39 protein-coding genes, 5 tRNA genes and 1 riboswitch (1 of these 45 cut by a window edge) are annotated in these 42,205 nt (G+C 59.8%); of the genes, 29 read left to right on the plus strand and 15 right to left on the minus strand.

What is annotated here, in order from left to right:
* Positions 1-501, minus strand: the 5' portion of a protein-coding gene (locus MKZ87_RS19680) for a 6,7-dimethyl-8-ribityllumazine synthase (RefSeq protein ID WP_039772077.1). It extends 9 nt beyond the left edge of the window; the window shows 501 of its 510 coding nt (coding positions 1-501); it begins with the start codon at positions 499-501; its stop codon lies beyond the left edge, outside the window.
* A gap of 102 nt (positions 502-603) precedes the next feature.
* A riboswitch (FMN riboswitch) is annotated at positions 604-775 on the minus strand.
* A gap of 197 nt (positions 776-972) precedes the next feature.
* On the opposite strand from MKZ87_RS19680, the gene ltaE reads away from it, so the two are divergent.
* From ltaE to MKZ87_RS19720, 8 genes are all read left to right on the plus strand, one after another.
* Positions 973-1,977: a low-specificity L-threonine aldolase gene (gene ltaE, locus MKZ87_RS19685; RefSeq protein WP_085701586.1), complete on the plus strand. Its 1,005-nt coding sequence runs from the start codon at positions 973-975 to the stop codon at positions 1,975-1,977.
* A gap of 146 nt (positions 1,978-2,123) precedes the next feature.
* A complete protein-coding gene (alaS, locus tag MKZ87_RS19690; protein WP_085683602.1) occupies positions 2,124-4,748 on the plus strand; it encodes an alanine--tRNA ligase in 2,625 nt (874 codons plus the stop codon).
* A gap of 90 nt (positions 4,749-4,838) precedes the next feature.
* Entirely contained in the window at positions 4,839-6,080 is a 1,242-nt protein-coding gene (locus MKZ87_RS19695) for an aspartate kinase (protein WP_007951048.1), read from the plus strand.
* A gap of 186 nt (positions 6,081-6,266) precedes the next feature.
* Positions 6,267-6,455, plus strand: coding sequence for a carbon storage regulator CsrA (gene csrA / locus MKZ87_RS19700; RefSeq protein ID WP_002554426.1), 189 nt, complete (start codon positions 6,267-6,269; stop codon positions 6,453-6,455).
* A 62-nt stretch (positions 6,456-6,517) separates the two neighbouring features.
* Positions 6,518-6,608 (plus strand) — tRNA-Ser (locus tag MKZ87_RS19705).
* A gap of 107 nt (positions 6,609-6,715) precedes the next feature.
* Positions 6,716-6,792, plus strand: a tRNA-Arg gene (locus tag MKZ87_RS19710).
* A gap of 72 nt (positions 6,793-6,864) precedes the next feature.
* Positions 6,865-6,941 (plus strand) — tRNA-Arg (locus MKZ87_RS19715).
* A gap of 72 nt (positions 6,942-7,013) precedes the next feature.
* Positions 7,014-7,090 (plus strand) — tRNA-Arg (locus MKZ87_RS19720).
* Between the two features lie 19 nt (positions 7,091-7,109).
* On the opposite strand, the gene MKZ87_RS19725 is transcribed toward MKZ87_RS19720, so the two are convergent.
* Complete coding sequence (locus tag MKZ87_RS19725; protein ID WP_085701585.1) at positions 7,110-7,628, minus strand: cell envelope protein SmpA; 519 nt, start codon at positions 7,626-7,628, stop codon at positions 7,110-7,112.
* A gap of 320 nt (positions 7,629-7,948) precedes the next feature.
* On the opposite strand from MKZ87_RS19725, the gene mgtE reads away from it, so the two are divergent.
* A complete protein-coding gene (gene mgtE / locus MKZ87_RS19730) occupies positions 7,949-9,391 on the plus strand; it encodes a magnesium transporter (protein WP_011335525.1) in 1,443 nt (480 codons plus the stop codon).
* A gap of 114 nt (positions 9,392-9,505) precedes the next feature.
* On the opposite strand, the gene MKZ87_RS19735 is transcribed toward mgtE, so the two are convergent.
* Entirely contained in the window at positions 9,506-9,832 is a 327-nt protein-coding gene (locus MKZ87_RS19735; protein WP_003178899.1) for an Arc family DNA-binding protein, read from the minus strand.
* Between the two features lie 389 nt (positions 9,833-10,221).
* Here MKZ87_RS19735 and phnN point away from each other — a divergent pair, with 389 nt between their 5' ends.
* The gene (gene phnN, locus MKZ87_RS19740) at positions 10,222-10,791 is read left to right on the plus strand and encodes a phosphonate metabolism protein/1,5-bisphosphokinase (PRPP-forming) PhnN (RefSeq protein WP_085701584.1); all 570 of its coding nucleotides are present in this window, start codon (positions 10,222-10,224) and stop codon (positions 10,789-10,791) included.
* Here the strand turns inward: phnN and MKZ87_RS19745 are convergent.
* Both MKZ87_RS19745 and MKZ87_RS19750 read right to left on the minus strand, forming a co-directional pair.
* Complete coding sequence (locus MKZ87_RS19745) at positions 10,766-10,945, minus strand: PA3371 family protein (RefSeq protein ID WP_085701583.1); 180 nt, start codon at positions 10,943-10,945, stop codon at positions 10,766-10,768. The two genes, phnN and MKZ87_RS19745, sit on opposite strands and share 26 nt — an antisense overlap.
* 19 nt (positions 10,946-10,964) lie before the next feature.
* On the minus strand, positions 10,965-11,192 hold the full coding sequence (locus MKZ87_RS19750; RefSeq protein ID WP_266201889.1) for a hypothetical protein: 228 nt from the start codon (positions 11,190-11,192) through the stop codon (positions 10,965-10,967).
* A gap of 284 nt (positions 11,193-11,476) precedes the next feature.
* Between MKZ87_RS19750 and MKZ87_RS19755 the strand changes: the two genes are divergently transcribed.
* From MKZ87_RS19755 to MKZ87_RS19775, 5 genes are all read left to right on the plus strand, one after another.
* Positions 11,477-11,553, plus strand: a tRNA-Arg gene (locus MKZ87_RS19755).
* Between the two features lie 275 nt (positions 11,554-11,828).
* On the plus strand, positions 11,829-13,433 hold the full coding sequence (locus tag MKZ87_RS19760; RefSeq protein WP_085697072.1) for a tetratricopeptide repeat-containing response regulator: 1,605 nt from the start codon (positions 11,829-11,831) through the stop codon (positions 13,431-13,433).
* On the plus strand, positions 13,430-14,122 hold the full coding sequence (locus MKZ87_RS19765) for a sensor histidine kinase (RefSeq protein ID WP_007960318.1): 693 nt from the start codon (positions 13,430-13,432) through the stop codon (positions 14,120-14,122). Before MKZ87_RS19760 ends, MKZ87_RS19765 begins: the two co-directional genes overlap by 4 nt.
* A gap of 219 nt (positions 14,123-14,341) precedes the next feature.
* The gene (locus MKZ87_RS19770) at positions 14,342-15,583 is read left to right on the plus strand and encodes a glutamine synthetase family protein (protein WP_176247696.1); all 1,242 of its coding nucleotides are present in this window, start codon (positions 14,342-14,344) and stop codon (positions 15,581-15,583) included.
* A gap of 68 nt (positions 15,584-15,651) precedes the next feature.
* Complete coding sequence (locus MKZ87_RS19775; protein ID WP_085697069.1) at positions 15,652-17,016, plus strand: MFS transporter; 1,365 nt, start codon at positions 15,652-15,654, stop codon at positions 17,014-17,016.
* Between the two features lie 60 nt (positions 17,017-17,076).
* Here the strand turns inward: MKZ87_RS19775 and MKZ87_RS19780 are convergent, their stop codons facing one another.
* The 4 genes from MKZ87_RS19780 to flgA all read right to left on the minus strand — a co-directional run bounded on the left by MKZ87_RS19780 (position 17,077) and on the right by flgA (position 19,730).
* A complete protein-coding gene (locus MKZ87_RS19780; RefSeq protein ID WP_085697068.1) occupies positions 17,077-17,823 on the minus strand; it encodes a flagellar brake protein in 747 nt (248 codons plus the stop codon).
* 95 nt (positions 17,824-17,918) lie between these two features.
* The gene (locus tag MKZ87_RS19785) at positions 17,919-18,386 is read right to left on the minus strand and encodes a flagella synthesis protein FlgN (RefSeq protein WP_085683591.1); all 468 of its coding nucleotides are present in this window, start codon (positions 18,384-18,386) and stop codon (positions 17,919-17,921) included.
* A gap of 48 nt (positions 18,387-18,434) precedes the next feature.
* A complete protein-coding gene (flgM, locus tag MKZ87_RS19790) occupies positions 18,435-18,761 on the minus strand; it encodes a flagellar biosynthesis anti-sigma factor FlgM (RefSeq protein WP_007960324.1) in 327 nt (108 codons plus the stop codon).
* Between the two features lie 207 nt (positions 18,762-18,968).
* On the minus strand, positions 18,969-19,730 hold the full coding sequence (flgA, locus tag MKZ87_RS19795) for a flagellar basal body P-ring formation chaperone FlgA (RefSeq protein WP_266201890.1): 762 nt from the start codon (positions 19,728-19,730) through the stop codon (positions 18,969-18,971).
* 82 nt (positions 19,731-19,812) lie between these two features.
* Between flgA and MKZ87_RS19800 the strand changes: the two genes are divergently transcribed.
* From MKZ87_RS19800 to flgE, 6 genes are all read left to right on the plus strand, one after another.
* Entirely contained in the window at positions 19,813-20,745 is a 933-nt protein-coding gene (locus MKZ87_RS19800; RefSeq protein WP_085697066.1) for a chemotaxis protein CheV, read from the plus strand.
* 47 nt (positions 20,746-20,792) lie between these two features.
* Entirely contained in the window at positions 20,793-21,620 is an 828-nt protein-coding gene (gene cheR, locus MKZ87_RS19805; protein WP_085697065.1) for a protein-glutamate O-methyltransferase CheR, read from the plus strand.
* 241 nt (positions 21,621-21,861) lie between these two features.
* The gene (flgB, locus tag MKZ87_RS19810; RefSeq protein WP_085697064.1) at positions 21,862-22,269 is read left to right on the plus strand and encodes a flagellar basal body rod protein FlgB; all 408 of its coding nucleotides are present in this window, start codon (positions 21,862-21,864) and stop codon (positions 22,267-22,269) included.
* Positions 22,270-22,272: 3 nt separating this feature from the next.
* A complete protein-coding gene (gene flgC / locus MKZ87_RS19815; RefSeq protein ID WP_054593596.1) occupies positions 22,273-22,716 on the plus strand; it encodes a flagellar basal body rod protein FlgC in 444 nt (147 codons plus the stop codon).
* Positions 22,717-22,731: 15 nt separating this feature from the next.
* Positions 22,732-23,460 (plus strand): flagellar hook assembly protein FlgD, encoded by a 729-nt coding sequence (flgD, locus tag MKZ87_RS19820; protein WP_085697063.1) that lies wholly within the window; start codon positions 22,732-22,734, stop codon positions 23,458-23,460.
* A gap of 30 nt (positions 23,461-23,490) precedes the next feature.
* Entirely contained in the window at positions 23,491-24,822 is a 1,332-nt protein-coding gene (gene flgE, locus MKZ87_RS19825) for a flagellar hook protein FlgE (RefSeq protein ID WP_234205811.1), read from the plus strand.
* A 250-nt stretch (positions 24,823-25,072) separates the two neighbouring features.
* On the opposite strand, the gene MKZ87_RS19830 is transcribed toward flgE, so the two are convergent.
* Positions 25,073-27,967, minus strand: coding sequence for a ribonucleoside-diphosphate reductase subunit alpha (locus MKZ87_RS19830; RefSeq protein WP_085697061.1), 2,895 nt, complete (start codon positions 27,965-27,967; stop codon positions 25,073-25,075).
* A gap of 735 nt (positions 27,968-28,702) precedes the next feature.
* Between MKZ87_RS19830 and MKZ87_RS19835 the strand changes: the two genes are divergently transcribed.
* Positions 28,703-29,425, plus strand: coding sequence for a response regulator (locus tag MKZ87_RS19835; protein WP_085697060.1), 723 nt, complete (start codon positions 28,703-28,705; stop codon positions 29,423-29,425).
* Positions 29,422-31,032, plus strand: coding sequence for an ATP-binding protein (locus tag MKZ87_RS19840; protein ID WP_085697059.1), 1,611 nt, complete (start codon positions 29,422-29,424; stop codon positions 31,030-31,032). The genes MKZ87_RS19835 and MKZ87_RS19840 overlap by 4 nt, the downstream gene beginning before the upstream one ends.
* 115 nt (positions 31,033-31,147) lie before the next feature.
* Here MKZ87_RS19840 and MKZ87_RS19845 read toward each other — a convergent pair whose 3' ends face one another.
* Positions 31,148-31,873 (minus strand): 4'-phosphopantetheinyl transferase family protein, encoded by a 726-nt coding sequence (locus MKZ87_RS19845; protein ID WP_085701575.1) that lies wholly within the window; start codon positions 31,871-31,873, stop codon positions 31,148-31,150.
* A 98-nt stretch (positions 31,874-31,971) separates the two neighbouring features.
* The gene (locus MKZ87_RS19850) at positions 31,972-32,763 is read right to left on the minus strand and encodes a dienelactone hydrolase family protein (RefSeq protein ID WP_085697057.1); all 792 of its coding nucleotides are present in this window, start codon (positions 32,761-32,763) and stop codon (positions 31,972-31,974) included.
* Positions 32,764-32,905: 142 nt separating this feature from the next.
* Here MKZ87_RS19850 and MKZ87_RS19855 point away from each other — a divergent pair, with 142 nt between their 5' ends.
* From MKZ87_RS19855 to MKZ87_RS19865, 3 genes are all read left to right on the plus strand, one after another.
* Positions 32,906-33,511: a hypothetical protein gene (locus MKZ87_RS19855; RefSeq protein WP_085683581.1), complete on the plus strand. Its 606-nt coding sequence runs from the start codon at positions 32,906-32,908 to the stop codon at positions 33,509-33,511.
* A 104-nt stretch (positions 33,512-33,615) separates the two neighbouring features.
* Positions 33,616-34,293, plus strand: coding sequence for a response regulator transcription factor (locus MKZ87_RS19860; protein WP_085683580.1), 678 nt, complete (start codon positions 33,616-33,618; stop codon positions 34,291-34,293).
* Positions 34,290-35,636 (plus strand): ATP-binding protein, encoded by a 1,347-nt coding sequence (locus MKZ87_RS19865; RefSeq protein ID WP_085697056.1) that lies wholly within the window; start codon positions 34,290-34,292, stop codon positions 35,634-35,636. The genes MKZ87_RS19860 and MKZ87_RS19865 overlap by 4 nt, the downstream gene beginning before the upstream one ends.
* A 4-nt stretch (positions 35,637-35,640) precedes the next feature.
* Here the strand turns inward: MKZ87_RS19865 and MKZ87_RS19870 are convergent, their stop codons facing one another.
* A complete protein-coding gene (locus tag MKZ87_RS19870) occupies positions 35,641-36,639 on the minus strand; it encodes an AraC family transcriptional regulator (protein WP_085697055.1) in 999 nt (332 codons plus the stop codon).
* Between the two features lie 352 nt (positions 36,640-36,991).
* Here MKZ87_RS19870 and MKZ87_RS19875 point away from each other — a divergent pair, with 352 nt between their 5' ends.
* Entirely contained in the window at positions 36,992-38,326 is a 1,335-nt protein-coding gene (locus MKZ87_RS19875) for a dicarboxylate/amino acid:cation symporter (protein ID WP_085697054.1), read from the plus strand.
* Positions 38,327-38,471: 145 nt separating this feature from the next.
* On the plus strand, positions 38,472-39,653 hold the full coding sequence (locus MKZ87_RS19880) for a CaiB/BaiF CoA transferase family protein (RefSeq protein ID WP_085701574.1): 1,182 nt from the start codon (positions 38,472-38,474) through the stop codon (positions 39,651-39,653).
* Between the two features lie 83 nt (positions 39,654-39,736).
* On the opposite strand, the gene MKZ87_RS19885 is transcribed toward MKZ87_RS19880, so the two are convergent.
* The gene (locus MKZ87_RS19885) at positions 39,737-40,231 is read right to left on the minus strand and encodes a SprT family zinc-dependent metalloprotease (RefSeq protein WP_085697052.1); all 495 of its coding nucleotides are present in this window, start codon (positions 40,229-40,231) and stop codon (positions 39,737-39,739) included.
* 172 nt (positions 40,232-40,403) lie between these two features.
* A complete protein-coding gene (locus MKZ87_RS19890; protein ID WP_007957761.1) occupies positions 40,404-41,006 on the minus strand; it encodes a Yip1 family protein in 603 nt (200 codons plus the stop codon).
* A gap of 289 nt (positions 41,007-41,295) precedes the next feature.
* Here MKZ87_RS19890 and ttcA point away from each other — a divergent pair, with 289 nt between their 5' ends.
* Entirely contained in the window at positions 41,296-42,120 is an 825-nt protein-coding gene (gene ttcA, locus MKZ87_RS19895; protein ID WP_064598661.1) for a tRNA 2-thiocytidine(32) synthetase TtcA, read from the plus strand.
* Positions 42,121-42,205 lie beyond the last annotated feature (85 nt).

The raw sequence follows: 42,205 nt of genomic DNA on the forward strand, positions 1-42,205 counted from the left end.
AACAGCGCGCGGCTCGGTGCGGCGCAACGCACGCACTTTCTGCAGCGTATCGGCGCAGGTCTTCGCCGCTTCCTGACCCTTGTGCACGAAATGCTCGAAGAAGAATTTCTGGTGTTCTTCGCCGGCATGGAAGTGGTGCGGGGTCAGCGACACCGAGAACACCGGCACTTCGGTTTCCAGCTGAACCTGCATCAGGCCGCTGACCACCGACTGGGCAACGAACTCGTGACGGTAAATTCCGCCGTCCACCACCAGGGCGGCGGCAACGATACCGGCATAACGACCGGTCTTGGCCAGCAGCTTGGCGTGCAGAGGCATTTCAAAGGCGCCGCCGACTTCGAAGAAATCGATGTCCGATTCCTGATATCCCTGAGCGATCATTTCGGCGAGGAAGCCCTTGCGGCTCTGGTCGACGATTTCCTTGTGCCAGCAGGCCTGGATGAACGCGACGCGCTCGCCGTGAGGGTGTTTGCTTTTGCTGTCGATAGCGGTGGGTTGCATGTTCTGACTCCTGTTTGTGTGAAAAACAGGGCGTTATGAATCGAAAGGGATTCAAGGGTACGCACGCTCGCACGAATACGGCGGACGGCCCTTTGGCGTCAATCCCGTTCTCTCTTCATCCGGACTGTGACCGTCGGCCCCGGAATCACACCGGGTCTGCTGACCTTGCCGCCGCTCACGGCATTTGCCGTGTACGTCACCAAGCGCTCGCGGGCTATGCGCATTGCGCGCAATTACCGCCGGTGGGGAATTGCACCCCGCCCTGAGAACGTTTCGCTGCCCTTTATCGGGCGGCGCAGCGTTTTTAACACAGATTTCCGGGCAGTGCATTGCGCCTTTGTGATGATTGCCATCGAGTTTTTCGAAGCACACAAACGACTTTTCCTTGCTCAAGGGTTGATTAATCCGCGCCATGCCCGCAGTAATTCGTCTTCGTAAAGGGATTTCCCCTGCTGACCAGAGGCCAGGTTCATGAGCGTTATCGATCTTCGCAGCGACACCGTCACCCAACCGACTCCCGCCATGCTCGATGCGATGACTCGCGCCGATACCGGCGACGACGTGTATGGCGAAGATCCGACGGTCAATCGTCTGGAGACCGAACTGGCAAAACGGCTGGGTTTTGCTGCGGCGCTGTTCGTCCCGACCGGCACCATGAGCAACCTGCTGGGGTTGATGGCGCACTGCGAGCGCGGCGACGAATACATCGTCGGTCAACAGGCGCACACCTATAAGTACGAGGGCGGCGGCGCGGCGGTGCTCGGCTCGATCCAGCCGCAGCCGCTGGAAGTGCAGGCCGATGGCTCGCTGGACCTGGATCAGGTGGCAGCGGCGATCAAGCCTGACGACTTCCACTTTGCCCGCACCCGTCTGCTGGCGCTGGAAAACACCATGCAAGGCAAAGTGTTGCCGATGGAGTATCTGGCCCGTGCCCGTCAGTTCACTCAGAGCCATGGCCTTCAGCTGCATCTGGACGGCGCGCGGCTGTACAACGCGGCGGTCAAGCTCGGGGTCGATGCCCGGGAAATCACCCAGTATTTCGATTCGGTCTCGGTGTGCCTGTCCAAAGGCCTCGGCGCGCCGGTCGGTTCGGTGCTGTGCGGTTCGTCGGCGTTGATTGCAAAGGCCCGGCGCCTGCGCAAAATGGTCGGTGGCGGCATGCGTCAGGCCGGATTGCTGGCGGCGGCGGGGCTGTATGCGCTGGATCACAACGTCGAGCGTCTGGCGGATGACCATGCCAACGCGCAGTTGCTGGCCGAAGGCTTGCGCGAGGCCGGTTTCAGTGTCGAGCCGGTGCAGACCAACATGGTTTACGTGCAGATGGGTGATCGTGCCCATGCGATCAAGGCATTCGCTGCCGAGCGCGGGATCAAATTGAGCGCTGCCGCGCGGCTGCGAATGGTCACGCACATGGACGTCAACCGCGCGCAAATCGAGCAAGTGGTCGCGACATTCGTCGAGTTTTCGCGCAAGTGACAGCGTTAGCCACCCAATTGACCGTTTCTATCGTATAAACACGCTGTACCCCGCGCGCAGGGCCGATATAATGCGGCCCTTTGCCGTCGTTTCGTCTGTTGACGTTTCGTACAGGCCTTTGGCCGCAGCCTCCGTGGAAGAACCTAATGAAAAGCGCAGAAATCCGTGAAGCCTTCCTTCGCTTCTTCGAAGAGCAAGGCCACACCCGTGTAGCCTCCAGCTCTTTGATTCCGGGCAACGACCCAACCCTGCTGTTCACCAACGCGGGGATGAACCAGTTCAAGGACTGCTTCCTGGGCCAGGAAAAGCGCGCGTACACCCGCGCCGTCTCCAGCCAGAAATGCGTGCGCGCCGGCGGCAAGCACAACGACCTGGAAAACGTCGGTTACACCGCCCGTCACCACACCTTCTTCGAAATGCTGGGTAACTTCAGCTTCGGCGACTACTTCAAGCGTGATGCCATCACCTACGCCTGGAACTTCCTGACCTCCGAGAAGTGGCTGAACCTGCCGAAGGAAAAGCTGTGGGTCACCGTCTACGCCAGCGATGACGAGGCCTACGACATCTGGACCAAGGAAGTCGGTGTGCCGGCCGAGCGCATGGTGCGCATCGGCGACAACAAAGGCGCGCCATACGCGTCCGACAACTTCTGGACCATGGGCGATACCGGCCCGTGCGGTCCTTGCACCGAGATTTTCTACGATCACGGCGCCGACATCTGGGGCGGCCCGCCGGGCTCGCCGGAAGAAGACGGCGACCGCTACATCGAAATCTGGAACAACGTGTTCATGCAGTTCAACCGCACCGCCGATGGCGTGTTGCACCCGCTGCCAGCCCCGTCGGTGGACACCGGCATGGGCCTTGAGCGGATCAGTGCCGTGCTGCAGCACGTTCACTCGAACTATGAAATCGACCTGTTCCAGAGCCTGCTGGCCGCTTCGGCCAAGGCCATCGGTTGCAGCAACGACAATCAGGCGTCGCTGAAAGTCGTGGCTGACCACATCCGTTCCTGCGGCTTCCTGATTGCCGACGGCGTGCTGCCGTCCAACGAAGGTCGCGGCTACGTGCTGCGCCGGATCATTCGTCGCGCTTGCCGTCACGGCAACAAGCTGGGCGCCAAGGGCAGCTTCTTCTACCAGATCGTTGCCGCACTCGTGGCCGAGATGGGCGATGCCTTCCCTGAGCTGAAATCCCAACAGGCGCACATCGAGCGCGTACTGAAAGCCGAAGAAGAGCAATTCGCCAAGACCCTGGAGCAGGGCCTGAAGATCCTTGAGCAGGATCTGGCCGAGCTCAAAGGTGACGTGGTTCCGGGCGACGTGGTGTTCAAACTCTACGACACCTACGGTTTCCCGATGGACCTGACCGCGGACATCGCCCGCGAGCGCAGCCTGACCATCGACGAAGCCGGTTTCGAGCGTGAAATGGAAGCCCAGCGCGTCCGTGCCCGCTCCGCCAGCTCGTTCGGCCTGGATTACAACAGCCTGGTCAAGGTTGACGTGGACACTGAGTTCACCGGTTATCACGCCACCAGCGGTTCGGCGAAAGTCGTTGCCCTCTATAAAGACGGTCAGTCCGTAGATGTCTTGAGCGAAGGGCAGGAAGGCGTTGTGGTTCTGAACCAGACGCCTTTCTACGCCGAATCCGGCGGCCAGGTTGGCGATTGCGGTTACCTGCAGGCCGGCAACAGCCGTTTCGACGTGCGCGACACCACCAAGACCGGCGGCGCGTTCCTGCACCACGGCGTGCTGGCGTCGGGCAGCCTGATCGTTGGGGCGCCGGTGGAAACCCACGTCGAAGCCGACGTGCGTCACGCCACTTCGCTCAACCACTCGGCTACTCACTTGCTGCACGCTGCGTTGCGCAAAGTGCTGGGCGATCACGTTCAACAGAAAGGTTCGTTGGTCGACAGTCAGCGCCTGCGCTTCGACTTCAGCCACTTTGAAGCCATCAAGCCGGAGCAGATCAAGGCGCTGGAAGACATCGTCAACGCCGAGATCCGCAAGAACTCCGCCGTTGAAACCGAAGAAACCGACATCGAAACCGCCAAGCAGAAAGGCGCGATGGCGCTGTTCGGCGAGAAGTACGGCGACAATGTGCGCGTGCTGAGCATGGGCGGTGATTTCTCCGTCGAGCTGTGCGGCGGTATCCACGCCAACCGTACCGGCGACATCGGTCTGCTGAAAATCATCAGCGAAGGCGGTGTGGCATCGGGCGTGCGTCGTATCGAAGCCGTCACCGGCGCAGCGGCTCTGGCTTACTTGAACGCTGCTGAAGAACAACTCAAGGAAGCGGCCAGCCTGGTCAAGGGCAGCCGCGACAACCTGATCGACAAGCTGTCGGCTGTGCTGGAGCGCAACCGCGCGCTTGAAAAGCAGCTCGAGCAGTTGCAGGCCAAGGCCGCCGCCGCTGCAGGCGACGATCTGTCGGCCTCGGCCGTGGACGTCAAGGGCGTGAAAGTGCTGGCCGTGCGCCTGGATGGTCAGGACGGCAAGGCGCTGCTGGCGCTGGTCGATCAGCTGAAAAACAAACTCGGCCGCGCAGTGATCCTGCTCGGCAGTGTCCATGAGGAAAAGGTCGTACTGGTTGCAGGCGTAACCAAGGACCTGACTGGCCAACTCAAAGCCGGTGATTTGATGAAACAGGCTGCTGCGGCAGTGGGCGGTAAGGGCGGTGGTCGTCCGGACATGGCGCAGGGCGGCGGTGTCGACGCCGGCGCACTGGATGGCGCTCTGGCGCTGACCGTTCCATTCGTCGAGCAGGGTTTATAAGACGGCCCGTCGGGCCCGCAGTCTAGTGGCGGGCCGGGCGGCTGTTTGAGTGATTATTGGGCGCCCTTCATGGGCAGAGGCGGCTTTGAAATGGCTTTGATCGTACAGAAATTTGGAGGCACCTCGGTCGGCACTGTCGAGAGAATCGAGCAGGTCGCCGACAAGGTTAAGAAATTCCGCGATGCCGGCGATGACCTGGTGGTTGTGCTGTCTGCAATGAGCGGCGAAACCAACCGTCTGATCGATCTGGCCAAGCAAATCAGTGGCGAAGATCAACCGGTTCCCCGTGAACTGGATGTGATCGTTTCCACCGGTGAGCAGGTGACGATCGCCCTGTTGGCCATGGCGTTGATCAAGCGCGGTGTGCCGGCGGTGTCCTACACCGGCAACCAGGTGCGGATCCTGACGGACAGCGCGCACAATAAAGCGCGTATCTTGCAGATTGATGATCAGAAGATTCGCGGCGACCTGAAGGCCGGTCGCGTGGTTGTGGTCGCCGGTTTCCAGGGCGTCGACGAACACGGCAACATCACGACCCTGGGTCGTGGCGGTTCCGACACCACCGGCGTGGCGCTGGCCGCTGCGCTGAAGGCTGACGAGTGCCAGATTTACACCGACGTCGATGGTGTCTACACCACTGACCCGCGCGTGGTGTCCGTTGCTCAGCGTCTGGACAAGATCACCTTCGAAGAGATGCTGGAAATGGCCAGCCTCGGTTCCAAGGTGTTGCAGATCCGCGCGGTGGAGTTCGCCGGCAAGTACAACGTTCCGCTGCGCGTACTGCACAGCTTCAAGGAGGGTCCGGGCACCCTCATTACTATTGATGAAGAGGAAACCATGGAACAGCCGATCATTTCCGGCATCGCTTTCAACCGCGATGAAGCCAAGCTGACCATCCGTGGCGTGCCAGACACCCCGGGCGTGGCGTTCAAGATTCTCGGCCCGATCAGTGCCGCGAACATCGAAGTCGACATGATCGTGCAGAACGTCGCGCACGATAACACCACCGACTTCACCTTCACCGTACACCGCAACGACTACCAGTCCGCGCAGACCGTGCTGGAAAACACCGCTCGCGAGATCGGTGCCCGTGAAGTGGTTGGCGACACCAAGATTGCCAAGGTCTCGATCGTCGGTGTCGGCATGCGCTCCCACGCAGGCGTGGCCAGCCGCATGTTCGAATCCCTGGCAAAGGAAAGCATCAACATCCAGATGATCTCGACCTCGGAAATCAAGGTTTCCGTGGTGATCGAAGAGAAGTACCTGGAACTGGCCGTGCGCGCCCTGCACACGGCTTTCGAACTCGACGCTCCGGCCCGTCAGGGCGAGTGATGCGTTGTCTGAAGGGCGCGGTCTGACCGCGCCCTTTATTTTTTGAATGGCGTGAGCCCTTAACTGTTCTTTTGCTCGCGCTGGTCAATACTCAGGCATGTAGGGCTACGATCGCTCCGGTTGTAGGTCGGGTGCCTTTTTTTTGCAGACTGTTGTCCCTGAAATGATTCGCGTGAGGAGAAAGGTATGCTGATTCTGACTCGTCGGTGCGCAGAAAGCCTGATTATCGGTGATGGCGAAATCACCGTGACCGTGCTCGGCGTTAAAGGAAATCAAGTGCGTATCGGCGTCAATGCCCCGAAAGAGGTGGCCGTGCACCGTGAAGAAATCTATCTGCGTATAAAGAAAGAGAAGGACGAAGAACCAAGCCATTAATTTTTATCGATTTTTATGTTTGCAAACGGGGAAGAAGGTGGTTAATATACGCCCCGTGTTGCGGAGAGCTGGCCGAGTGGCCGAAGGCGCTCCCCTGCTAAGGGAGTACACCTCAAAAGGGTGTCGGGGGTTCGAATCCCCCGTTCTCCGCCATTATTTGCTTAGTACGTTGTAATCTGGCTTCTTCTGTAAGTTATTGAAATTTATAGAAAAAGTGGTTGGAATAGAGATTAGACGGGCTATAATGCGGCGCAACAAATGCACTCGTAGCTCAGCTGGATAGAGTACTCGGCTACGAACCGAGCGGTCACAGGTTCGAATCCTGTCGAGTGCACCATTTAAGAGTTAGTTGCAGCGATGTAAATGACTCGGCTTCAACCAGTTGTGATCTGGTCTAAAAACACAAATTGCACTCGTAGCTCAGCTGGATAGAGTACTCGGCTACGAACCGAGCGGTCACAGGTTCGAATCCTGTCGAGTGCACCATTTAAGAGTCGGTTGCAGCAATGCAGATGACTTGGTTACAGCCAGTTGTGGTCTGGTCTAAAAACACAAATTGCACTCGTAGCTCAGCTGGATAGAGTACTCGGCTACGAACCGAGCGGTCACAGGTTCGAATCCTGTCGAGTGCACCATATATCGAAAAGCCCGCGTTTAACGCGGGCTTTTTGCTGTCCGGGATTTGGCTTTTCCCGTCACGCATCCTTTTTCATCAAAATCGATTTGAGCACTGCGCCCTCGCTTGAGGTCGTAACGATAGCTTGTTGCCGAATTGCGGATATTTACCTTGTCGGGTTTGCCCAGAGCGCTCTCAACGTCCTGCTGGCTCATGCCGGCGATGATTCGTTGATTGATGATCGCCTCGCGTTTCTGTCGTGCGTCGATCAGATCTCCACATTTGTCGTGAGTGCGCCCGACGACGGTCATTTCTCGTTTTCTGATATTCATGCCCGATATTTCTTCGTGACGGGCTTCGGGTATCAGTGCCACGGTCGAACCAGGCGAGTAGGGTCGTACTTCCTGCAATGAAAGGTGTTCATCGTTCGCACAGGTCAGCGTCGTGAATGTGACGCTACCATCAGAAGCTTCGCAGCGATGAAGTGTGGTTGCGCTCCCGATGGCGGGCAGGCAGAGCAGGGTGGTCAGCATGAGTCGGGATGTTTTCGATGGCATTCGGCGTCCTCCGTGACGATCCTCTTCAAGCGTAGCCGGCAGTTTTTTCACCGCCGGTGTGTTTTCTTTTCAGAATGAGTCGTCGCAGTCTGAAGGATCAGGACAGCGCTCAGCTTTGTCTCGCAAGCGCTTGTTTCAGACACGATTTTTTAACGTTTAAAACCGTCATGCGGTGTATCATTGCGCCCGTCAGCCCCGCCGGGGCTTATGGAAAACCTCCATGGACTTACCCAGTAGTTATTCAGTAGCCCGTTTCACCAATCATGAATTGACTGATTGATCCTTCCGGCGTGCCCCGCTGCTGGGAGTGGAGTTCGCCTATGTCCGAAATCGAAGTAAAGAAAACACAGGAAAGCCTGCAGGATCGCCTGGCTCAGGTCGTCGAGCTGCTGCAGCGCCAGCGGGTCGTCGAAGACCTGACTCATCGCCAGGAAGGCCCGCATCATGACCGGGTCGAGAACCTGGTCCACCGGCAAAACCTCGTCGAGCTGCAACGCAAACTCGATGATCTGCACTCCGCCGACGTCGCCTACATTCTTGAAGCCCTGCCGCTCGACGATCGTCTGACGCTCTGGCAACTGGTCAAGGCCGACCGCGACGGCGACATTCTTCTCGAAGTATCCGATTCTGTCCGTGAAACGCTGATCGCCGACATGGACGATCACGAGCTCCTGGCTGCGGCCAAGGACATGGATGCCGACGAACTTGCTGACTTGGCCTCCGAGCTGCCGCGAGACGTCGTCCATGAGCTGATGGAGACTCTGGATCAGCAACAACGCGAGCGTGTGCGTTCGGCTCTCTCCTACGACGAGGAGCAGGTCGGTGCGCTGATGGACTTCGAGATGGTGACCATCCGTGAGGATGTCAGTCTCGAAGTGGTGCTGCGTTACCTGCGTCGACTGAAAGAGCTGCCGGGCCATACCGACAAGCTCTTTGTGGTCGACTACGACGGCGTGCTCAAGGGCGTGCTGCCGATCAAGCGTTTGCTGGTCAATGACCCGGAGAAACAGGTTTCCGAAGTCATGGCGAGTGACCCGGTGAGTTTTCACCCGGACGAAGACGCCTACGACGCCGCTCAGGCGTTCGAACGTTATGACCTGATCTCGGCCCCGGTGGTCGATAAGAACGGCAAGCTGATCGGCCGTCTGACCATCGACGAAATGGTCGACCTGATTCGTGAGGAGAGCGAAAGCGAAGTCCTCAACATGGCGGGTCTGCGTGAAGAGGAAGACATCTTCGCCTCCGTCTGGAAGTCTTTGCGCAACCGTTGGGCGTGGCTGGCGATCAACCTGATCACGGCGTTCGTCGCATCGCGTGTGATCGGCCTGTTCGAAGGTTCGATCGAAAAGCTGGTGGCCCTGGCGGCGCTGATGCCGATCGTAGCGGGTATTGGTGGTAACTCCGGCAACCAGACAATCACCATGATTGTTCGTGCCATGGCGCTTGATCAGGTCAGCACCGGCAACACCTCACGCCTGATGCGCAAAGAGCTGGCCGTCGCGTTGATCAACGGCCTGGTCTGGGGTGGGGTGATCGGTGTGGTCGCCTACATGCTGTACGGCAGTTGGTCATTGGGTGTGGTGATGACGGCTGCCATGACGTTGAACCTTTTGCTGGCGGCGCTGATGGGGGTGTTGATCCCGATGACGCTGGCGAAGATGGGCCGCGATCCGGCGATGGGCGCCAGCGTGATGATTACGGCCATGACCGACAGTGGTGGTTTTTTCATCTTCCTGGGATTGGCGACGATCTTCCTGCTCTGACCGACTGCATTGAAACAGCCTGCCGATTGGCGGGCTTTTTTTCGTCCCTGAAAAGCTCAAATTACGGGCAAAAAAAAGCCAGCATTCATGCTGGCTTGAGATGTTCGGTTTGACTCAGGATGCGTCTGCGGCCATTTCGGCGTCGTGGGCGATCAGAGAAACCAGCGCGTTCTGCTGGCGATGGGAGAGTTGGCGGAAGCGTTGCAGCAACTCGCGTTCGTGCAGCGACAGCTCCGGGCTGTCCAGGCGCATGCTCAGCTCTTCGCCCAGTGCGCCTTCCTGAATAAGACTCTGCTCAAGGCGCGCAATGATCTCGGAGTTCATGCTGCGATGATGATTGCGAGCCACCTCGGCAATGCGTTCACGCATTCCGTCTGGCAGACGTACGACGAACTTGTCAGCCGTACGGCTGGAATAAATTGCCTGTTTCAATGGGCGCATATATTTAACCGGTTAGTTCAGGGGAGCGGTTCTCGGGATTGGCCGCAGGATGTGTGGTAGGACAAGCATCCGCGCCAAATGGTTCAACCTGAATTGTTAAGAGGCGCGCATCATGCCTCAAAATTGCCAGATCATTGGCGTCAATTCTGTGACAAATATTGATCCGGGTAAAGGCGTAATGCCAGCACCAATTATCAGAAATGCGGACTGGTTTGAAAAGAAAGCTTCGGCCCGTATCGCTGACCGCGTCCTGAAGCATGTCGACTGATGCCCGAAGGAGGCAGAACGTGCATGCTATGCGGGTTGAATCGTTGTTCCTTACCTTTTACAGGATAGTGGCAAATGGCCGATTTACTAGGGGCAAGTGCCCGTCGGAGGGCGTTTTCAGGATGGATGGCAGGCTGATTTACCTCATGGGGCCTTCCGGTTCCGGCAAGGACAGTCTGATCGAGGCTGCGCGTGAACCCTTGCGGGCGTTGAACTGCGAAATCATGCGACGAGTGATCACCCGTTCGGCCGAATCCGTTGGCGAGGATGCGATCGGCGTGACGCCGCAGGAGTTCGAGCAACGTCAGCGCGCCGGCGATTTTTCGCTGGCGTGGGAGGCCAACGGTCTCGCCTACGGGATTCCAGTGGAAATGGATCAATGGTTGAAAGCCGGTAAACACGTCCTGGTGAACGGCTCTCGGGCGAACCTTCGGCAAGCGCAGCAAAGCTATCCGACGCTGGTGCCGGTGTTGCTGACGGTTCAAGATGATGTCCTGCGTGAGCGCCTGCTCCGGCGTGGCCGGGAGACGCGTGAGCAGATTGATGCGCGGCTGGCCCGCAACACGTTGTTCAAGCAGAGGCGTTCAACCGACAGCCCTGTGCACCTGATCGATAACTCGGGCGACCTGGCCGACGCGGTCAATCATTTGCTGGAGCTGGTCAGGTTTAGCGTAATACCGGATCAAACTTGATCTTGCGCCCGGCCACCAGCGCCAGTACGAACAGTGCCGAAAACACGCCGCAAGCGATCAGGGGCAGGGATATTTCGGTTTCCTCGAAGAGCGAAAAATGCCCGAGGCCACTCAATAAGGCGAGGATCAGAAACCCCGCAGCTGACTTGGACATGCTGTACTCCTGAAGATATTCAAAAAACCAGACGTTCAGTCGAATGCGCCGGCAACGCCTGATCAGACTCGCTGACCGCTTGCGGGGCGAAGCTCTGATCGCTCAACACCGCCCATTGCGGCGCCTTCTGCACTTGCAGGTAATGCGGCATGCGCCCGGCCACTTTCTCGTTGTCCTCGGGGACGAAGTGAAAGCCCACCAGGACGGCCAGTGCGATTGCGTTTGCGAACACGAGGGCGCTGTTCATGAGACGAGTCTCCGACTGTTCTTGTATAAGAACCGGTAAAGCAGCCGTCGTGCCAATAGTCTAACTGCTGTTAAGTCCTTTAAAAACAAGCATTTAGAAGAGTTTTTCGGAGAGGGTGCATTGCAATCTGCAATGATGGCTTTCTGCGTTGATGCAAATTGCACGGTAAAACGTCCGGCACCCTTGCAGGGCGCCTGCCTACACTTAAAAAGCCCTGCGGACGACATGACAAATCAGGGCCTGGCCGTTAACATGCACGCCGTCTGTCGCACCGGCAGTCCTGTGTCCCAGTAGCTCAATTGGATAGAGCATCCCCCTCCTAAGGGGAAGGTTGGCAGTTCGAACCTGCCCTGGGACACCATCTATTGAAAAGCCCCGAGCAGAGTAATCTGGCGGGGCTTTTTGCTGCTTGGAAAAGTCATGGAACGTCTCGGCGCCTTCCTCAGTTTTGCCAATCGATGTGCCGACCCCTGTACAACGAATCTTGAACCCTCGCTTCAAGAGAACCGCTGATCCGGCCGATAACCCGTTCGGTGACTTCAGAGTCGCGCGAAATCGCTTGATAGCATTTGGCCGGCAGCTATCATCTGCGCGCCTGGAAATGGACCATCTTCTTCAATTGCCTGGAAATCCTCGATGCTGTCGTATCACCAAAAGAGTTTTCTGATCGTCGATGATTTCTCGGATTTCCGCAGTTCCGTGCGTTCGATGTTGCGCGAGTTGGGCGTCAAGGATGTGGACACCGCCGACACCGGTGAGCAGGCGCTGAAAATGTGTGCGCAGAAGTCCTACGATTTCATCCTCCAGGACTTCCACCTCGGCGACGGCAAGAAGAACGGTCAGCAGGTGCTGGAAGACCTGATGATGGAGAAGCTGATCAGCCACGAAGCGGTGTTCGTGATGGTGACGGCCGAAACCAGTCAGGCGATGGTGCTCAGTGCTCTGGAGCACGAGCCCGACGCGTATCTGACCAAGCCGTTCAACCGCTCTGGCCTGGCTCAGCGCCTGGAGCGTCTGGAGCAGCGCAAGACGTTGCTCAAGCCGATTCTGCAAGCCCTCGACCGTGGCAAACCGGTCGAGGTGCTCAACGCCTGTATCGCCCTGTGCAAGCAGGACATCCGTTATTCGCCGCTGTGCCTGCGCTATCGCGCAGATGCGTTGCGCGACATGAACCAGAACGAAGCGCTCGAGCGCCTTTACGACAGCATCATCGCCGACCGGCCGTTGCCGTGGGCCTTTGCCGGGTTGGGCAAGTTGCTGTTCAAGCGCGGGCAGGTCAGTCAGGCCAAGGGCGTTTACGAAAAAGCCCTGAAGGTCTTTCCGATGATGCCAGCGCTGTATGACGGGATGGCCGACGTGCTGGTCGCCGAGGGCGATACCAAAGGCGCGCAGCAAGTGCTGGAGGAGGCGATTCGTCTGTCGCCGCTCGCGGTGCGTCGTCAGGCGTTGCTGGGCAAGCTGGCGATGGCCAACGAAGATTTCGACACCGCCTCCCGGGCTTATCGCCAGGCGGTGAATCAGGGCGCGCAATCGCGGTTCAAGGATCCGGAAAGCAATCTAGGCCTGGCGCACGCGCTGATCAGCAAGGGTAGCGAGCGCGGGCTCGATACCCGTACGCGTCTTGAGATCAACACCACTCTCAGCGCAGTGGCCAAGGAAAACCCGACCGATCCGGGCCTGCAAATTCGCGCGCGCCTGATGAAGGCCACCAGCCTGTTGCTCAACGATGCCGAGACCGCCGAAAAACTCACCGAACAAGCGCTGATGCGCCTCGACGGCATGGAGCAGTTCATGAGCCCCGAGGCTGCGTTGCTGGTGGCCAAGCAATTGCAGATGCTCGGTCAGGCCGAGGCGGGCACGTCGATGCTCAAGAGTTGCGCGGAGATCTACGGCGATGACCCGGCGGTGATGAAAGACATCGCCAAGCTCACCGATGACCCGACTATTCTCAGCTCAAGTAATGCGGCCGCCGACCTCAACCGTCAGGGCGTGCGCGTGTACAAGACCGGCAACCTGGTGGAGGCCCGCGAGGTGTTCCGCAAGGCGCTGAAGATGCAACCGAAGAACATCAGTATTGCGCTGAACATGGCCCAGTCGCTGCTGCACGGCACCGACACCAGTGTGCCGTCGGCGGAGCTGGAAGAATGTCGGGCCTGCCTGAAACTGGTGGGCATGATGCCCGATACCGACGCGCGTTATCCGCGTTATCAGAAGCTGAAAAGCAAGGCGTTTGGCGAATGAACCAAGACGAGCAGGCACTGGATTTTTCCACGGTGATTGCCTCCACCGTGCACGACATGAAGAACTCTCTGGCGATGCTGATGCAGGCCCATAGCCAATGGCTGGCGCGTCTGCCCGAGGCGCAGCGCCAAGGGGCGGAGCAGGGCGTGATCGACTTCGAGTTCGCTCACCTCAACGGCATGCTGGTGCAGTTGCTCGGACTGTACAAGCTCGGGGTCAACCAGATGCCGTTGCAGCCGGCCTATCACGAGCTGGACGATTTCATCGAGGCGCAACTGGCGGCGCATCAGGAAGTGTTCGCCAGCCGTGGAATCATCGCCACTTACGAAGTCGATCCGCTCAGTCCCCTGGGTTTTTTCGACCGCGAACTGATCGCCTCAGTGCTGGGCAACTGCATCAACAACGCGATCCGCTACGCCCGTGAATCGCTGCTGATCACCGTCAGCGACGAGGCCGGGCAACTGGTGCTGAGCATCAATGACGACGGCGACGGTTATCCGGCCGAAATGCTCGAGCGCCAGTCCGATTACGTGCAGGGCATCAACCACAGCAGTGGCAGCACTGGCCTTGGTCTGTACTTCGCCGGGCGCATCGCTGCGCTGCATCAGCGCAACGGTGTGGGTGGCCGGACCGAGATCCGTAATGGCGGCCCGTTGGGCGGCGGCGTGTTCAGTATTTACCTGCCCTGAATCACGGATTCATCGACCGGAATTCTTTTTGTTGGCTGCTGCTTGATATTCCGAACAGCCGAAGCCTATTTTGTCCGGGTCGCCGTTCGCGGCTCGCACAATAACAAGGATTGCGTCATGACAACCGATGGCCAGCGTTCACTCGCGCAGCGATTGACGGGCATTGATGAGATTGAATGTGTCACGCCGGATTTGAACGGCGTGCCACGTGGCAAGGTAATGACCGCCGAGGGCTTCCTCGAAGGGCGGCGTTTGCAGTTGGCCCGGGGGGTGCTGCTGCAATGCATCATGGGTGGTTATCCCGCCGCCAGATTCTATGGCAGCGATGACGGTGACCTGGCGCTGGTGGCTGATCCGGCGCAGATCCATCCGTTGCCATGGAGTGACGAACCACGGGCCTTTGCCATCTGTGATGCCGACGAGCTGACCGGCGAGAGCTCCAACCTGTCGACCCGTGGCCAGCTCAAGAAAGTCATTGCCCGCTACGCATCCCTTGGTCTGGCGCCGGTGGTGGCGACCGAACTCGAATTCTTTGTGTTCGCACCGAACACCGACCCGACCCAACCGTTCCAGCCGCCAGTCGGCCGCGACGGTCGTCGCGAGGACGGCCACTCGGCGTTCAGTGTCAGCTCCAACAACGGCCTGCGACCGTTCTTCAGTGAAGTCTATAAATGCATGGCGGCCCTCGGTCTGCCGCGCGATACCTTCATGCACGAAATGGGCGTCAGCCAGTTCGAGATCAACCTGCTGCACGGCGATCCGCTGCTGCTGGCCGACCAGACCTTCCTGTTCAAGCACCTGCTCAAGGAAGTCGCGCTCAAGCACGGTCTGACCGTGGTGTGCATGGCCAAACCATTGGCGCACACGCCGGGCAGTTCGATGCACATTCACCAGAGCATCGTCGAAATCGGCAGCGGCAAGAATGTGTTCAGCGACGCGGACGGTCAGCCGACCGCAATGTTTCGCCACTTCATCGGCGGGCAGCAGGCGGGTATGGCTGATTTCACCGCGCTGTTTGCGCCGAACGTCAATTCGTACCAGCGTCTGTGCCATCCGTTTGCATCGCCGAATAACGCCTGCTGGTCCCACGACAACCGCGCCGCCGGTCTGCGTATTCCGGCCAGTTCGCCGGTCGCGCGCCGGGTCGAGAATCGCTTGCCGGGCGCTGATGCCAATCCGTATCTGGCGATTGCCGCGAGCCTGGCCGCCGGTTTGTACGGCATCGAGCATGAGCTTGAGCCAAGCGAAGCGATTCAGGGCGAGTTCGAAGTCCCGGACCATCTTTCGCTGCCGTGTACCTTGCACGCGGCGCTCGAACGTCTCAAGCGCAGTCAGCTGGCCAAGGAACTGTTCGGCACGGAGTTCATCGAAGGCTACGTCGCTTCGAAGACCATGGAGTTGACCAGTTTCTTTGATGAAATCACTCCCTGGGAACGCCGTGTTCTAGCTGCCCAGGCCTGACGAAATGTCGCCGTCGGGCTATCGTTTGATAGCCCGATACTTACCGCAAGGAGCCGCTCGGAACGCCGATGCGCCAAATCTGGAAATCCTTTCGAGCGCTGTATTTCGCCTCGCTGATGATGTTGATCGGCTCGGGCCTTCTTTCTACTTATCTGGCGTTGCGTCTGGCGGCCGACCATGTCGACGGGTTGTGGGTCGGTGCGCTGATGGCGGCCAACTATTTCGGTCTGGTGCTGGGCGGCAAGATCGGTCACCGCTTGATTGCCCGGGTCGGGCATATCCGTGCCTACTCGGCGTGTGCCGGGATCGTCGGCGCGGCGGTGCTCGGTCATGGTCTGGTGGACTGGCTGCCGGCCTGGCTGGTGCTGCGGACCATCGTTGGCCTCGGCATGATGTGCCAATACATGGTCATCGAGAGCTGGCTGAACGAGCAGGCTGACGCCAATCAGCGCGGTCTGGTGTTCAGCGGCTACATGATCGCGTCGTATCTGGGGTTGGTGCTCGGTCAGCTGATTCTGGTCATGCACCCGGGCCTTGGCCTGGAACTGCTGATGCTGGTCGCGCTGTGCTTCGCCCTGTGTCTGGTGCCGGTGGCGCTGACCCGGCGGATTCACCCGGCGCCGTTGCATCCGGCGCCGATGGAGCCGCGTTTCTTTATCAAGCGTGTGCCGCAGTCGCTGAGCACCGTGCTCGGGGCCGGGCTGATCATTGGTTCGTTTTACGGTCTGGCGCCGCTGTATGCCTCGCAGCAGGGGTTGTCGACCGAACAGGTCGGTCTGTTCATGGGTAGCTGCATTTTTGCCGGGCTGGTGGTGCAGTGGCCGTTGGGCTGGTTGTCGGATCGTTATGACCGGGCCTTGCTGATTCGCTGCTTTGCGCTGTTTCTGGCAGTCGCTGCATTACCGCTGGCGATCCTGCCGCAGGTGCCGCTGGAGGTGCTGTTCGTGGTCGGCTTCCTCTGCTCGCTGGTGCAGTTCTGCCTGTACCCGTTGGCGGTGGCGTTCTCCAATGACCATGTCGAAGGCGAGCGCCGGGTGTCGCTGACGGCGATGTTGCTGGTGACCTACGGCGTGGGTGCCAGTGTCGGGCCGCTGGCGGCCGGGGTGCTGATGAAGCTGTTCGGGCCGCAGAGCCTGTACGCGTTCTTCACCTTTTTCGCGCTGGTGCTGGTGTGGCGGATCCGGCCGAAAGCCGTGACCAATCTGCATCAGGTCGACGATGCGCCGCTGCATCACGTGGCGATGCCGGACAGCATGTCCAGTTCGCCGCTGGTGGCTGCGCTTGACCCACGGGTAGACGAGCAGGTGGTGCAGGAGCAGATGCAGAATACGGTCGCTCCTGAACCGGAGCCGGAACCTGATCCGGAACCTGTCACGCCAACCGACTCGACAGTCGAGGGCGAAGGGCCGGACATCAGCCCCGCCAGGCCTTGATCCGGGCATAAAAAAAAAGGGCAGTCACCGCAATGACTGCCCGTTTTTCATGCCTTCCGATCAGAAGTCGTCTTTATCAAACCGACGCGCTTCGCGTTGCAGCTGATAAACGAAACGCTCGACGTTGCGTGCTGCCGGGCCGCTGATGTTGTGAAAGCGCAGGCCGGCGAAGGTGATGTTGAGTTTTTCTTCGAAGTGCAGGTAACGCAGTTCGACCGAGGCCGGTTGGTTGCCGAACAGCGGTGCGGCGATCAGCCGATCGTAGACCTGGCCCAGTTGCAGGCGGTCGGTAATGTCGCCTTCGAAACGCAGTTTGCAGCCAGTGGCGGAGATATCCAGCAGCTTGCCGTCGATCGGTGACTTGAGCTTTTCGCCACCGAGCACGACGCTGACCAGATCGGTCAGCTTCAGGGCTGCGCGGAAGGCGTTGCGGCGCTGGTGATAAACCACTTCGGTGGGCAGGTCGCCGGTGTAGAAGCGGTCGCCACTGGATTCTTCGATGTTCAGCTTGCCGTCGCATTCCCAGGCAATGCGCACGCCGTCATGAAAACCTTCGACCTTGAACGGTTCGCCGGCGAGCAGGAAGCGTTCGCCATCGCGCGGGATCATTTCGTCCAGGGCAATCGTGGCGGTTTCCCGGTCAACCTTGATCAGGTAACTCTGGAAGCGCTGGCTGCGCTCGTGGAAGGTGATGATCAGCGGATCGTGGCTCTCTTGCAGCTGGCGCAGGTTGCTGGAGATTTCCAGAGGTGTGGTGAGCACCTTTGGGGGCTGCGGAGCATCATCCGCGCTGAGGACGTTGGACACGTTAAATCAATCTCCAGACAAAATTTGACTACGGCTGGCCAGTATTTTGCCAGCATGTTTCGCACGTTGATAGGGCGCAAGCATTGAAGAAAGCATCACGCCTGGCTGAGCGCGCGTGGTTTCTGCAGTTTGGAGAAGGTGCCACTGGCATCGTAGAGCGCGGGAGGCTCGCCGCCGGTGAGGATTTTCAGCTGATTGGCGGTGGCGGCCTGCTGCATGATGATCGACTGGCCGTTCTTGGCGTTGGCTGCCTGGCACTGGGCAATCAGGTCGGTGAGGACGTCGCTCTGGCTGAGCAACTGGTCGCCGATGCTCGACTGACTGGCCAGTTGTTCCAGGCCGGCGCGGTCGAGCGACAGATTGAGACTGGCGAGGATTTCGCTGCGCTTGCGGCCATGCTGTTCGAGCAGAATGATCAATGCCTGTTTGCGCGCCAGAATTTCTTCCAGCAGAGGCATGTCGCGACCGTGCAAGGCGAGGGACTCGGTTTGCAGTAACTCCAGCAATTGTTGAGCTGGAGCAAAGTCGTCGGTGATCAGTTGCAATAAATTAGTGTCGTGCATGGCTGGCCTTGGGTTTTAAGCGTCCAAAAGCCTGGCGCTGACCGAGGCCTAGCGCTGGGCTTCGAAATTAAGCAGTTTGCTGGCTACACGGTTGCTGTCGACCTTGTAGCTGCCATCGGCAATCGCTGCTTTCAACTCGGCCACGCGGGCTTTATCGACGGCAGGCTGATCGCGCAGCTTGTCAGTGACCTTCTGCAACTGTTGAGCCTCATTGCTGAGGTGTACCGATTCCCCGCTTTTTGCGGTACTGGCCTGTTCGGCCGGGGTATTCAGCGGCGCGGAGGTGCCGGTTTCGGCGGTTTCCTTGGCGTTGCTGGTACGTGTACTGCCCGTAAGTGACGAGGAGCTGTTCAAACGGCTGAAATCGATGACCATGTTAAAAACCTCTGGGAATTTGGACGCTTGCCATGTTCTCGGCCATCCCCTGGAAAACTTTAGGCTCATTTAGCAATGAGCTTGCATGCGCCGTTGCAGATCCTGCTGCGGCACAGTTTAGGGAACAGCTCTGGTCAGCGCCAGTTTTCTGCCTGGTTACTCAGGGGCTTTTTAAATATCCGTTCATGCAACCGTTTGCATCGCCGCTCACATGGCCACTTCCACCTGGCCGGGCGCAACAACCTGCGCCTTGATGACCCGTTGGGAGTTGAGGTTTTTCACGCGAATCTGTTCTTTCAGGCCGCCGTTGGCCAGCGCTTCGCCCGGCATTCGGACGGCCAAGGTGCCGCTGCGGGCGGTGATTACCACTTGATCGCCCTTGCGAACCACTTCCGCCTGTTCCAGATGCACCAGGGTAATGACTTGATCGGCTACCGTTGGTCGGGTCAATTTCTGTCCGATGGCTTCATCCACCGACGTCAGGAAACCCTGATTGATCGTACTGACGTCGCGCTCGCGCAAGGTCACGTCCTGAGGTTCGATGATGCCGGCGCGTTTGAGTGGCCGCGTGGTGGTGACAATCTCGCGAAACAGGCGGACTTGAGCGGGCACAAACACCGTCCAGGGGGAGGCGCCTTCGCAGCGGACTTTGACCGTGACACGGCCCAGAGGACGTGCCGGACTCTCCAGCGTCGCTGTCAATTCCTTGTCGCACATAGGCATGCGCATGCGTGGATCAAGCTGCTTGACCTCGATTTCATAACGACCTTCCGTTTGACTGGTAGCCAGATAGTCTTCTACGGTGAATTCAAGAAAGCCCTGAGTGACGCCGATAAGCATGTCAGGCAAGGTAACCGCATCAGCACCGGCAGGGCTGCCAGCGAAAAAAAGGCATACGGCGGACATCGCGCAAAGCCCTCTGCGGAGGGGAGATGTCAGGCGTCGGAAAAATGTCGTTTGAGCGTTCATACGAGTTAAAAAGCAAGCGCCGTGCCGTTTAGCAATGAATGTGCGTCGCAACAACACTTGGCGTTGGGGTAGGAGTCTGGGCATGGCTGGTGTAATGGATTCGGTGAACCAGCGCACGCAACTGGTGGGGCAGAATCGCCTGGAGCTGTTGTTGTTCCGTCTCGACGGTCAGCAGCTCTATGGGATCAACGTGTTCAAGGTTCGGGAAGTGCTGCAATGCCCGCAACTGACGCTGATGCCCAAGTCCAGTCCTGTCGTGTGCGGGGTGGCGAATATTCGGGGGGCGACCATTCCGATCCTTGATCTGGCGATGGCGACCGGCTCCGGAGCTTTGAAAGACAAGAACAGTCCGTTCGTGATCATCACGGAATACAACACCAAGACCCAGGGTTTCCTGGTGCGCTCGGTGGAACGCATCGTGAACATGAACTGGGAGGAGATTCATCCGCCGCCCAAGGGCACTGGACGTGATCATTACCTGACCGCTGTGACTCGGGTCGACAATCAGTTAGTCGAAATCATCGACGTCGAGAAGGTGCTGGCGGAAGTTGCGCCGACGCCGGAAGCGATTTCGGTCGGCGTGGTGGATGTCGAGACCCAGAGCAAGGCATTGTCGTTGCGGGTGCTGACGGTCGATGACTCGTCGGTGGCGCGCAAGCAGGTGACGCGTTGCCTGCAGACGGTCGGCGTCGAAGTGGTGGCGTTGAACGACGGCAAGCAGGCGCTGGATTACCTGCGCAAGCTGGTCGACGAGGGCAAGAAGCCGGAAGAAGAGTTCCTGATGATGATCTCCGACATTGAAATGCCGGAGATGGACGGGTACACCCTGACGGCCGAGATTCGCAGCGACCCTCGCATGCAAAAGCTTCATATCATCCTGCATACTTCGTTGTCGGGAGTGTTCAATCAGGCGATGGTCAAGAAAGTCGGTGCCGATGACTTCCTGGCCAAGTTCCGTCCTGATGACCTGGCATCCCGGGTAGTCGACCGGATCAGAGCAGCAGATATCAGCTAAGGGCCTTTTGCCCCTGGCGTTCAACACGATTTAAGAGGCGGCATCATTTGTCTACGGGTAATTTGGATTTCGAACAGTTCCGGGTCTTCCTGGAAAAAGCCTGTGGCATTTTGCTCGGTGAAAACAAGCAGTACCTGGTGTCGAGCCGTCTCAACAAACTGATGGAGCAGCAAGGCATCAAGTCCCTGGGTGAGCTGGTACAGCGCATCCAGACCCAGCCGCGCAGCGGTTTGCGCGAGCAGGTGGTCGATGCCATGACGACCAACGAAACCCTGTGGTTTCGTGACACCTATCCGTTTGAAGTCTTGAAGAACAAGGTGCTGCCCGAGGCGATCAAGGCCGCTCCCAACCAGCGTCTGCGGATCTGGTCGGCGGCCTGCTCGTCGGGTCAGGAACCCTATTCGCTGTCGATGTCGATCGACGAGTTCGAACGAGCCAACATCGGTCAGTTGAAAATGGGCGTGCAGATCGTTGCCACCGATCTGTCCGGCAGCATGCTGACCAACTGCAAGACCGGCGAGTACGACAGTCTGGCGATCGGTCGCGGTCTGTCCGCCGATCGTCTGCAGCGCTACTTCGATCCGAAAGGGCCGGGACGCTGGGTGATCAAGGCGCCGATCAAGAACCGGGTGGAGTTCCGCTCGTTCAACCTGCTGGACAGCTACGCAAGCCTGGGCAAGTTCGACATCGTGTTCTGCCGCAACGTGCTGATCTACTTCTCCGCCGAGGTGAAGAAAGACATTCTGTTGCGCATCCACAGCACGCTGAAGCCGGGCGGTTATCTGTTCCTTGGCGCTTCCGAAGCGCTGAACGGTCTGCCGGATCATTACCAGATGGTTCAGTGCAGCCCGGGGATCATCTACCAGGCGAAGTGATCAAGATCGGCAACACAAGAAACGGGAGTCCTCAGGGGCTCCCGTTTTTTTATGCCTGAAGGTTTTGCCGGGGGCAGGCGGCGGCAGAAAAGCGGCATCTGGCGGAAGCCGGTTGCCGCTTTTCTGGCATTGCCGCATTGCCGATCCCCGGCAAAGCCCCGTAATCAGGGGCTTTCTCAAACTGGCACGACGCTTGCTATGGCCCTGTTACGAAAAATCCGGTCACCTGAAGGTTCCCGACATGAGCATCAGCTTCGATAAAGCGCTCGGCATTCACGAAAAGGCTCTGGGCTTCCGCGCCCAGCGTGCCGAAGTGCTGGCCAACAACATCGCCAACGCCGACACCCCGAACTACAAGGCGCGGGATCTGGAGTTCTCCAAAGTGCTCGAAGCACAGAGCCAGAAGAACGCCAACGGCACCATCGCCCTGAACATGACCAACAGCCGTCACATCGAAGCTGAAGGCCTGGGCAATGGCGACGAGTCGCTGATGTATCGCACGCCGATGCAGCCGTCGATCGACCAGAACACCGTGGACGCCCAGCTGGAACAGTCGAACTACGCGCAAAACGCTGTCGACTTCCAGGCGAGCTTCACCCTGCTCAACAGCAAGTTCAAAGGGCTGGTGTCAGCCCTGCGCGGAGAATAATCCATGTCCCTGTCCAGCGTTTTCAACATTGCCGGCAGCGGCATGAGCGCCCAGACCACCCGTCTGAACACCGTGGCTTCGAACATCGCCAACGCCGAGACCGTCTCGTCGAGCATCGACCAGACCTACCGTGCCCGTCACCCGGTATTCGCCACCATGTTCCAGGGCGGCCAGAGCGGCGGCAGCAATTCGTTGTTCCAGAACCAGGATGCAGCCGGTCAAGGCGTGCAGGTGCTCGGCGTGGTCGAAGACCAGAGCAACCTCGAAGCGCGCTACGAGCCGAACCATCCGGCGGCCGATGCCAAGGGCTACGTCTACTACCCGAACGTCAACGTGGTGGAAGAAATGGCTGACATGATTTCCGCGAGCCGGTCTTTCCAGACCAACGCCGAGATGATGAATACCGCCAAGACCATGATGCAGAAGGTACTGACCCTCGGTCAGTAATAAGGGGCGACTGCCATGAGTGTTACCGATACCACCAGCAGCCTGACGATGAACGACATACTGGCCAACTCTTCGAAGAAGACCAGTAGCACGACCACCGGCGGCATCGCTTCGGCCACCAACAGCTCGACCGGCGGCCAGGCCCTGGGCAAGGACGCGTTCCTGCAACTGCTGGTTACCCAGCTGAAGAACCAGAACCCGCTCGACCCGCAGGACAACAGCGCATTCGTTGCCCAGCTGGCGCAGTTCAGCAGCCTTGAGGGGATCACCACCCTCAACAGCACCGTCAGCTCGCTGGCTGGCAACTACAACTCGTCGCAAGCCCTGCAGGCTTCTTCGCTGGTGGGTCGCAACGTGATCGTGCAGACCAACACTGTTCAACTGGATGACCCGAGCAAAGGCATGACCGGTTCGGTCACCGTTCCGTCGTCGATCGCCGGCGGTACCGTCTCCATCACCGACAGCAGCGGCGCCGTTGTTCGCACCATCGATCTGGGCAGTCGCGCCGCAGGCAATGCGAGCTTCACATGGGACGGCAAGGACAAGGACGGCAACCTGGTGAAAACCGGTACCTACACCGTCAAGGCGAACGCCTCGATCAACGGCACCGCGACCGACCTGGCGACCTACCTGCCAGCCACGGTCACCAGCGTGACGATCAGCCAGACCGGTGGCGAGCTGATGCTCAACCTGTCCGGCAAGGGCACCGTTGCCCTGTCCAAAGTACAAACCATTGGTATATAGAGCCGACTAACCGGCACAAAGGAGTGGAATATGTCTTTCAATATCGGCCTTAGCGGTCTCTATGCAGCCAACAAACAACTGGACGTGACCGGCAACAACATCGCCAACGTCGCGACCGCCGGTTTCAAATCGTCCCGTGCAGAATTCGAAGACGTCTACTCGGCCACTCGCCTGGGCAGCGGCAGCAAGGTCATCGGTAACGGTGTGCGTCTGGCCAACGTTTCCCAGCAGTTCACCCAGGGCGACATCAACAACACCGGCAACGTGCTGGACATGGGCATCAACGGTTCGGGTTTCTTCACTCTGAGCAACAACGGTTCGATCTCCTACACCCGTGCCGGTACGTTCAAGGTCGACAAGGACGGTTTCATCACCAACACCGACTACACCTCGCGTCTGCAAGGCTACGGTGTGGACTCCAACGGCAAGATCATCAACGGTGTGTTGACCGATCTGAAGATCGACACTTCGAACCTGGCACCGAAGTCCACCTCGCTGGTGACCTCGACCATCAACCTGAACTCGACCGCTCCGGTGATCGACGATACTGTGGCGGCAGGCAAATTCGATCCGACCAACACGGCGACCTACACCAAGTCGTTCAGTACGCCGATCTATGACAGCCAGGGCAACCAGCACACCATGGATCAATACATGGTCAAGACCGGTGCCAACACCTGGAAGGTCTACACCTTGGTGGACGGTCGCAACCCGGATGCCACCGGCAGTGATCCGAAAACCACGGCACCGGTGGCCTCGACCATGAGCTTCGACAGCACCGGCAAACTGACTCAGGTCAGCACCCCGGATCCTGCGAACCCTGGTACGCCGATCATCAGCAGCGACCTGAAACTCACTGGCTGGGTGCCGGGTACCGTGACCAACGGTGTATGGACTGCCAACGGCGCTTCGGCGAACCCGGCCGGCATCACCATCTCCATGGCCAAGACCACTCAGTACAACGCTGACACCGCGCGCTCGATCCCGACTCAGGATGGCTACGCCACCGGCCAGATCACCAACCTGACCATCGATGGCACCGGTACGCTGTTCGCCAACTTCAGCAACAACCAGAGCAAGGCCATCGGCCAGGTTGCACTGGCCAGCTTCACCAACGAACAGGGTCTGCAGCCGATTGGTGGTACCAGCTGGAAAGAGACCTACGCTTCGGGTATCCCGGGCTACGACGCACCGGAAACCGGTACTTTGGGTTCGGTTGTTTCGAACTCGCTGGAAGAGTCGAACGTTAACCTGACCAACGAGCTGGTTGATCTGATCAAGGGTCAGAGCAACTATCAGGCGAACGCCAAGACCATTTCCACTCAGAGCACCATCATGCAGACCATCATTCAGATGACCTGATTTCTGGTTTTGGCTGGTTAAGGAGCCCCTCTTTTTGAGGGGCTTTTTTTGTCTTGGATTTGGGGGGATCGTTATTTCAAGCTGGCGCATCTCTTGAGAACAGCTCGTTCGGTTCCCTTTCCCTCAGGAAGAGGGGAGGGCTGAGGGCCGCTTTTGACTTTTTCGCGGGCAAAAGAAAACCCCCGACAAACCGGAAGTCTGTCGGGGGTTTCTCGGATCAGGCGTTTCGCAACGCCCGATTCAGCTCAGCTTATTGGCAAGCTTCGCAATCCGGCTCGTCGATGGCGCAGGCCTTCGGTACTGGAGCTGGGCCGGCAGGGGCTGCCAGGACCGAGTCGTCACCGTGGTTGCCGCCGCTGGATACAGCGTTCAGCTTGCCGGTGTTGATGGTCGACTTCTCGGTGCTGGTCGCGGCCAGGGCACGGAGGTAGTAGGTGGTTTTCAGACCACGGTACCAGGCCATGCGGTAGGTCACGTCCAGCTTCTTGCCCGATGCGCCGGCGATGTACAGGTTCAGCGACTGGGCCTGGTCGATCCACTTCTGACGACGGCTGGCGGCGTCAACGATCCACTTGGTGTCCACTTCGAACGCGGTCGCGTAGAGCTCTTTGAGTTCTTGCGGGATGCGCTCGATCTGCTGAACCGAACCGTCGTAGTACTTCAGGTCGTTGATCATGACCGAGTCCCACAGACCGCGAGCCTTGAGGTCGCGAACCAGGTACGGGTTGATCACGGTGAATTCGCCCGACAGGTTCGATTTCACGTACAGGTTCTGGTAGGTCGGTTCGATCGACTGCGATACGCCGGTAATGTTGGCGATGGTCGCGGTCGGTGCGATGGCCATGATGTTCGAGTTGCGGATGCCTTTCTGTACACGGGCGCGAACCGGTGCCCAGTCCAGGGACTCGGTCAGGTCGACGTCGATGTACTTCTGGCCACGGGCTTCGATCAGGATCTGTTGCGAATCCAGCGGCAGCACGCCTTTGGACCACAGCGAGCCCTGGAACGTCTCGTACGAGCCGCGCTCGTCGGCCAGGTCGCAGGAGGCCTGGATCGCGTAGTAGCTGACCGCTTCCATCGACTTGTCGGCGAACTCGACGGCAGCTTCGGAGCCGTAAGGGATGTGCTGCAGGTACAGCGCGTCCTGGAAGCCCATGATGCCCAGACCGACCGGACGGTGGCGGAAGTTGGAGTTCTTCGCCTGCGGTACCGAGTAGTAGTTGATGTCGATCACGTTGTCGAGCATGCGCACGGCGACGTCGATGGTGCGCTTGAGCTTGGCGGTGTCCAGCTTGCCGTCGACGATGTGGTTCGGCAGGTTGATCGAGCCCAGGTTGCAGACCGCGATTTCGTCCTTGTTGGTGTTCAAGGTGATCTCGGTGCACAGGTTCGAGCTGTGAACCACGCCGACGTGCTGCTGCGGGCTACGCAGGTTGCACGGGTCTTTGAAAGTCAGCCATGGGTGGCCGGTTTCGAACAGCATCGACAGCATCTTGCGCCACAGGTCTTTGGCCTGGATGGTCTTGAACAGCTTGATCTTGCCCGGGTATTCGGTCAGGGCTTCGTAGTACTCATAGCGCTCTTCGAAGGCCTTGCCGGTCAGGTCGTGCAGGTCCGGTACTTCGGACGGCGAGAACAGGGTCCACTTGCCGTCATCGAAGACGCGCTTCATGAACAGGTCAGGGATCCAGTTGGCGGTGTTCATGTCGTGGGTACGACGACGGTCATCACCGGTGTTCTTGCGCAGCTCGATGAACTCTTCGATGTCCATGTGCCAGGTTTCCAGGTAGGCACACACAGCGCCTTTGCGCTTGCCACCCTGGTTAACGGCGACGGCGGTGTCGTTCACCACTTTCAGGAACGGAACCACGCCTTGGGATTTGCCGTTGGTGCCCTTGATGTACGAACCCAGTGCACGAACCGGCGTCCAGTCGTTGCCCAGGCCACCGGCAAATTTCGACAACATGGCGTTGTCGTGGATGGCGTGATAGATGCCCGACAGGTCATCCGGAACGGTGGTCAGGTAGCAGCTCGACAGCTGTGGACGCAGGGTACCGGCGTTGAACAGGGTCGGAGTCGAAGCCATGTAGTCGAACGAGGACAGCAGGTTGTAGAACTCGATCGCACGGTCTTCTTTCTGCTTCTCTTCGATCGCCAGGCCCATGGCCACGCGCATGAAGAAGATCTGCGGCAGTTCGAAACGCACGCCATCCTTGTGGATGAAGTAGCGGTCGTACAGGGTCTGCAGGCCCAGGTAGGTGAATTGCTGGTCGCGCTCGTGGTTGATCGCCTTGCCCAGTTTTTCCAGGTCGAAGTCGGCCAGCACAGGGTTCAGCAGTTCGAACTCGATACCTTTGGCGACGTAGGCCGGCAGTGCCTTGGCGTACAGGTCGGCCATCTCGTGGTGGGTCGCGCTCTCGGCGACGCCCAGGAAGCCCAGGCCTTCGGCACGCAGGGTGTCCATCAGCAGGCGGGCGGTCACGAACGAGTAGTTCGGCTCACGCTCGACCAGGGTACGCGCGGTCATCACCAGTGCGGTGTTGACGTCGTTCAGGGCCACGCCGTCGTACAGGTTCTTCAGGGTTTCGCGCTGGATCAGGTCGCCGTCGACTTCGGCCAGGCCTTCGCAGGCTTCAGTGACGATGGTGTTCAGGCGGCCCATGTCCAGTGGCGCGAGGGTGCCGTCGGCGCGGGTGATGCGGATCGACGGGTGCGCTTGAACTGGTGCTTCGGCGGTGGTGCGGGTGGCGCGTTCCTTGGAACGGGCGTCGCGGTAGATCACGTAGTCGCGAGCCACTTTCTGCTCGCCTGCGCGCATCAGGGCCAGTTCGACCTGGTCCTGGATTTCTTCGATGTGGATGGTGCCGCCCGATGGCATGCGACGCTTGAAGGTCGCGGTGACCTGTTCGGTCAGGCGGGCAACGGTGTCGTGGATTCGCGACGAGGCGGCAGCGGTGCCGCCCTCAACTGCGAGAAACGCTTTGGTGATAGCGACGGTGATCTTGTCATCGGTGTAAGGAACGACAGTGCCATTACGCTTGATCACACGCAGTTGACCTGGCGCGGTGGCTGCCAGATCCGAATTCGAATCGGCGGCCTGCGGCAAGGTGCCCTGCGGGTTCTCGCGAGTTGTGTCGGTTTGCATGGGGGGTGATCTCCACATTCTCTATGTTTGTTTGGGCACCATCATGGTGCTCACCGTTCTGGTCCGAAGCACTACAGCCGACGGGCGTCGGGCATAACAACTTCGGACCAGTAGGAAAAAGGCTGATGAAGCCGCATCCTTGCCGAAGTTTTTGGCCGCGAGCCAAGGCTCGAGCCGAATTACTTCTCGGGTGACAGTAATGACTGCAACACCCGTACCGTTCCAGTCGTTTCCAACCTGAAAAACGGTGCCATCCGCAAGTGCGGTTTGGGCTTTGAAAAACTTGCTTGGTTCAACCGGAAACCAGCAATAAAGCGCTTGAGTTTCAGGTCTGAAATGTGGTTGGGCTCTAAAACGGAAAACCCTATATGTAGGGGCTTCCCTTGCGCCGCGCTACAAGATAATGCGTTTCGAGGGGGCTTGCAACGTGCGAGCTGTGGATAAACCTGTGCGTAAATTGTGTAAGAAACCAGGAAAACCCGTGTAGGCCGCGAACCTGCTGAGCTAGACCGTTTGTCACTGTTTTTTCGCCGGGAAAAACGCTTCAGCGGAATTTTGAGGGCGCGAACCCTATCACAAAAATCCGCCTTGTCCGAACGCATTTACCGACTTGTGTTCTGGCTGTACGCCGTTTATACAATCGGCCCGTGCGCACGCATTCTTATCCTCCTGAAAGATGACAAAAAGACGGGAGGACCTTCCTTTATAAGCAGCATCGGCAAGCAGAGGTCACCCGTGGAGCAAGAAGCCTGGCAGGTATTGATAGTCGAGGACGACCAGCGTCTGGCCGAACTGACCCGTGAATACCTGCAAGCCAACGGATTGCGCGTGGAGATCGAAGGCAACGGTGCACTGGCGGCGGCGCGGATCATCAAGGAACAGCCGGACCTGGTAATCCTCGACCTGATGCTGCCCGGCGAAGACGGACTGAGCATTTGCCGCAAGGTCCGTGACCGCTACGACGGGCCGATCCTGATGCTCACCGCGCGCACCGATGACGCCGACCAGATCCTTGGTCTCGACCTCGGCGCCGACGATTACGTGTGCAAACCGGTGCGCCCACGGCTGCTGCTGGCGCGGATCCAGGCGTTGCTGCGACGCAGTGACACACCGGAGCCATCGGCAGGCAATCCGCGTCGTCTGCAATTCGGCCCGCTGGTGGTGGACAACGCGTTGCGCGAAGCCTGGCTCAGTGACAGTGGCATCGAGCTGACCAGTGCCGAATTCGACCTGCTCTGGCTGTTGGTATCCAACGCCGGACGCATCCTGTCCCGGGAAGAAATCTTCACCGCGTTGCGCGGTATCGGCTACGACGGCCAGGACCGCTCGATCGATGTGCGCATCTCGCGCATCCGCCCGAAGATCGGCGACGACCCCGATCACCCGCGCCTGATCAAGACCGTGCGCAGCAAAGGTTATCTGTTCGTGCCGGAAGCCTGCGCAGACCTGCCGCTGTGAATTCGATCTTCCTGCGCATCTATGGCGGCATGTGCGCGGCGCTGATTCTGGTGGCGGTGCTCGGCGTGCTGGCACTGCACCTGCTCAATCAGGTGCGCAGCGAGCAATACCGCGAGCGTCTGGCCCATGGCACGTTTTCGCTGATGGCCGACAACCTGCAACCGATGAACGAAACCGAGCGCCATCGCGCCTTGCTGGTGTGGGAGCGCCTGCTCGGGATTCCGCTGGCGCTGAAGACCTTTGCCCAGACCGACCTCGACCTGACCCAGCGCACTCGGGTGCAGCGCGGGCAGGCGCTGGTCGAACAGACCGGCCCGCACGCGGCCAAGGTCTATCGACTGGTCAGCGACAAGGATCAACTGGTGCTGGTGGGCGAGGTGCAGCAGATCAGCGAGCAACTGGCACGGGCGACCATTTACCTGTTGGCCGATGAACTGGTGCGGGTGCCGGTGGGCGAGCAGCCCAAACGGCTGGCGCAATTGAAGGAAGACAAAGGCTTCGGTTTCGACTTGCGGCTGGTCACCGTCAGCGATGCCGACATGGACGAAGACCAGAGCCGTCGGGTGGCCGAGGGCGATACGGTGATGGCGCTGGGCAAGGGCGGCGATTCGATCCGGGTGTTCGCCGGCATGGTCGGCACGCCGTGGGTGCTGGAAATCGGGCCGCTGTATCAGATGAATCCGTACCCGCCGGAGTGGCTGGTGCTGATCGCCGCCCTCGGCCTGACCCTGATCGGCCTGATCGTCTATTTATTGGTGCGCCAGCTCGAGCGACGTTTGCGCGGGCTCGAAGCCGCCGCCACGCGCATCGCCAAAGGCAGCCTGGAAACCCGCGTACCGGCCCGGGGTGCCGACTCGGTGGGCAAACTCGCAGCGGCTTTCAACGGCATGGCCGAGCACTTGCAGCAGTTGCTCGCCATCCAGCGTGAACTGGTGCGCGCGGTGTCCCACGAATTGCGCACGCCGGTGGCGCGCCTGCGTTTCGGCCTGGAGATGATCGGTTCGGCCACGACCCCGCAGGCGCTGGAAAAATACCGCGAGGGCATGGACCACGACATCGAAGACCTCGACAAACTGGTTGATGAAATGCTCACCTACGCCCGGCTGGAGCAGGGTTCGCCGGCGCTGACGTTCCAGCGCATCGATCTGGATGCACTGGTCAATCAGGTGATTGAAGAGTTGGCGCCTCTGCGCGCCGAGGTCACAGTGCAACGCGGTCTGTGCCTGTCAGCGGCGGATTGCGATGATGCGTGGGTCGAGGCCGAGCCGCGCTACCTGCACCGCGCCTTGCAGAACCTGGTGAGCAACGCCATGCGCCATGCACGTTCGAAGGTCACGGTCAGTTATCAGGTCGGGCAGATGCGCTGTCGGGTGGATGTCGAGGACGACGGACCCGGTGTGCCGGAAACCGCCTGGGAGAAAATTTTCACGCCGTTCCTGCGCCTGGACGACAGCCGAACTCGGGCGTCCGGCGGGCACGGGCTGGGTCTGTCGATCGTGCGGCGGATCATCCACTGGCACGACGGCCGCGCATTGATCGGCAAGAGCAAGAGCTTGGGCGGGGCGTGTTTCAGCCTGAGCTGGCCGAGGAATCAGGAGCGGCGCTGAATCTTGCATTGGTCAAGCTGACCCTTTCGCGTACAAGCTCGCTCCTACAGGTCAGCGCGCTTCAGGGTGGGAGCGAGCTTGCTCGCGAAAGGGTGATTCCAAATAAAACAAACCTTCAGGCAGGAATGCTGACCAGACTCAGCAACTGGCCGTCCTGCACGCTGAATTGCGCATCGAGTTCCGTGCCGTTGCGCCATTCGCCGGACAGATCTGTCAGCAACCGCAGCCGCACCTGACCCTGTTCATTCCACTCCAGCATTTCGGCGTGTTCGAAATAGAAGCGCTGCTGCACGATCGGGTACAGCGCCTTGAACAGGCTTTCTTTTACTGAAAAGGTCAGGGTCACCCAAAGCGCGATCTGATCCCGGGAACCGGCGGCCATGCGCTGCATTTCCGGCGGGGTCAGGATCTCTCCGGCCAGTCGCTCGGCGCGTTCGGCGTTGAGCAGGTTTTCCAGGTCCATGCCCAGCCCGCGCCAGTGCTGTTTGTTGGCGACAATCGCCGCCGCACGACCGGTGCTGTGGGTGATCGAGCCGCAGATGTGCGCCGGCCATACCGGTGCACGATCTTCACCGATCGCCGGAACGCTGCTTGTGCCTTCCAGCTGCAGCAACGCCGCCCGGGCGCAAATCCGCCCGGCGAGGAATTCCGCCTGCCGCTTGGCCACCGAACGCTGGATACTCGACGGCGGCTCGATGGCGCTGCGGCGAAAGTCATCGCCGAGCAATTGCGACGGGTCGAAATGGGTGCTCAGAAACGCGGTGTCGGGCAATGCGGTCGGCAGCGGCCAATGGGCATCGAGCGGGGTGCAGCAGGCGGGGAGGAAAGGGTTGGCAGTCATGTCGGGCATTTTGCCGGGTTGTCTTCGGGCTGGATAGTGCCGACATGATCGTTCCCACGCTGTGCGTGGGAACGATCAGCGTTTGAGGGCGATCGGGTTCAGCCGAAAATCTTCTTGAAGAACGCCTGCATGTCCGCCCAGGATTTTTCATCGGCAGCCTTGTTGTAGCCGATATCCGGGCCACCGTGATCGCCGTGGCTCAGGCGATCCGCATCGGGGTTGCTGAAGCCGTGCTTGGCGCCCTCGAGGCTGACAAATTGATAGTCGGCGCCGGCCTTGTCCATTTCCGACTTGAACGCCGTGACGTTGTCCGGGGTGACCATGCTGTCCAGCGCGCCGTGCTCGACGAGGATTTTCGCCTTCACGCTGCCCGGCGCAGCTGGCGTCTTGGTGGCCAGCGCTCCGTGGAAACTCACCACGCCGGCCAGCGGCACACCCTGACGCGCCGCATTCAGCACCACGCCACCGCCGAAGCAGTAACCGATGGCGGCGATTTTATCCTTGTCGGTCTGCGGCTGTTTCTTCAACAGATCCAGCCCGGCCTGAAAGCGCTTGCTGGCCGCATCGGCGTTTTGCGTGGCGGCTTGCATGAAGGCCATCGCGTCTTTCGGGTGCTCGGTGTTCTTGCCCTCACCGTACATGTCGATGGCCAGCGCGCTGTAGCCAAGCCCGGCGAGATCCCGGGCGCGGCGCTTGGCGTAGTCGTTCAGTCCCCACCATTCATGCACCACCACCACGCCGGGGCGCGGGCCCTTGATCGCGTCGTCGTAGGCGTAATAACCGATCAGCTTTGTGCCGTCGGCACTCTGATAGGGGATTTCCTCGGTCTTGATCGCAGCCTGGCTGAGGCCGCTGAAGACGAGCAGGGCGAGGGTCAATAGCAGGCGCATGATCGGGTCTCCGGACAATAAAGGGTCAAAACAGCCTAGTTCATTTCATTCAGGCCAGGTTCAGAGAGCGTTCAGGGGCGGTACAGGGGAGGGTCAGTAACCTTGCGCCATACCCGAAGAGCACAACTGAGAGGAACACTCAATGACTCGTTTGAACAAACTGCTGCTGGCTTTCACTGTCATGAGCGCAAGCATTGCCGCCCATGCCGACACCACCACCAACTTCGCCGGCCTGACCTTTGGCCAGACCAGCGACAAGATCAAGAAATCCAACGCCCTGAACGACAACCTCGGCCACCCGGATGCCACCGCGGCCATCGACGGCAACAACACCTACGGCCTGCGCCTGGGTCAGCAAAACAGCCAGGGTCGCTACTACGCCACCTACGACAACGTGTCCGGCTCGCACAATGGCATTAAACTGCGCCAGGAAAACCTGCTGGGCAGCTACGATCTGTTCTACCCGGTGGGCGGCAGCACCAAGCTGTTCGGCGGTGCGACCGCGGGCCTGACCAAGCTGACCCAGGATTCGCCGGGCTACAGCCGCGACAGCGACATCGGTTACGCCGTCGGCGGCCAGTTCGGTGTGCTGCAGCAAGTCTCGCAGAACACCTCGGTCGAACTCGGTTACCGTTACCTGCGCAGCAACGCCAGCACCGAGATGAAAGAGAGCGGTGGCAGCAAGCAGGGCTCGCTGGATTTGACCAGCAGCGCCCAGACTTACCTGTCGGCCAACTACGCTTTCTAAGCGATTGGCGTCAGGCCCGCGCCGGGTCGTCCTTCGAGGGGCGACCCGGCGCAGCCATGTGAGGCGAAAGCCTTTGGAGTTGTCGATTTACCCGGGAGAGCGTCATGAAACTGTTGGTCGTCGAAGATGAAGCGCTGTTGCGCCATCACCTGCAAACCCGCCTGACGGAGAGTGGTCATGTGGTCGAGTCCGTGGCCAACGCCGAAGAAGCGTTGTACCAGACCGGGCAATTCAACTTTGACCTGGCGGTGATCGACCTCGGCCTGCCGGGCATGGGCGGGCTCGACCTGATCCGCCAGTTGCGCTCGGGCGGCAAGACCTTTCCGATCCTGATCCTCACCGCGCGCGGCAACTGGCAGGACAAGGTCGAAGGCCTGGCCGCCGGCGCCGACGATTACGTGGTCAAGCCGTTCCAGTTCGAAGAACTCGAAGCGCGGCTCAATGCGTTGCTGCGCCGCTCCAGCGGTTTCACTCAGTCGACCATCATCGCCGGCCCGCTGTTGCTGGATCTGAATCGCAAGCAGGCAACCCTCGACGAGCAACCGCTGGCGCTGACCGCCTACGAATACCGGATCCTCGAATACCTCATGCGCCATCACCAGCAGGTGGTGCCCAAGGATCGGCTGATGGAGCAGTTGTACCCGGATGACGACGAGCGCGATCCGAACGTGATCGAAGTGCTGGTCGGCCGTCTGCGCCGCAAGCTCGAAGGCCCGGCCGGGTTCAAGCCGATCGATACCGTGCGCGGCCTTGGTTACCTGTTCAATGAGCGCTGCACTTGATCCGTTCCCTTCGTGTCCGGCTGATGCTCGCCGCCACCACCCTGGCGGTGTTGTTCATGCTCGCGTTGCTCCCGGCGATGCAGGGCGCGTTCAGCCTGGCGTTGCAGGACTCGATCGAGCAGCGGCTGGCGTCCGACGTCACTACGCTGATCTCCGCCGCGCGGGTTGAAAATAACCGCTTGATGATGCCGGCACAGTTGCCCGACGAGCGCTTCAACCTTACGGACAATCGCCTGCTCGGCTACATCTATGACCGCGAAGGGCATCTGGTCTGGCGTTCGAAGGGGACCCAGGAAGAGAAGATCAACTACACGCCGCGCTACGATGGCCTCGGCAACGAGTTCGCGCGGATTCGTGAGGCCAACGGTCAGGAATTCTTCGTCTACGACGTTGAAGTCAAACTGCTCGGCGGCAAGAGCGCGGCCTTCAGTATCGTGGCCCTGCAACCGGTGCGCGAATACGAAACCACCCTCGAAGGTCTGCGGGAAAATCTCTACCTCGGTTTTGGTGCGGCGCTGTTGGTGCTGCTCGCCTTGCTGTGGATCGGCCTGACCTGGGGCCTGAAAGCCTTGCGCCGGCTCAGTCAGGAACTCGACGAAATCGAGGGCGGAACCCTCGAAAGCCTCAGCGAACAGCACCCGCGCGAACTGCTGCGCCTGACCGGTTCCCTCAACCGCCTGCTGCACAGCGAACGCCAGCAGCGCAGCCGTTACCGCGACTCCCTCGACGATCTGGCCCACAGTCTGAAAACCCCGCTGGCGGTGTTGCAAGGCGTCAGCGAAGACATGGCCCAGCGCCCCGAAGACCGCGATCAGGCGTGGGTGCTGCAAACCCAGATCGAACGCATGAGCCAGCAGATCGGCTACCAGTTACAGCGCGCCAGCCTGCGCAAAAGCGGTCTGGTGCGCCATCAGGTGCGCCTGCGCCCGGTGCTGCAAAGCCTGTGCGACACGCTGGACAAGGTCTACCGCGACAAACACGTGCGCGTTGCCTTCGATCTGCCGGAGCACTGTTATGTGCCGATCGAGCAGGGCGCCTTGCTGGAAATGCTCGGCAACCTGCTGGAAAACGCCTATCGCCTGTGCCTGGGCGAAGTGCGCGTCAGTGTGCGTGAAAGCCATTCCGGAAGCGAACTGTGCATCGAAGACGACGGCCCCGGCGTACCACCGGATCAGCGCGCACGGATTCTCGAACGCGGCGAGCGTCTGGACCGTCAGCATCCGGGGCAGGGGATCGGGCTGGCGGTGGTCAAGGACATCATCGAGAGCTACAACGCCAAGCTGACGCTGGGGGACTCGCCGATGGGCGGGGCGGCGTTCAGGATTCATTTTCCGGCGGTGTGACGGCTTACTGCTCCTGCGCCCGATAAGCCCCCGGCGTCAGCCCTGTCCATTTCTTGAACGCCCGATGAAACGCCGACGGCTCGGAAAACCCGAGCTGTTCGGCGATCTGTTGCAACGACAGATCCGCCCGCCCGAGGTGATAAATCGCGATGTCCCGCCGCAACTGATCCTTCAATTCCTGAAAACTGGTGCCTTCTTCGCGTAGGTGCCGGCGCAGGGTTTGCGGGCTGATGTGCAGGTGCGCCGCCACCGCTTCGAGGTCCGGCCAGCGTGCGCTGTCGTGGCTGAGCAAGCGCCGCAGCCGGCTGCTCAGGCTGTTGCCGTCGTCCGGGCGGGACAGCAGGTCGGCGGGGGAGCGTTCGAGGAAATGCTTGAGGGTGCGTTCATCCTGCAACAGCGGCATTTGCAGATAACGGCTGTGAAACACCAGGCTGCTTTGCGCTGCCGAAAATTCCAGCGGACAGGAAAACAGCAGATCGTATTCCGCCCCGTGCGCCGGTTTCGGGTAGCTGAAACTGGCCTGCTCCAGGCGAATCCGCTGGCCGATCAGCCAACTGCCCAGGCGATGCCAGATCACCAGCAGGCTCTCGCTGAGAAAGTGATCCGGATCCCACAATTGCGCATCGTCGAGGCTCAGGCGCACCCATTCGTCTTCACGGCTCAGGGTCAGGCGCGGGGCTTCGGGGAATAGGCTATAAAACAATAAGCCGCGTTGCAGAGCCTTCTCCAGGCTGCGGCAATGAATGATGGCGTGGCACATCATGGCGAAGCTGCCGGGTTTGCTCGGCGCGTTGCCGAAACCCAGGTATTCGTCGTCCAGGGCCAGCCAAAGGTTCTGGATCAGTTGGGTGAATTGCTCCGGGGCGATCCGCGCGCGCGGCTCGTCGAGCAGTTCGGGGCTGATGCCCAGTTGCTGCAGCAGGTCCGAATAGTCGTAACCCGAGCGCCGTGCGCCACCGAGGGCGGCGCGGGCGAAATGACTGGCGATGGTGCGTTCGCGCATGAGCGGCAGATCCTTCCTCTGGCGACCGATGGTAGCGGCTGCCTTTGATCGGTAACAAGGCGGATTTCCGCCAAATTGTAGGACGAGGTCGGGCGACTTGGCGGAAATCCGCCACACTTGAGTCACCGAACGGTGACACAAAAAAACCTGTATCCCCTGATATCAAAAGGCTTGCAGCGATTTGCACCAAAGTGGCACGACGTTTGCGATAAGAGCGACAGAAGCGTGCGCCGAGCCGGTCCGGAAAGCGCCGTTCGACACAACAAATCCCTCCAGTGCAGGAGGGTTCGCAATTCAAGTGTCGCGTACAACAGATGGATGTTGCCGCGCGGGACTCTTGAGGAACTTTGCAATGACGACTCGTCAGCCACTGTACAAATCCCTGTATTTCCAGGTGATCGTCGCAATCTGTATCGGTATCGCGCTCGGCCACTACTACCCGCAGTTCGGCGTGGCCGTAAAGCCGCTGGGTGACGGGTTCATCAAACTGATCAAAATGATCATCGCCCCGATCATCTTCTGCACCGTGGTCAGCGGCATCGCTGGCATGCAAAGCATGAAATCGGTCGGCAAGACCGGCGGTTACGCACTCCTGTATTTCGAGATCGTTTCGACCATCGCCCTGCTGGTCGGTCTGATCGTGGTCAATATCGTGCAACCGGGCAACGGCATGCACGTCGATGTCAGCACGCTGGACGCCTCCAAAGTGGCGACCTATGTGCAACAAGGTGCTGACCAGAGCGTCGTCGGCTTCCTGCTCAACGTAATCCCGAACACCATCGTCGGCGCGTTCGCCACCGGTGACATCCTGCAAGTGCTGATGTTCTCGGTGATCTTCGGTTTTGCCCTGCACCGCCTGGGCGCCTACGGCAAGCCGATCCTGGACTTCATCGATCGCTTCGCCCACGTGATGTTCAACATCATCAACATGATCATGAAGCTCGCGCCGATCGGTGCCTTCGGTGCGATGGCGTTCACCATCGGTGCCTATGGCGTCGGTTCGCTGGTGCAGCTGGGTCAACTGATGGCCTGCTTCTACATCACCTGCCTGGCGTTCATCCTGATCGTGCTGGGTGGCATCGCCCGCATGCACGGTTTCAGCGTGCTGAAGATGATCCGCTACATCCGTGAAGAACTGCTGATCGTGCTGGGTACTTCCTCTTCGGAATCGGTACTGCCACGCATGCTGATCAAGATGGAGCGTCTGGGCGCGAAGAAATCGGTAGTGGGTCTGGTGATCCCGACCGGTTACTCGTTCAACCTCGACGGTACCGCGATCTACCTGACCATGGCGGCCGTGTTCATCGCCCAGGCGACCGACACCCACATGGACATCACTCACCAGATCACGCTGCTGGTGGTGTTGCTGCTGTCCTCCAAAGGCGCAGCCGGTGTGACCGGTTCTGGCTTCATCGTACTGGCGGCCACTCTTTCGGCGGTAGGTCACCTGCCGGTGGCCGGTCTGGCGCTGATCCTGGGTATCGACCGCTTTATGTCCGAAGCCCGCGCCCTGACCAACCTGGTCGGCAACGCCGTTGCCACCATCGTTGTGGCCAAGTGGGTCAAGGAACTGGACACCGACGTGCTGGATGCCGAGCTGGCGTCGGGCGGTCGCGGTATCGCCGATACCCGGCCTGAAGATGACCTGGGCGTGGCCGAAGGCCCGACCCCGAGCAATGTGAAGTAAGCATCGCTTGCCTGGAAAAACCCGCTTCGGCGGGTTTTTTCTTGTCTGCTGTTTGAGCGCAACGGTCAGCGCAACTGATGGATCCGGTAATTGCCCCATCGCCGATGGCTGCCTAGGCTGCATGCATCGTTGATGGAGATCGCCCATGTCTGCACCGCTGGCCTCACTGAAGATTCTGGATTTCTCGACCCTGCTGCCGGGGCCTTTCGCCTCGCTGTTGCTGGCGGACATGGGCGCCGACGTGCTGCGCATCGAATCGCCGACCCGCCTCGACCTGGTGCGGGTTTTGCCGCCCCACGATCACGGCGTCTCTGCCAGTCACGCTTATCTCAATCGCAACAAGCGCAGCCTGGCGTTGGATCTCAAGCAGCCCGAGGCGCTTGAGCTGGTCAAGCAGTTGCTGGCGGATTACGACATCGTGCTGGAGCAGTTTCGTCCCGGTGTGATGGAGCGGCTGGGGCTGGGTTACGAAGCGTTGAAGGCGATCAATCCGAAGCTGATTTATGTGTCGATCACCGGTTACGGCCAGACCGGGCCGTACAAGGATCGCGCCGGCCACGACATCAACTATCTGGCCCTGGCCGGGCTCTCCAGCTACACCGGGCGCGCCGACAGCGGGCCGTTGCCGCTGGGCATGCAGGTGGCGGATGTCGCGGGTGGCTCGCTGCACGGGGTGATCGGCTTGTTGGCGGCGGTGATTTCCCGCCAGCAGACCGGGCAGGGCACCCATCTGGACGTGAGCATGACCGACTGTGCATTCAGCCTCAACGCCATGGCCGGTGCCGGGTATCTGGCGTGCGGCGAGGAACCGGGCTGGGAAGAACAGATGCTCAATGGCGGCAGTTTCTATGATTACTACCGCTCCCGCGACGGGCGCTGGATGTCGGTGGGCAGTCTGGAGCCAGCCTTCATGCAGCAACTGTGCGCGGCACTGGGCCGGCCTGAGTTGGCGGCGCAGGGCTTGTTACCCAAGCCTGAGCAACAACGCGCGCTGAAGGACGCCTTGAAGGTCGAGTTCGAAAAGCATGATTTTGCCGAACTGTGCGAGCTGTTCGCCGGCATTGATGCCTGCGTCGAACCGGTGTTGAACCTTGGCGAGGCGGTGCAGCATCCGCAGTTACAGGCCCGGGAACTGGTGACGCAGGTGCCCCGTGGCGATGGTTCGACGCAGGCGCAGATCGCTTGCCCGCTGAAGTTCTCTGAAGCATTGCCGGCGCCGCGACATGTCGGCGCCGCGCTGGGGCAGCATACGGATCAGGTGTTGGGGGAGTTGGGGTTGAGCCCAGAGCGGATTGCCGGATTACGTGCTGCGAAAGTGGTTTTGTAGCTCGTTCCCACGCTCTGCGTGGGAATGCCGCCATGGACGCTCCGCGTCCACTGTGACGCAGAGCGTGGGAACGAGGTGGGGACTTACTCGACTCGCGTCTCGCCACTGAACACCAGCGTGTTGCGACAGCGCCGGCACAAATAGCGCCGACCTTGCCTGACCAGGCTATGACGCTGCGCCGAAAACGGAAAATCGCTATCCGCGCACGGGCATTTATAGATGTAGCGGGTCACGCTGCGGCGCTTGACTTCATAGGTATGGCAGCGATCCGGCGGCAACTCATAGACCCCGCGCATGATCAGTTGCCACTCCTCGCCATGGGGCTGGATACGGTCGCCGAACAGCTGATGGGCGATCAGGTGTGCGACTTCGTGGGCCACGGTCTGCTTGAGGAAGTGTTCGGTGTTTTCCCGGTACAGCTGCGGATTGAAGCGCAGCAGATTCTCGTGCAAATGCGCGACCCCGGCTTTTTGCCCGCGCAGCTTGAGGCTCACCACGGGGCGTTTGAAAGGACGTTTGAAAAAGGATTCAGCGAGTTGGAAACAGTCTTCGACGCGGGTATTGAGTTGCTCGGGCATGCTTGATGGATCTCCAGAGGTTTGGAGTATGCCGCAACCGTCCGGTCTTGCGCATCGCCAGACTGCCGAATGGTCGCAACGTCTCTTTCAGGCATGAGAAGGCCGCCTTGCGGCGGCCTGTGTTGGCGGATCTTGTTCTTTTCGGCGTTGCAGCCAGCCAGTTGGTGGCTCTCTAATTGGTGTAGACAGGCCCCACGCCCAGTCCCCAGACAATCACGGTAAACGCCATGATGGCGACCAGCACCACCAGACCCACCGCCAGCACCGAGCTGGAAAACAGGAAGCCCTCGTCGGATGGAATGTTCATGAAGGTCGGCAGCCCCACATACAACAGGTACACCGTGTAGCAGATAGCCGCCGTGCCGACGATCATCCCCAGCCACATGTGCGGATACAGCGCCGCCAGCCCGCCGACGAACAACGGTGTCGCGGTGTAGGTGGCAAATGCCACGCAACGGGCCAGGCTCGGGTTGGCGTCATAAGTGCGGGCCATCCAGTGCACAAAGGCACCCATGACCGCGACCCCGCCGAGCATCGCCAGGTACGACATGATCGTCATCCACAACGCGCTTTCGACGGTGAGCATCACCGGTGCGCGGTTGCCGATCACCCAGCCGACCTGAGTGGTGCCGATAAATGCCGAAACAGCGGGGATCGCCGCCAGAATCAGCGTGTGCGTCAGGTACATGTGGCTGATGCTTTCCTCTTGGTCGCCACGGATTTCCTTCCATTCCTGATCGGGGTGGGTAAAAAGTCCCACTACGTGATGGATCATGCCAGTCACTCCTCTCGTTATTGCCATCGCCCCCCAGCGGAGCGCGTACGGGCCAAAGCGGCCGAGCAAATACAGGTCTTCAGATTGTGTGCGACCTTATGTCGCAGTATAGAAAGGTCTTAACCGCACAGGTGGTAGGGGCTTAGAGCAAATCGCGCTGTAAAACCTCGGGGTAATCGCGTCGAGGTCTGTGCGAGCGGGCATTCGAGGGGGCGACAACCTGTGGCCACAACCTCGGTCTTTTTGCGTAAAATGCCCGCCTTTCGTCACACCTCACGGATTTCGCGTCATGGGCACTCTTACGGTCAACCAGAACAAACTGCAAAAGCGCCTGCGCCGCCTGGCCGGCGAAGCCGTCACCGACTTCAACATGATCGAGGACGGCGACAAGGTCATGGTCTGCCTGTCCGGGGGCAAGGACAGCTACACCATGCTCGACGTGCTGATGCACCTGCAGAAGGTTGCACCGATCAAGTTCGAGATCGTCGCCGTGAACATGGACCAGAAGCAGCCGGGTTTCCCCGAACACGTGCTGCCGGCCTACCTGAAAGAACTGGGCATCGAGTACCACATCGTCGAGAAGGACACCTACTCGGTGGTCAAGGAGCTGATCCCGGAAGGCAAGACCACCTGCTCGCTGTGCTCGCGCCTGCGTCGCGGCACGCTGTACACCTTCGCCGACGAAATCGGCGCGACCAAGATGGCCCTCGGTCATCACCGCGACGATATCGTCGAGACGTTCTTCCTCAACATGTTCTTCAACGGCAGCCTCAAGGCCATGCCGCCGAAGCTGCGCGCCGACGACGGCCGCAACGTGGTAATCCGTCCGCTGGCCTACTGCAACGAGAAAGACATCCAGGCCTACTCGGACTTCAAGCAATTCCCGATCATCCCGTGCAACCTCTGCGGTTCTCAGGAAAACCTGCAACGTCAGGTGGTCAAGGAAATGCTGGTGGACTGGGAGCGCAAGACCCCGGGCCGCACCGAGAGCATTTTCCGCAGCCTGCAGAACGTGATCCCTTCGCAGCTGGCTGACCGCAATCTGTTTGACTTCACCAGCCTGAAGATTGATGAAACCGCCGCTTCGCGATTCGTTAACGTCGTAAACCTGTAAACACCGTCCCTGTGGGAGATTCTATGGTTTAGGGGAAACCCTCAACTTGCTTTCGGCTGGTATTCGCTCTGCCCCTTTAGTAGTG

The sequence above is a fragment of the Pseudomonas sp. MCal1 genome, from assembly GCF_026341415.1.
Classification (GTDB): Bacteria; Pseudomonadota; Gammaproteobacteria; order Pseudomonadales; family Pseudomonadaceae; genus Aquipseudomonas.

Coding starts and splice junctions, on each gene's coding strand:
- ttcA (WP_064598661.1), top strand. CDS start 41,296: ATGGGCACTCTTACGGTCAACCAGAACAAACTGCAAAAGCGCCTGCGC.
- MKZ87_RS19880 (WP_085701574.1), top strand. CDS start 38,472: ATGTCTGCACCGCTGGCCTCACTGAAGATTCTGGATTTCTCGACCCTG.
- mgtE (WP_011335525.1), top strand. CDS start 7,949: ATGTCCGAAATCGAAGTAAAGAAAACACAGGAAAGCCTGCAGGATCGC.
- flgE (WP_234205811.1), top strand. CDS start 23,491: ATGTCTTTCAATATCGGCCTTAGCGGTCTCTATGCAGCCAACAAACAA.
- MKZ87_RS19850 (WP_085697057.1), bottom strand. CDS start 32,763: ATGCGCCTGCTATTGACCCTCGCCCTGCTCGTCTTCAGCGGCCTCAGC.
- ltaE (WP_085701586.1), top strand. CDS start 973: ATGAGCGTTATCGATCTTCGCAGCGACACCGTCACCCAACCGACTCCC.
- MKZ87_RS19760 (WP_085697072.1), top strand. CDS start 11,829: ATGCTGTCGTATCACCAAAAGAGTTTTCTGATCGTCGATGATTTCTCG.
- MKZ87_RS19695 (WP_007951048.1), top strand. CDS start 4,839: ATGGCTTTGATCGTACAGAAATTTGGAGGCACCTCGGTCGGCACTGTC.
- csrA (WP_002554426.1), top strand. CDS start 6,267: ATGCTGATTCTGACTCGTCGGTGCGCAGAAAGCCTGATTATCGGTGAT.
- MKZ87_RS19855 (WP_085683581.1), top strand. CDS start 32,906: ATGACTCGTTTGAACAAACTGCTGCTGGCTTTCACTGTCATGAGCGCA.
- flgM (WP_007960324.1), bottom strand. CDS start 18,761: ATGGTCATCGATTTCAGCCGTTTGAACAGCTCCTCGTCACTTACGGGC.
- flgD (WP_085697063.1), top strand. CDS start 22,732: ATGAGTGTTACCGATACCACCAGCAGCCTGACGATGAACGACATACTG.
- phnN (WP_085701584.1), top strand. CDS start 10,222: ATGGATGGCAGGCTGATTTACCTCATGGGGCCTTCCGGTTCCGGCAAG.
- MKZ87_RS19775 (WP_085697069.1), top strand. CDS start 15,652: ATGCGCCAAATCTGGAAATCCTTTCGAGCGCTGTATTTCGCCTCGCTG.
- MKZ87_RS19870 (WP_085697055.1), bottom strand. CDS start 36,639: ATGCGCGAACGCACCATCGCCAGTCATTTCGCCCGCGCCGCCCTCGGT.
- MKZ87_RS19890 (WP_007957761.1), bottom strand. CDS start 41,006: ATGATCCATCACGTAGTGGGACTTTTTACCCACCCCGATCAGGAATGG.
- MKZ87_RS19750 (WP_266201889.1), bottom strand. CDS start 11,192: ATGAACAGCGCCCTCGTGTTCGCAAACGCAATCGCACTGGCCGTCCTG.
- MKZ87_RS19745 (WP_085701583.1), bottom strand. CDS start 10,945: ATGTCCAAGTCAGCTGCGGGGTTTCTGATCCTCGCCTTATTGAGTGGC.
- flgA (WP_266201890.1), bottom strand. CDS start 19,730: ATGAACGCTCAAACGACATTTTTCCGACGCCTGACATCTCCCCTCCGC.
- MKZ87_RS19770 (WP_176247696.1), top strand. CDS start 14,342: ATGACCGCCGAGGGCTTCCTCGAAGGGCGGCGTTTGCAGTTGGCCCGG.
- MKZ87_RS19875 (WP_085697054.1), top strand. CDS start 36,992: ATGACGACTCGTCAGCCACTGTACAAATCCCTGTATTTCCAGGTGATC.
- MKZ87_RS19860 (WP_085683580.1), top strand. CDS start 33,616: ATGAAACTGTTGGTCGTCGAAGATGAAGCGCTGTTGCGCCATCACCTG.
- MKZ87_RS19785 (WP_085683591.1), bottom strand. CDS start 18,386: ATGCACGACACTAATTTATTGCAACTGATCACCGACGACTTTGCTCCA.
- alaS (WP_085683602.1), top strand. CDS start 2,124: ATGAAAAGCGCAGAAATCCGTGAAGCCTTCCTTCGCTTCTTCGAAGAG.
- MKZ87_RS19765 (WP_007960318.1), top strand. CDS start 13,430: ATGAACCAAGACGAGCAGGCACTGGATTTTTCCACGGTGATTGCCTCC.
- MKZ87_RS19735 (WP_003178899.1), bottom strand. CDS start 9,832: ATGCGCCCATTGAAACAGGCAATTTATTCCAGCCGTACGGCTGACAAG.
- MKZ87_RS19885 (WP_085697052.1), bottom strand. CDS start 40,231: ATGCCCGAGCAACTCAATACCCGCGTCGAAGACTGTTTCCAACTCGCT.
- MKZ87_RS19800 (WP_085697066.1), top strand. CDS start 19,813: ATGGCTGGTGTAATGGATTCGGTGAACCAGCGCACGCAACTGGTGGGG.
- flgB (WP_085697064.1), top strand. CDS start 21,862: ATGAGCATCAGCTTCGATAAAGCGCTCGGCATTCACGAAAAGGCTCTG.
- MKZ87_RS19725 (WP_085701585.1), bottom strand. CDS start 7,628: ATGCCATCGAAAACATCCCGACTCATGCTGACCACCCTGCTCTGCCTG.
- MKZ87_RS19830 (WP_085697061.1), bottom strand. CDS start 27,967: ATGCAAACCGACACAACTCGCGAGAACCCGCAGGGCACCTTGCCGCAG.
- flgC (WP_054593596.1), top strand. CDS start 22,273: ATGTCCCTGTCCAGCGTTTTCAACATTGCCGGCAGCGGCATGAGCGCC.
- MKZ87_RS19845 (WP_085701575.1), bottom strand. CDS start 31,873: ATGACTGCCAACCCTTTCCTCCCCGCCTGCTGCACCCCGCTCGATGCC.